Source organism: Bartonella sp. TS25HLJMH (assembly GCF_042193505.1).
Classification (GTDB): domain Bacteria; phylum Pseudomonadota; class Alphaproteobacteria; order Rhizobiales; family Rhizobiaceae; genus Bartonella; species Bartonella grahamii.
On sequence record NZ_JBHILV010000001.1, the window covers coordinates 115,344 to 173,014 of the forward strand.

Annotated in this window: 40 protein-coding genes (2 of these 40 cut by a window edge); 19 read left to right on the plus strand and 21 right to left on the minus strand. The window is 36.4% G+C overall.

Features of this window, described 5'->3' with window-relative positions:
- Both mnmE and rho read right to left on the minus strand, forming a co-directional pair.
- Positions 1-270, minus strand: partial view of a tRNA uridine-5-carboxymethylaminomethyl(34) synthesis GTPase MnmE gene (mnmE, locus tag ACFINF_RS00500; RefSeq protein ID WP_375619188.1) — the 5' end (the start) only. 1,038 nt of this gene lie to the left of the window's left edge; the window shows 270 of its 1,308 coding nt (coding positions 1-270); the start codon lies at positions 268-270; the stop codon falls past the left edge of the window.
- A gap of 31 nt (positions 271-301) precedes the next feature.
- Positions 302-1,567: a transcription termination factor Rho gene (rho, locus tag ACFINF_RS00505; protein ID WP_015857121.1), complete on the minus strand. Its 1,266-nt coding sequence runs from the start codon at positions 1,565-1,567 to the stop codon at positions 302-304.
- Between the two features lie 555 nt (positions 1,568-2,122).
- On the opposite strand from rho, the gene ACFINF_RS00510 reads away from it, so the two are divergent.
- The 6 genes from ACFINF_RS00510 (at position 2,123) to polA (ending at position 8,926) form a co-directional block, all read left to right on the plus strand.
- The gene (locus ACFINF_RS00510) at positions 2,123-2,947 is read left to right on the plus strand and encodes a pyruvate, water dikinase regulatory protein (RefSeq protein WP_012754433.1); all 825 of its coding nucleotides are present in this window, start codon (positions 2,123-2,125) and stop codon (positions 2,945-2,947) included.
- Positions 2,948-2,959: 12 nt separating this feature from the next.
- Complete coding sequence (locus ACFINF_RS00515; RefSeq protein ID WP_375619189.1) at positions 2,960-3,556, plus strand: Maf family nucleotide pyrophosphatase; 597 nt, start codon at positions 2,960-2,962, stop codon at positions 3,554-3,556.
- A complete protein-coding gene (locus ACFINF_RS00520; RefSeq protein ID WP_375619190.1) occupies positions 3,549-4,421 on the plus strand; it encodes a shikimate dehydrogenase in 873 nt (290 codons plus the stop codon). The genes ACFINF_RS00515 and ACFINF_RS00520 overlap by 8 nt, the downstream gene beginning before the upstream one ends.
- Complete coding sequence (gene coaE, locus ACFINF_RS00525; RefSeq protein WP_375619191.1) at positions 4,418-5,002, plus strand: dephospho-CoA kinase; 585 nt, start codon at positions 4,418-4,420, stop codon at positions 5,000-5,002. The genes ACFINF_RS00520 and coaE overlap by 4 nt, the downstream gene beginning before the upstream one ends.
- Positions 5,003-5,006: 4 nt before the next feature.
- Positions 5,007-5,714, plus strand: a complete 708-nt coding sequence (gene dnaQ / locus ACFINF_RS00530; protein WP_375619192.1) for a DNA polymerase III subunit epsilon — start codon at positions 5,007-5,009, stop codon at positions 5,712-5,714.
- Between the two features lie 302 nt (positions 5,715-6,016).
- Complete coding sequence (polA, locus tag ACFINF_RS00535; protein WP_375619193.1) at positions 6,017-8,926, plus strand: DNA polymerase I; 2,910 nt, start codon at positions 6,017-6,019, stop codon at positions 8,924-8,926.
- A gap of 5 nt (positions 8,927-8,931) precedes the next feature.
- On the opposite strand, the gene ACFINF_RS00540 is transcribed toward polA, so the two are convergent.
- The 7 genes from ACFINF_RS00540 to ihfB all read right to left on the minus strand — a co-directional run bounded on the left by ACFINF_RS00540 (position 8,932) and on the right by ihfB (position 14,782).
- A complete protein-coding gene (locus tag ACFINF_RS00540; protein ID WP_375619194.1) occupies positions 8,932-9,795 on the minus strand; it encodes an endonuclease/exonuclease/phosphatase family protein in 864 nt (287 codons plus the stop codon).
- Between the two features lie 112 nt (positions 9,796-9,907).
- The gene (locus ACFINF_RS00545) at positions 9,908-10,681 is read right to left on the minus strand and encodes a Bax inhibitor-1/YccA family protein (RefSeq protein WP_375619195.1); all 774 of its coding nucleotides are present in this window, start codon (positions 10,679-10,681) and stop codon (positions 9,908-9,910) included.
- Positions 10,682-11,744: 1,063 nt separating this feature from the next.
- Entirely contained in the window at positions 11,745-12,248 is a 504-nt protein-coding gene (gene lspA, locus ACFINF_RS00550; RefSeq protein WP_375619196.1) for a signal peptidase II, read from the minus strand.
- Entirely contained in the window at positions 12,238-13,092 is an 855-nt protein-coding gene (locus tag ACFINF_RS00555; RefSeq protein WP_375619197.1) for a TrmH family RNA methyltransferase, read from the minus strand. Before ACFINF_RS00555 ends, lspA begins: the two co-directional genes overlap by 11 nt.
- Before the next feature lie 2 nt (positions 13,093-13,094).
- Positions 13,095-14,027, minus strand: coding sequence for a class I SAM-dependent methyltransferase (locus tag ACFINF_RS00560; RefSeq protein ID WP_375619198.1), 933 nt, complete (start codon positions 14,025-14,027; stop codon positions 13,095-13,097).
- Positions 14,028-14,199: 172 nt separating this feature from the next.
- Positions 14,200-14,496 carry a lipopolysaccharide assembly protein LapA domain-containing protein gene (locus ACFINF_RS00565; protein ID WP_375619199.1) on the minus strand — a complete coding sequence of 99 codons (297 nt, stop codon included), beginning with the start codon at positions 14,494-14,496 and terminating at the stop codon, positions 14,200-14,202.
- A 7-nt stretch (positions 14,497-14,503) separates the two neighbouring features.
- Positions 14,504-14,782 (minus strand): integration host factor subunit beta, encoded by a 279-nt coding sequence (ihfB, locus tag ACFINF_RS00570; RefSeq protein WP_012754445.1) that lies wholly within the window; start codon positions 14,780-14,782, stop codon positions 14,504-14,506.
- Positions 14,783-14,966: 184 nt separating this feature from the next.
- On the opposite strand from ihfB, the gene lptC reads away from it, so the two are divergent.
- From lptC to rlmN, 6 genes are all read left to right on the plus strand, one after another.
- Positions 14,967-15,611, plus strand: a complete 645-nt coding sequence (gene lptC / locus ACFINF_RS00575; RefSeq protein WP_375619200.1) for an LPS export ABC transporter periplasmic protein LptC — start codon at positions 14,967-14,969, stop codon at positions 15,609-15,611.
- Between the two features lie 76 nt (positions 15,612-15,687).
- The gene (locus tag ACFINF_RS00580; RefSeq protein WP_375619201.1) at positions 15,688-16,287 is read left to right on the plus strand and encodes an LptA/OstA family protein; all 600 of its coding nucleotides are present in this window, start codon (positions 15,688-15,690) and stop codon (positions 16,285-16,287) included.
- A gap of 6 nt (positions 16,288-16,293) precedes the next feature.
- The gene (lptB, locus tag ACFINF_RS00585) at positions 16,294-17,088 is read left to right on the plus strand and encodes an LPS export ABC transporter ATP-binding protein (RefSeq protein WP_375619202.1); all 795 of its coding nucleotides are present in this window, start codon (positions 16,294-16,296) and stop codon (positions 17,086-17,088) included.
- Between the two features lie 889 nt (positions 17,089-17,977).
- Entirely contained in the window at positions 17,978-18,442 is a 465-nt protein-coding gene (ptsN, locus tag ACFINF_RS00590; protein ID WP_375619203.1) for a PTS IIA-like nitrogen regulatory protein PtsN, read from the plus strand.
- A 1,861-nt stretch (positions 18,443-20,303) separates the two neighbouring features.
- Positions 20,304-20,807 carry an invasion associated locus B family protein gene (locus ACFINF_RS00595; RefSeq protein WP_375619304.1) on the plus strand — a complete coding sequence of 168 codons (504 nt, stop codon included), beginning with the start codon at positions 20,304-20,306 and terminating at the stop codon, positions 20,805-20,807.
- A gap of 42 nt (positions 20,808-20,849) precedes the next feature.
- Complete coding sequence (rlmN, locus tag ACFINF_RS00600; protein WP_375619204.1) at positions 20,850-22,076, plus strand: 23S rRNA (adenine(2503)-C(2))-methyltransferase RlmN; 1,227 nt, start codon at positions 20,850-20,852, stop codon at positions 22,074-22,076.
- A gap of 495 nt (positions 22,077-22,571) precedes the next feature.
- On the opposite strand, the gene ACFINF_RS00605 is transcribed toward rlmN, so the two are convergent.
- Complete coding sequence (locus tag ACFINF_RS00605; protein ID WP_375619205.1) at positions 22,572-23,219, minus strand: LysE family translocator; 648 nt, start codon at positions 23,217-23,219, stop codon at positions 22,572-22,574.
- Between the two features lie 170 nt (positions 23,220-23,389).
- Between ACFINF_RS00605 and ACFINF_RS00610 the strand changes: the two genes are divergently transcribed.
- The 6 genes from ACFINF_RS00610 (at position 23,390) to trxA (ending at position 36,279) form a co-directional block, all read left to right on the plus strand.
- Entirely contained in the window at positions 23,390-24,625 is a 1,236-nt protein-coding gene (locus ACFINF_RS00610; protein WP_375619206.1) for an argininosuccinate synthase, read from the plus strand.
- Positions 24,626-25,003: 378 nt separating this feature from the next.
- Complete coding sequence (locus ACFINF_RS00615) at positions 25,004-26,665, plus strand: lysine--tRNA ligase (RefSeq protein ID WP_375619305.1); 1,662 nt, start codon at positions 25,004-25,006, stop codon at positions 26,663-26,665.
- Positions 26,665-28,239, plus strand: a complete 1,575-nt coding sequence (locus tag ACFINF_RS00620) for a peptide chain release factor 3 (RefSeq protein WP_375619207.1) — start codon at positions 26,665-26,667, stop codon at positions 28,237-28,239. The genes ACFINF_RS00615 and ACFINF_RS00620 overlap by 1 nt, the downstream gene beginning before the upstream one ends.
- Before the next feature lie 940 nt (positions 28,240-29,179).
- A complete protein-coding gene (gene addB / locus ACFINF_RS00625) occupies positions 29,180-32,299 on the plus strand; it encodes a double-strand break repair protein AddB (RefSeq protein ID WP_375619208.1) in 3,120 nt (1,039 codons plus the stop codon).
- A gap of 2 nt (positions 32,300-32,301) precedes the next feature.
- Positions 32,302-35,778, plus strand: a complete 3,477-nt coding sequence (gene addA, locus ACFINF_RS00630) for a double-strand break repair helicase AddA (RefSeq protein ID WP_375619209.1) — start codon at positions 32,302-32,304, stop codon at positions 35,776-35,778.
- Between the two features lie 177 nt (positions 35,779-35,955).
- Positions 35,956-36,279, plus strand: a complete 324-nt coding sequence (trxA, locus tag ACFINF_RS00635; RefSeq protein ID WP_375619210.1) for a thioredoxin — start codon at positions 35,956-35,958, stop codon at positions 36,277-36,279.
- A gap of 739 nt (positions 36,280-37,018) precedes the next feature.
- On the opposite strand, the gene tsaE is transcribed toward trxA, so the two are convergent.
- The 11 genes from tsaE to gyrB all read right to left on the minus strand — a co-directional run bounded on the left by tsaE (position 37,019) and on the right by gyrB (position 55,442).
- Positions 37,019-37,489: a tRNA (adenosine(37)-N6)-threonylcarbamoyltransferase complex ATPase subunit type 1 TsaE gene (tsaE, locus tag ACFINF_RS00640; RefSeq protein ID WP_375619211.1), complete on the minus strand. Its 471-nt coding sequence runs from the start codon at positions 37,487-37,489 to the stop codon at positions 37,019-37,021.
- 51 nt (positions 37,490-37,540) lie between these two features.
- Positions 37,541-40,006: a PAS-domain containing protein gene (locus ACFINF_RS00645; RefSeq protein WP_375619212.1), complete on the minus strand. Its 2,466-nt coding sequence runs from the start codon at positions 40,004-40,006 to the stop codon at positions 37,541-37,543.
- Between the two features lie 33 nt (positions 40,007-40,039).
- Positions 40,040-41,437: an adenosylhomocysteinase gene (ahcY, locus tag ACFINF_RS00650; protein ID WP_375619213.1), complete on the minus strand. Its 1,398-nt coding sequence runs from the start codon at positions 41,435-41,437 to the stop codon at positions 40,040-40,042.
- Between the two features lie 718 nt (positions 41,438-42,155).
- Complete coding sequence (locus ACFINF_RS00655) at positions 42,156-43,154, minus strand: complex I NDUFA9 subunit family protein (protein WP_375619214.1); 999 nt, start codon at positions 43,152-43,154, stop codon at positions 42,156-42,158.
- A gap of 42 nt (positions 43,155-43,196) precedes the next feature.
- On the minus strand, positions 43,197-44,516 hold the full coding sequence (locus ACFINF_RS00660) for a bifunctional folylpolyglutamate synthase/dihydrofolate synthase (protein WP_375619215.1): 1,320 nt from the start codon (positions 44,514-44,516) through the stop codon (positions 43,197-43,199).
- A 4-nt stretch (positions 44,517-44,520) separates the two neighbouring features.
- The gene (accD, locus tag ACFINF_RS00665; protein ID WP_375619216.1) at positions 44,521-45,441 is read right to left on the minus strand and encodes an acetyl-CoA carboxylase, carboxyltransferase subunit beta; all 921 of its coding nucleotides are present in this window, start codon (positions 45,439-45,441) and stop codon (positions 44,521-44,523) included.
- 993 nt (positions 45,442-46,434) lie between these two features.
- On the minus strand, positions 46,435-47,154 hold the full coding sequence (locus ACFINF_RS00670) for a sulfate transporter family protein (protein WP_375619217.1): 720 nt from the start codon (positions 47,152-47,154) through the stop codon (positions 46,435-46,437).
- A 1,878-nt stretch (positions 47,155-49,032) separates the two neighbouring features.
- Positions 49,033-50,454: a bifunctional phosphopantothenoylcysteine decarboxylase/phosphopantothenate--cysteine ligase CoaBC gene (gene coaBC / locus ACFINF_RS00675; protein WP_375619218.1), complete on the minus strand. Its 1,422-nt coding sequence runs from the start codon at positions 50,452-50,454 to the stop codon at positions 49,033-49,035.
- 68 nt (positions 50,455-50,522) lie between these two features.
- Complete coding sequence (ubiB, locus tag ACFINF_RS00680; RefSeq protein WP_375619219.1) at positions 50,523-52,109, minus strand: 2-polyprenylphenol 6-hydroxylase; 1,587 nt, start codon at positions 52,107-52,109, stop codon at positions 50,523-50,525.
- Positions 52,110-52,111: 2 nt separating this feature from the next.
- Positions 52,112-52,894: a bifunctional demethylmenaquinone methyltransferase/2-methoxy-6-polyprenyl-1,4-benzoquinol methylase UbiE gene (gene ubiE / locus ACFINF_RS00685; RefSeq protein ID WP_375619220.1), complete on the minus strand. Its 783-nt coding sequence runs from the start codon at positions 52,892-52,894 to the stop codon at positions 52,112-52,114.
- A gap of 115 nt (positions 52,895-53,009) precedes the next feature.
- A complete protein-coding gene (gene gyrB, locus ACFINF_RS00690; protein WP_375619221.1) occupies positions 53,010-55,442 on the minus strand; it encodes a DNA topoisomerase (ATP-hydrolyzing) subunit B in 2,433 nt (810 codons plus the stop codon).
- Positions 55,443-56,940: 1,498 nt separating this feature from the next.
- On the opposite strand from gyrB, the gene ACFINF_RS00695 reads away from it, so the two are divergent.
- A protein-coding gene (locus ACFINF_RS00695) for a transporter substrate-binding domain-containing protein (protein ID WP_375619222.1) crosses the window boundary here: on the plus strand, positions 56,941-57,671 show its 5' portion. 175 nt of this gene lie beyond the right edge of the window; 731 of the gene's 906 nt are visible here — the first part of the coding sequence; the start codon lies at positions 56,941-56,943; the stop codon falls past the right edge of the window.

The following is a 57,671-nucleotide window of genomic DNA, read 5'->3' on the forward strand; positions in this document are numbered from 1 at the left end:
AAAACGACTAACAACGGCTTTTCCTCCATGTAAATGGAATTCTGCACAATCTTCCCCCGTAAAACTATGAGGAGCAGGAAAAAAAACAGTTAAACCAGAATCTAAAAAGCTCCCATCACGAGCAGTAAGATTTCCATAATGCATAAAACGTGCTTTAGGTAAACGACCACAAAGCGTTTTAACTATATCCACAACATGGGGACCAGAAAGCCGAATGACTGCAACCCCTGAAGGTAACAATCCACTCGAAACAGCAAAGATTGTATCCACAGGTTTTATCCTAATAAAAACTTTAATGACTCTACGTATTCATTGAATCAAAAAATTCACTATTGTTTTTTGTTTGCTTTAATTTATCAATCAAAAATTCAATTGCATCTGTTACATTCATAGATGCTAAAATACGACGAAGAACAAAAATTTTGTGCAAATCTTGTCGTTCTACTAGAAGTTCTTCCTTACGCGTTCCTGACTTTAAAATATCCATAGCAGGGAAAATACGCTTATCAGCAACTTTTCGATCAAGAACAATTTCCGAATTACCTGTTCCTTTAAATTCTTCAAAAATAACCTCATCCATACGACTTCCTGTATCAATCAAAGCCGTTGCAATAATGGTTAAAGATCCACCTTCTTCAATATTACGTGCTGCACCAAAAAAACGTTTTGGACGCTGGAGAGCATTTGCATCCACACCACCTGTTAAAACTTTACCCGAAGAAGGAACAACTGTATTATATGCACGCCCAAGACGTGTAATAGAATCAAGAAGAATAACAACATCGCGTCCATATTCAACGAGGCGTTTGGCTTTTTCAATGACCATTTCTGCCACTTGTACGTGACGTATTGCAGGTTCATCAAAAGTAGAAGAAACCACTTCTCCTTTTACTGAACGCTGCATATCTGTAACTTCTTCTGGTCGTTCATCAATTAAAAGAACAATAAGATAACATTCAGGATGATTAGTAGTAATAGAATGAGCAATATTTTGAAGTAAAACTGTTTTTCCTGTCCGAGGAGGAGCGACAATTAACCCTCTTTGTCCTTTTCCCAATGGAGATATCAAATCAATCACGCGTGATGACATATCTTTCTCTGTAGGATCTTGTATTTCCATTTGGAAACGCTCATTTGAATAAAGAGGTGTAAGATTATCAAAGTGAATTTTATAACGAATCTTTTCAGGTTTTTCGAAATTAATTGTATTAATTTTAAGGAGAGCAAAATAACGTTCTCCCTCTTTTGGACTGCGTATAGGACCTTCAATGGTATCGCCTGTTTTTAAAGAAAATGACTGTATTTGTGCTGGTGAAAGATAAATATCATCAGGACCAGGAAGATAATTAGCGTCAGCAGATCTTAAAAAACCAAATCCGTCTTGTAAAACTTCAACAACACCCTCTCCTATAATTTCTACATCTTGTAGAGCAAGTTTTTTCAAGATGGCAAACATTAATTCTTGTTTGCGCATAAGAGAGGCATTTTCAACTTCTAATGTTTCAGCAAAAGAAACAAGTTCAACGGGATTTTTGCTTTTAAGTTCTTGTAGTTTCATTTTTTGCATGAAATATGCTCTTTGTAATTAAGGAGAAGATTATCTTAAATAATTTATGGAAATTTATGAATGAAATATTCTTAAGAAGAAAAATATTTTACACTCAATTTTTTTAATCTGCAAGTACCATTTATATGAAATTTATCCCTGTAATATTAAGTAATTATATGAAAAACTTGAAAAAATATAAAAATACAAATAGTGTTTAATTTATTTTATAACAAAAATATGAGTTAGAGTTATAGCATTAATTAAATGCTATTCAAAAGTATTTTTTACAGAAATTTATATTAATAAATTTATATTAAAGAAGGGATTCTTCTTATTTATAACTGTGTTTAGTGTGGATTATTATTTATCCTCAATTTTATCCACAAAAGGGACTAAAAAAAAGAATAAAAATAACACTATCTTAAAGATATTATCCCCTCTTTTTTATAAGAGGTATAAAATTATCATAAGCATTTAATTTGTGTATAAAAACGAATAATTTTTCCTAAATTTTAGTTTTATAAAAAACGGTAAAGATATATACACATATCTTAACAAGGAGTTAAAATTTCTGTGACAAAAGAAAAAAAATTCTTTCATTTACACATGCTTTCTGATGCAACGGGAGAAACATTAATCTCTGTTGGAAGAGCTGTAGCATCGCAGTATACAATGAGTCAGGCAACAGAGCATATCTACCCTATGATTCGTAATAAAATACAGTTACAAAAAGCTCTTGATGAAATACAACAAGAGCCAGGTATTGTTCTTTACACAATGATTGATGAAGAATTTAAACTTCTCCTTCAAAAAAGGTGTAAAAAAATAAAAGTTCCTTGTATTGATATATTGCATCCTGTTTTAAATGCTTTTCAGTCTTACCTTGGAATGCCAACACATTTACGTGCGAGCGCACAACATGATCTTAATGCAGATTATTTTCGCCGTATTGAAGCACTGGATTTTACAATAGAACATGATGATGGACAGTCTTCCAGTAGCTTATCCGAAGCAGATGTAATCCTTGTTGGAATTTCAAGAACCTCTAAAACGCCAACAAGTATCTATTTAGCAAATCGCGGAATAAAAACGGCTAATGTTCCTCTTATTCCTAATATTGATTTGCCAGAATCCCTTTTAGAGGCAAAAAATTCTTTAATTATTGGTTTAATTGCTTCAGCTGAAAGAATCTCACATATTCGTCAAAATCGAGATTTGGGAGAAGGTTTTGCTCTTGATAGTTATACAAATCGTATCAACATAGCTGAAGAATTAATCTATGCAAAACGCATTTGCGAACGTTTTGGTTGGCCTATTATTGATGTCACAAGACGCTCTATTGAAGAAACTGCTGCTGCAATATTTGAACTTTTATCACGATTTCGTGAAGGAAAATGAGAGAAAATTATCATGAACGCAGATACGTTAATATTAGCATCTCTTAGTTTTTATCGTGCAAAATTATTAAAAAAAGCAGGTTTAAATTTTTTCATTGAAGGAGCTTCTTTTGATGAAAGAGAAGTAGAAAAAAAAGCAAAAGAAAAAACACCTAAAGAACTCAGCTGTTTTCTTGCGGGTGCAAAAGCAAAAAATGTTTCAGATCGTTTTCCTGATGCTTTCGTTATTGGTTGTGATCAAGTGCTTGATTTGGAAGGTAAAGTTTTTCACAAAGCAACAAATATTAAGGAAGCACATCAACGTTTATGTGAGTTATCAGGAAAAACCCATTCTCTTCATAGTGCGGTAGCTTTATTTAAAAATGGTCAAAAAATTTGGGTTGAAGCTTTTAGTGCACATATGTCCGTCCGTTTGCTTTCATCAGAATTTATTGAACATTATTTAGCACGCGTAGGAAAAGAAGTTCTAAATAGCGTGGGAGTATATCAAATTGAAGGGGAAGGGATTCATCTCTTTGAAAAAATTGAAGGAGATTTTTTTACCATTGTTGGTTTACCTTTGCTGCCTCTACTCATAAAACTGCGTCATTTAGGAATTATTGATGGTTGACTTAACAATAAAAAAAATAAATTATCCGCGCGCTTTTGTTGTTGGTTCTCCAATTCATCATTCAAAATCGCCCAAAATTCACAATTTTTGGCTTAAACAATATGGTTTACAAGGAGAATATCTTGCACAAGAAGTAACATCTGAAGAATTCAGTCATTTTATTGCGTCTTTACAAAAAATAGGCTTTTGTGGAGGAAATGTTACTTTGCCTTACAAACAGGAAGCTTTTCGTTTAGCAGATTATAAAGATGAGAGAGCAACAATGATTGGTGCTGTTAATACACTTTGGTATGAAGGAAATAAGCTTTGTGCCACGAATAGCGATGCCTATGGTTTTAGCGCTAATCTTGATGATTTTGCATCTGATTGGGGAGGGGAAACAGCTCTTGTTTTTGGAGCAGGTGGTGCCGCACGCGCTATCATATATGCCTTAAAAAAACGCGGATTTGAACAGATTTATTTGGTTAACCGTACAAAACAACGCGCCGATAATTTAGCTAAGCATTTTGGAAAAACCATTAAAGTTTACGATTGGCATAAAATCCATGAAATACTCCATCAAGCTGATTTGATTGTTAATACAACCTCTATTGGTATAAAAAATCCAGAAGAAAAAAGTGATTCTTTTTTTTGTGATTTTCATAAAGCAAAAAAAACGGCGTTAGTAACAGATATTATTTATACACCTTTGATAACTCCTTTTTTACAACAGGCAAAGGCTTGTGATCTCAAGACGGTTGATGGGCTTGGGATGCTTCTACATCAGGCTGTTATAGGGTTTGAACAGTGGTTTGGAATAAGACCACAGGTAACAAAAGCGTTACGAACAGCCATTTTAGAGGATATGAGTGAAAAAATAGAATGAAGATCATAGGATTAACAGGATCAATTGCTATGGGAAAATCAACAGTTGCTGATTTTTTCAAGCAAGCGGGTATTTCTGTTTTTAGTGCTGATGAAGCAGTACAACAGCTTTATAAAAGTGAGCCAGCTTTGTCATTCATAGAGCGTATTTTTCCAGGTGTTGTTGAAAACGGTGAAGTTAACCGTTTGAAACTTTCTAAAATTTTGATTGATGATAAGGAAAAATTACAAACATTAGAAAAAATAATTCATCCTTTGGTGCAAGAAAAAGAAAGGGAATTTATTAATATAGCCCGTGAACAAGGGAAAAAATTAGTTATTCTTGATATTCCACTTCTATTTGAAAAAAATGGTGAAAGTCGTGTGGATAGCGTTATTGTTGTTTCTGCCCCACCAGAAATACAAAAAGAACGTGTAATGATTCGCAAAGGTATGAATGAAAAAAAATTTATCTTTATCAATGCTCAACAAATGCCGGATGAAAAAAAACGAGAACGTGCTGATTTTATTATTTATACAGGGAAAGATTTAGAGAATACACGTCAACAGGTTTTTGATGTGATAAAAAAATTAAAGAATTGAAGTCATGCGGGAAATTATTTTTGATACAGAAACAACAGGTTTAGATAAAGAAAAAGATCGCATAATCGAAATTGGTTGTGTAGAAATGGTTGATCGTTATCTTACGGGGCGCCAATTTCATGTTTATTTAAACCCTGAAGGCGTTATTATTCCTGATGAAGTTGTAGCAATTCACGGATTAACTAATGAACGCCTAAAAAACGAGAAAAGTTTTAGTGATATTGTTGATGAATTTTTGGAATTTATCAAAGGCGCGACAATGGTTGCGCATAATGCGAGTTTTGATATTGGTTTTATTAATGCAGAATTAAAACGCGTCAATAAACCGCTCATCAGTGTTGATAATATTCTTGATACGCTAGCTATGGCACGGCGTAAATTTCCTATGGGTCCTAATTCTCTTGATATTTTATGCAAACGTTTTGGAATTGATAATAGCCATCGTGTTCTTCATGGTGCTTTGCTTGATGCAGAGATTCTAGCCGATGTTTATATTGAACTGATCGGTGGAAAGCAAGGTGTATTGGGTTTTGATAATAGAAGGGGTGTTGATGAATATATCCAGAATGGTAAAGATACGTTTTATGCAGTTAAAATTCGCCCACAGGCTTTACCTTCAAGATTGAGTACGCAAGAAAAAAGGTTGCACGCTGATTTTATCAACAAGATGGGTGAAAAAGCTCTGTGGAATAACTTCAAAATTCATGAATAACATCATCTTTTCTCTAAAAAAGTCACCATTTAAATCAAAGAATATAGATGTCAAAAAAAACGGTCGTTGTGGGGAGGGGAACACCACAACGACCCTGTCGCTACATCGTACCTCAGCTATCATAGGAGGAGCAAAATGAAAGCTATTAATCCTGTAACAGCAAAGAAAAGCTCTAGGTACTTAATATAAAGTGCAACGACTTCATGTATTATGAAAAGAAAAAATGGCTTTTTAGAGGCAAAGTGAAAAAAATATATAAGGGTAATTTGCTTTTTTAACTGAAATGGAGAAATAAAATTGTCATGAAAGCAACAGATCATCTTTTTTTGGTTGACGGATCAGGCTATGTTTTTCGTGCTTATTATGCTTTGCCGCCTTTAAAACGTAAAAAGGATGGACTTCCTGTAGGAGCAGTAGCTGGTTTTTGCAATATGTTATGGAAATTACTTTGTGATGCTCGTAATACAGCGACTGGTATTGTTCCAACACATTTTGCTGTTATTTTTGATTATTCATCTGATACTTTTCGGAAACAAATTTATCCTAAATATAAAGCGAATCGCGCTGAACCTCCTGAAGATCTAATTCCTCAGTTCGCGCTAATACGCCAAGCAACGAAGGCTTTTAATTTGCCTTGTATTGAAAAGGAAGGCTTTGAAGCGGATGATTTGATTGCTACCTATGCAAAATTGGCAACAAAGGTTGGGGCAAAAACAACCATTATTTCTTCTGATAAGGATCTTATGCAACTCGTAAATACGCATGTATCTTTGTATGACGGAATGAAAGACAAGCATATAGGTATCTCAGAAGTTATAGAAAAATGGGGTGTTGCACCTGAAAAAATGATTGATTTACAAGCATTAATTGGAGATTCAACGGATAATGTACCGGGTATTCCAGGCATTGGTCCAAAAACTGCAGCTCAGTTGTTAGATCAGTTTGATTCTCTTGATCTTTTGTTGCAAAACGTAACAGAAATTAAACAAAAAAAACGACGTGAAAACATTCAAGCTTATAGAGAACAAGTTAAAATTTCTCGTGAACTTGTTAGGCTTAAAACAGATGTTCCTATAGATAATGATTTAGATGATTTTATTTTGGAGCCACAAGATGGTCCACGTTTAATTGCTTTTTTGAAAGCGATGGAATTTTCAACATTAACACGTCGCGTGGCAGAGGCAACGTCATGCAATGCAGCTGTTATTGATGCACTTGATATAGATGTTGAATGGGAAAAACTGAGCCATGGGCATGATTCTAATATCAAGAATACTGAGCGCGCATCTCTTCATAATTTTTTTGAAAATTCTCCACAAGTTTTTGCGCAAAAACGTAAAGATCAAGCGCTGACTCAAAAAATTACAAGAGACGCTTATACAACAATTCTTGATGAGGAAATTTTAAAAGATTGGTTATCACAAGCACAAGAGCAGGGTTTTTTCGCTTTTAATACTGAAACAACATCTCTTAATCCGATGCAAGCAAAGCTTGTTGGCTTTTCACTCGCATTACAGCCAGAAAAAGCAGCTTATATACCTCTTGAACATTTTTATGAAGGAGAAGAGGACCTTTTGAGGGGCGGGCGCATTGCCTCGCAGATTGATACCCGAAAAGCTTTAGCACTTTTAAAACCGATATTAGAAGATTCATCGGTGTTAAAAATTGGTCAGAATATAAAATATGATTGGTTGGTGATAAAGCAATACGACATTATTATAAGCTCTTTTGATGATACCATGCTTTTATCATATGCTTTTGATGCTGGAACGTTAACCCATAATATGGATGATTTGTCTGAACGTTGGCTTGGGCATAAACCAATTTCCTATAAAGATTTAACGCATAACGGAAAAAAATTTACTTCTTTTTCACAAGTAGATTTAAAACAAGCAACCCTTTATGCGGCGGAATTTGCTGATATAACGATACGCCTTTGGCAAGTATTAAAACCGCAACTTGTTGCTCGTGGAATGACAAAAATTTATGAACGTCTTGATCGACCCCTTGTAGAAGTTCTTGCAAGAATGGAAGAACGTGGGATTCTTATTGATCGGCAGATTTTATTGCGTCTTTCAGGAGAATTGGCACAAGCTGCTTTGATTTTAGAAGAGGAAATTTACAAACAAGCTGATGAAAAGTTTAATCTTGCTTCGCCAAAGCAATTAGGGGATATCCTTTTTGGAAAAATGGGATTACCTGGAGGCGCTAAAACTAAGAGTGGACAATGGTCAACTTCTGTACAGACCTTAGAAGAGTTGGCTGCTGAAGGTCATGTTTTACCGCGTAAAATTATTGAGTGGCGTCAACTTGCAAAGCTAAAATCTACCTATACAGATGCCTTGCCTTCTTATATTTTTTCAAAAACAGGGCGAGTTCACACGAATTATTCTTTGGCAATAACATCAACAGGACGGTTATCATCATCAGAGCCAAATTTGCAAAATATTCCAGTGCGGACTGCTGAAGGACGTAAAATTCGAACAGCTTTTATTGCTCCCAAAGGACATGTGTTACTTTCTGCTGATTATAGTCAGATTGAGTTGCGCATTCTTGCACATATTGCGGATATAAAAGCATTAAAAGAAGCTTTTGCTAAAGGGCATGATATTCACGCTATAACGGCATCACAAATGTTTGGTGTTGCGATAGAAGGAATGCATTCAGATATACGACGGCGTGCAAAAGCGATTAATTTTGGTATTATTTATGGTATTTCAGCTTTTGGATTAGCCAATCAATTGGGAATTTCACGCCAAGAAGCGGGTCGTTATATTCAACTGTATTTTGAAAGATTTCCAGGAATTAAAGATTATATGGAGAAGACCAAAATCTTTGCACGTGAAAATGGTTATGTGGAAACAATTTTTGGACGTCGTATCCATTATCCAGAAATAAAAGCAAAGAATGTAAAAATTCGTTCTCTTAATGAGCGAGCAGCTATCAATGCTCCAATTCAAGGTTCTGCGGCTGATATTATTCGCCGCGCTATGATACAGATGGAAGATGCTTTAAAAGAAGAAAAACTATCAGCAAAAATGTTGCTGCAAGTGCATGATGAACTGATTTTTGAAGTACCAGAGGAAGAGAGTAAAAAAACCATGGCTGTTGTTAAAAATGTTATGGAAAATGCTACAATGCCGATTTTATCTTTATCTGTACCGCTTGAAGTAAAAGTCATGACGGCTCAAAATTGGGATGAGGCACATTAATTTTTTTATTTGTTTTTAAGAATGTTGATTGCGTTGGAAAGATTAAGATAGGCTTTGATAGGCAAATGATCTGAAGCAATGCGTGCAAGCGGTGAATGATGATTTTCAATACTTGTTACCAATTGGTGGGGAAAAGAAAAAACTCTATCAAGGGCTAAAAAAGGAAAACGAGAGGGAAAACTTGGTACAGCTTCAAAAGTGCTATCAAAATAGGGAGAAAAATGATTTAAAGATGAGCCTTTTCCCATCCGCCATTCATTAAAATCTCCTATGAGGAGTGTAGGCATAAGGGAGCGTTTTTGGAAAATTTCAAGGAGCATTTTTGTTTGTTGTTTACGAGAGTAACGTAATAAGCCAAAATGAGCCGCAATAATACGGATAGGGCCTGCTGCCATTTCCAACTCTACAATTACAGCCCCACGTGGTTCAATACTAGGCAGAGTGACTTGTAAAGTATCACGTACATATCCCTTTCGCAAAAAAAGAGCATTCCCATGCCAACCGTGTCCATGAGGTGACATAGTATTAAGAGGTACAGGAATCAAACCGGTTTCAGCTTTTAATAGCTGAAGATTAATCAAACCGATGCGTTCTCCAAAACGTCTATCTGCTTCTTGAAGAGCAAGGATATCGACTTGTAATTCAGTAATAACACGGACAATTCTTGTAGGATTAAAAATTTTATCAACACCTACACATTTATGCACATTATAGGAAGCAACGGTCAGATCATAATTACTATTTTGATTGATGATGTTTGATTGATGATGAGAACGGCTGTGAATTGCATTTAAAAGAGAGCTATGGAGTTTTTGTTGGATAAAACCGGTAAACCAAGGGAATTTTTGCTTATAAGGTATTTTTGTCATTTTGCGAAAAGAATAGTCCCTAAGAGGCAAAGGGTAAAGACTTACACTAAAAACAAAAAAACCTTGTCTCTTTTAGAAACAAGGTTCTTTAATTAAGTTATGATTTTTGCAATCAATCACGGTTTGAGCCAAGAAATTGTAGCAAGAAGACAAACATATTGATGAAATCAAGATAAAGATTCAACGCGCCCATAATAACTTTACGTCCTCTAGTGTCGCTTTCATCTCCTTCATAATACATCAACTTAATGCTTTGGGTATCGTAGGCTGTTAAACCAGCAAAGATAAAAACACCAATTACAGAGATAGCAAATTGCAAAGCGCTTGATCCAAGAAAAATGTTCACAATCATGGAAAGCAACAAGCCGATCAATCCGATGAATAGGAATGAACCGATTGCTGTGAGATCACGCTTTGTTGTGTATCCATAAAGTGAAAGAGCTCCAAAAGTTGCGGCGGAAATGACAAAGGTTTGCACAACACTTTCTGTCGTATAGCGCAAAACGATAGAAGACAGTGAAAGACCAACCAGAGCAGCATAACCAAAAAAGAGGCTACGAGCAGCATTTGTGCTCAATGTATTAATTTTGAAACTGAGGAATAAAACCGCTATGAGTGGTGCAAACATAACAATGTAAGAGAATGGCGATGTATAAAATGTTACTCCAAATGATGTTAAATAAACACTGCTATTGATTTGAGCTGCTGCTTGGCTCATATCTGTTGTCGTTGCTAATGATACAATTACATAAGCAGCAGCAGCTGTAATAAGCAAACCAATGGCCATTGTATTATAGACACCCAACATATAGTCGCGCAATCCCTGATCAATTGATGCATCGGCATGAGAAGTAGGTGCCGAACGTAAATTTTTAAAATTAGCCATAATATAAAATCCTTTAGCATATGTCCCGTCAGATATAGGGCTCTAAAAGTGTCTCTGTCATTACACAGATAAGCTTGGCATAAGCCTTAATTGGGCAAATACAAAAACCCTTAAGAATCACTGACAGAATTCCAGCATATTTGCTCTTATTATGGAGATTTATTTAAAAATTACAAGAGATTTATATGAAGAAGGAACCTTACAAATTGGTAAGGAAATGGTTCATTTTAATAAAAAATATTTCCATTTTTCGCCATATTTTTACAAGATAAAAAGACTAAACTAAAAAAATTTATTATTCACAGAAACTATGTAATACAATCCTTTATAAAATATCCACTATTTTTGCGTTTGTGAGAAGAGCGGCAACTATCTCATAACACTATTTTTCAACCTTCAATATTGTACCTGTTTTGCACAGTTAGAAGAACTATTGAATTTGATTTTAACACATTGATATATAATGATAAAATATCTTTTTGTATGCTAAATGATATTCCGAATATCGTAAGATTCTCTGGTTGCAAATCTGTTTATATTAAATCAATTAAGATTATTGATTTGCTTGTGTCTTGCAAGAGACATGCTTTTGATGGATTCAACATGAACAGATTCCAAATAAAAGAGATTTAGGCTATTAAGGGCTTTTATTCAATATGAAAAACGGTAATTTATATTTATAATCAATAGGTTGATTTAACAAGACACCATTGAAAATAGTTGAAAAAATGTTTTTTATTAAACAATATACAAAATAAAAAAGGAGAGTTTTTTAACGAAGCGCTTAAGAAAGGCTCTGTAAAAAAACAATACCTGTAAAAACTAAAAAATATACGAAAAGCAAATAATAGAACTTTAAATGCTGTAAAATATTTTCTCTCTATTTGAGTTCATTTCTTTTGCATTGACCAAGTGTAGAAGTGTAAAGTTGAAAAATAAGATTTTATAATTTTATGAAAAGAAACACGAGAAACAATTAGCTGCAAGAATTATCCAAGAAAAATCAATATATAATCAGGATTATGATGGTTAATAATCTCTGTTTTCTAAGAAAATGAGCATATCAATGAGAAGATGTACTGTTAGAATGACGTTTTGCTTTCATCCAAGTGCGCAATTCTTCAATAAGGATGGCAATAACACCGAGAGTGATAAAACTATCTGCAAGGTTGAAAATAGCAAAATAAAAAATATCACCAATATGAAAGAGTATATAATCAGTGACATGATGAAAGCGAATACGATCAATGAGATTGCCCACGGCTCCCCCAATAATAAGAATAAGGCCAATGCGCATTAAAGACTTATTATATTCAGTATTTTTCCATAGCCATAGAAGGAAGATAATCACAATGATTGTGATGGCGATGATTCCCCAGTGAGAAAAGGAAGAAAAAAACGAAAATGCAATGCCAGAATTACGCACATGATAAAGGGAAAGAAAAGGAATAAGCGAAATTTCTGTTCCTAAAGGCATATTGTGCATAACCCAGTATTTGACAGCTTGATCAAGTACTACTGTAAAAGCCAAGCCCAAGAGAAGAAAAGGGAGTGATTTACGCATCATGTTTTTCCTCACATGGTTCCAGTATTAAATAGGGGCGACGGATTTCATAAAGCATAACAGCTGTTGCTACAGCTAGATTAAGCGAGTCTGCACGTCCGCTTTGTGGAATACGCGCAAGTTTATCGCACCGATTTGTAAGAAGATCTGATAATCCCTGTTTTTCATTTCCCATTAAAAGGATAATAGGGCCATTTTTGAAATCAAGAGTGCGATAATCCAGAGATCCTTTGAGATGTGTTCCAACGATCATACCTTTAAAGTGAGCAGACCAGTTTAAAAAGGCGCTTTCATCAAGACGATAAAGTGGTACAGAGAAAATAGATCCCATGGTTGCACGGACCGTTTCAGGCGAGAAAGGGTCTGTTGTTTCGCCAATTAAAATAACACCTTTAGCACCTACAGCATCAGCAGTTCGAATAATGGTACCAAGATTTCCAGGATCACGTACACGATCAAGCGCGATGTAAACATCTTTAATCTGTTCTTTTATCATTTCAAGAGAGTGCCATTTTTGCTTGAAAATACCAATAACTGTTTGTGGATTATCGCGTCTGGTAAGTGATTCCATAACTTTTTGTGAGGCTTTAATAACAAAACCACCGTTGGCTACAGCACGTGCGGCAGTATTTTCGATAGCAGTATTACCGATTTTACTTTTAGAAAAAATAAGCGTCTGTATTGTCCAGCCGAGATTGAGAGCATCAATGACCAATTTCAATCCTTCTGCCATGAAAAGGCCTTCTCTATTACGGTTTTTCTTTTGGCTAAGTGCTTTAAGATCTTTTATGATGGGGTTGCTAAGAGAGGTAATTTCTTTCACTCTACCAGTTTTGGGTCTACACATGTTCAAGCAATCCAACGGCTAAAAAGAGAAGTAGAAAGGGCACGTTCTGCAACTTCTTCACGCAAAATGAGTTCTCCTGATTCGACCGTACCACCAAGATTTACAAATGCATCACGCATTAAAGCATGAAGAGCAAAGAAGGAAGCACGAATAGAATAAGCTGTAAGGACAACAGAGAGCGGTTTATCAGAGAGAAGTTTACGACAATTTGTGATCATAGCGGGTAAATGATCAAACAGTTGCCAAATTTCACCATGGGGTCCACGCCCATAAGCAGGGGGATCAAGAAGAATCATATCATAGCTTTTCTTACGACGCAGTTCACGCTCGACAAATTTCATAGCATCATCGCAAATCCAGCGAATAGAATGATCTGGTAATCCTGCTTTTTCTTGATTAGCTTTTGCCCACGCAATGGCTTTTTTAGAAGCATCAACATGGGTAACATTCGCACCCGCTCGTGCCCCAATCAAAGAGGCAATACCTGTATAGCCAAAAAGATTCAACAATTTTATAGGACGCTCGGCTTTAACAATTTGCTCTTCCATAGAGCGCCAATGAGCATCTTGTTCAGGAAAAACCCCCACATGACGAAAGGAAGTAAAACGGCCTAGAAAAAACAATCCATTCCAAGAAAGAGTCCATGTTTCATCAAGTGGCTTTTTAGGAAAATGCCAACGACCAACCCCTTCTTCATCACGGTTTCCTGTGAAAACAGCATCAACATCAGCCCATTCTTTTCGTGGTAAAGCAGGTTTCCATAGTGCTTGACCTTCTGGTCGAATAATGCGGTAAGCTCCATAACGTTCTAGTTTTTGTCCATGACCAGAATCAATGAGAGCATAGTTTTCACTTATACCTGTTTCTAAAATAAGTGGTAACTTTTCCTGCGGATATCTATTGTTATGGGAGGGTTGAAAGCATTGTGCGGGCATGTTTTGTATCACGGTATATGAGGTATGAAAATATATTATAAAGCTCTTAAGTGTTTCGTAAAAGTGCAAAAGAGCTAAAGCCAATTAAAACATGTATGAAAAAAAGAAAAGAGCACTTTAAACTCTGTACTGAATATAAAATACAGAGAGAAAAGATTTAATTAAAATACCATTACACCAGATTTGTGATAGACGTTTTCAATTTCTCGATCTCTGCTTTACTTTTTTTGAGAGCTTTTTTGTATTTGTGATAGGAAAACCAACTGATCAGATTCCCTAATAAAATACCAAAACCAAAGGAAATAAAGAGCCATATAAAGAGGGGAGCATGATAAGTAAAACTTTCAGAATCTGCTCGAAAAGGATCAAGGGTTAACGGAACCATTTGACGATTAGCCACGATAAAAACAATCAAAAACGCTGCGAGAATCACACCGATACTTGTTAGAAGAATACGTTTAATTATCATAAGTTTCTCACTGATTAAGACGGTCGCGTAAATCCTTGCCAGTTTTAAAAAAAGGAATCCACTTTTCTTCAACAGAAACAGCTTCACCTGTTCGTGGATTACGTCCATTACGGGCTGAACGGCTTTTTACAGAAAAAGCTCCAAATCCACGAAGTTCAACGCGATTGCCATTTGCAAGTGCTGTTGAAATTTCCTCAAAAATAGCGTTTACAATATTCTCCACATCCCGTTGAAAAAGATGCGGGTTATGACGAGCGATAATTTGCACAAGCTCTGATTTTACCACAATAGCCTCACTTTCACACAAAAATTTTTTTGTAATTGTGCACTTCATGCATATTACAATATATAAACGGATAAAAGCAAAATAAAACCAAGAAAAAACAAATTGCAAGAAACAAAATTTGAAAATACCTTCTATAAAGGTTATACAGATTAAAAATGCGGAGTATTTAAGAGATTAGGAGAGTATGTCCGTACACAATAATTATGAAGCCTTTTCAACGCAATTATCTTTTGGAGATGTTTTTAAAAAAGCATCCCGTCATTCGCGTCGCATTAGCATATTAAAAATTTTTTTACCTCTCTTAGCGTTGATTTCAGCGCTGGTTTTTTGCTGGTTTACGTTTTTCTTGGTTCCCGTTACTTCTGATTCTATGCCTTTGAATAATGAAGAGAGTGGCGTGGTGAATTTGACGATGCTCAATCCAAAGTTAGAAGGGTATACGCGTGCTCATGAACCTTATTGGCTTAAAGCAGAAAAGGCATTTCAAGACCATACACACTCTGGAATGATTGGGTTGCAAAACATTACAGCTAAAGCATTTATGGGCCAACAAAAACAGGTTTTTCTCGCAGCACAAGGGGGGATTTACGATAACATTAATGGTTTTTTACAGTTGGACAAGCCATTCACCATTACGACGAATGATGGGATGATGGCACAATTTATGTCAGCAAGTATTAACTTATCCGAGGGACAGTTAAAAACAGATCAACGTGTTAATATTCAGCAAGCGGGTTTGCATCTTGCCGCAAATGCCTTACAAATTCGAGAAAAAGGAAAAAACATGTATTTCCATGGTGGTGTGCATTTAGTGCTTCAAAAGCAATGACGCAAGATCAATACGAATCTTCAAAGGATATTTATAAAGAGAAGTATGTGTATATACAAACAGAAGAATTGAAATAATGAAATCGTACAAAAGATGGATAGGTGTGACCTTGGCTTTTAGCATGGGAATATTAGGAGGAGGAGCAGTTTTAGGATATGCTGAAGTGGCCCATTTTGGAATAAGTTTATCAAGCGACAAAGAACCGGTAGAACTTCATGCAGATTCTTTGGAAATACGTGATAAAGAAGGGATAGCGCTTTTTAAAGGTGATGTTTCAGTGGTGCAAGGTGAACGTCTTTTAAGAACGGCAAAATTAGTTGTTTACTACGATAAAGCATATAAAGAAATTGATAAAAACAAGGAAGATACAAAGGCATCATCTGTTTCTTTATTTGGTTCGTCGGGTATACAAAAAATGGAAGCTTTAGGAAAAGTTTATATAAAAATTGCTACGCAAATTGCTACGGGTGATAAAGGCGTTTTTGATGGAAAGTCAAAAATGATGAGTTTGACAGGGAGTCATGTTGTGTTAACTGATGGTGACAATGTGGCCACGGGGTGCAAACTAACGGCAAATATGGAAAGCGGAAAGGCTTTTTTAGAAGGTTGTGAGACGCCTAAGAAAAAAGGTCGTGTTTCTATTATTTTAAAACAAAATCAAAAGAATGGCCGTTAAGATTTCATGTTTGGAATCAAAAGAAAAAAGCAGACCGATAGGTATAATCTTGAAAGTGAAGCTTCAAAAAATCCCTTAAAAGGGACCTTGATTGCTAGTAACTTGATTAAAATTTATCGAGGAAGGCGAACTGTTAATGGTGTTTCTTTTGGCATTCGTACGGGAGAAGCCGTTGGCATTTTAGGGCCCAATGGGGCAGGTAAAACAACTTGTTTTTATATGGTTACGGGGCTCATAAAATCTGATGGAGGATCCATTAAAATTGATGGATTTGATATTACGCATCTTCCGATGTATCGACGTGCACGTTTAGGTATTGGATATCTTCCACAGGAGGCTTCTATTTTTCGTGGTCTTTCAGTAGAAAATAACATTAAAGCTGTTTTAGAGGTCGTTGAAAAAGATCGCCTTAAACAACGTGAAGAGTTAGATAGCCTTTTACATGAATTTAAAATTGATCATTTACGTAAAATGTCTGCACTTTCGTTATCTGGAGGTGAACGTCGGCGACTTGAAATTGCGCGCGCTTTAGCTTCTCGTCCCCATTTTATGTTACTTGATGAACCATTTGCAGGAATTGATCCTATCGCTATTTTCGATATTCAACAACTTATTCGTCATTTAACTAGGCGTGGCATTGGTGTTCTAATAACGGATCATAATGTACGTGAGACATTAGGGCTTGTCGATCGCGCTTATATTATTCATACAGGGCGGGTGTTAGTTCACGGTTGTCCTAATGATATTATCAACAACGTTGATGTACGCAGAATTTATTTGGGAAATCAGTTTTCTCTTTGATTTTACAACTTTCACGAGTTTTCATTTAAGTTTAACCAAACATTATTACTGAAAATCTCCTTATTTATGCCAAAACTTCTTTTATGACTATAACCTTAATGCTGTTATTGAGTGGTGAAAAAGGCTTCATCATTAGAGGGTTAGTTTGTTGTTTTATAAGTTTAGCTTGCTCATGATTGTATTATAGAAAGATATCACTAGATTAACTTGATAATGAGTGATAAACGAAGCTCTCAATAAATGCGTGCGTTATTGAAAGGTAAGAGATATTTATCATATTTTTCTCTGTCGAATCAAATAATATATCGATGATGCTGTTTTAGGTATTTTGATGGGAGCACCGGTTATATATTGCGGTTATTCAATAGGAGTTGTCGTATTTTATTGGTTTATATGGCCTATTTGAAAATAGGAGCTCGGCTAAAGATATCAGGATAAATCTATAAATCTCTAAAAACCTTTATATTCTTGTTATAAGGCGATGTTCAAGCTATACAGTAATTTTCAAAGTAAAGGTCCATTTTGCTCAGTATGCTTTTCATCTTAATTTAAGGGCTCATTTTTAAAGAAAGAAAAACTCTGATGGCGAATTATACATCAACTCTTATGACAAGTTTAATAAATTTATGAATAATGACCTTTTCTAGAGTCGTAAGGAAATTAACTTTATGAACAACTTCATTTCTTTGGTTTCTCATGCCGTTAATGATGATCCGAATACTATTTATTGTTGTGTTAGAAGTGATATGAGATGTATTGAGCCATCATCCATTATAAATTGAAAAGTAAAAACACATGCGATGTTGCGAAAAGTGAAAGAACATTAAGTATCTATACCATTTATAGGTTTATTGATGAGCATTTTAGCGTGTAAGAGGAAGATTAAAGTATGAATTTGAGTGAGTTAATAGCACCGGAAGCGATCATTCCGGCTCTTAAGGCTAATTCGAAAAAACAGGTTCTACAAATTTTAGCCGAAAAAGCTTCCAAGCTAACAGGTCTTAGTGAGCATGTGATTTTTGATGTTGTTTTACAGCGCGAGAAGCTTGGTTCAACGGGTTTGGGTGGAGGTATTGCGATTCCTCATGGAAAATTACCTGATATTAATCGGATCATTGGCATATTTGCACGTCTTGAAAGTCCTGTTGATTTTGAAGCTCTTGATGACGAACCTATAGATCTCGTTTTTCTCCTTTTAGCACCTGAAAATGCTGGTGCAGATCACTTAAAAGCTTTATCACAGATCGCACGTGTTTTGCGTCACACTGATGTTGTGCAAAAATTGCGCAATACGCATAATGCTAATGCGCTTTATACTTTACTGATTCAAACTTCAGAATCAAATGCAGCTTAGAAGATATTATGAGTGTATAAGTGGCAAAGTGTACACCACGGAACGTGGAAAATAATATAATTTTTATTTTAAAATACTGATAACAAAAGGTTATGTCATGCAATTTTGAGAAATCGTTTCTAAGCTAACCTTCTTTTTAAAGAGCAAGTAACAAAAACGAAGTACTTGTCTTTTCTTGTTCTTGTATATTAAGGATCTAATCATTATGCTTCGTGGGTTCATTTATTCTGTTATACTGTAAAAAGCCATCATTTGAGGTGTGTAGAGATAAGGCATGTAAGTTTTCTTAATACATTAAATGCTTTTAGAATGTATGGTAAATATTCTTAAGCAGGACTTGTTTGGAGAGCTTTTGGTTAAGTAAATCACATAAGTGGGAAGACAAGAGGAGACCGCTCGACAAGAATCCAAACTTTTTCAGTCCAGATTGGATTAAGAATCTTCGTCCTTTGAAAGCGGGAAAGAAATCAACAGGAAAGCTTATTTGTGCATTGAATTTTTTCGTAAGTTGAGTTTGAGTGTTTAGGGATAATATTTTAATGCTCAAGAAGAAATAAGAGATATATTGTATTATCAGTATAGCAAGATATTGATTTATAAATATAATTCACTATTTCTCATGTTGGATGAGAGATGCGAATATTGTAAAATTCTCTCATTCCAAACTTGTTTATGTTGAATCAATCAAAACCATTTGCTTGCACGTTATAAACGGAATTAGCGTGTGGATAAAAACTGTACAAGAAAGGGGTAAAATGCCTCCTATGAATCGTCTCAAGTATCGAGGGTTGTAGCAAAACATTGGGAGCTGGAAAATAGTGTTATGGTACCGGTTTGCTTCTTCACAAGTGGAGAGATCAACTATTTTATAGGTATGATTTAGATGTCAGCTGTTGTATAGAGCTCATGCTAAAAAAACAATTTTGTACGGTAAAAATGAAAATTATAGCTTTAGGTTGGGTGAAAGAGCTTTGTGCATGGGAAGATTTATTCAGATCCACTTTAATTGATTAAAATGTTGTTAAAAAACGATAAGGTTAGAATTGCTGTAGAAAAAGGTTTTATATTTTTGTTTATAAATTACTTAGAAATAAGATAAGGAAACTTTCCAAAAGAATTCTTAAGAAGTTTTTTATAACAGAAAGAAAAATATCATCTAATACATTAAAATAATATGATTAATCTATAATAAGCTACTAAAATCATTTTAGAAATTAATAATTGGAGATGAAATATATGGGGAAATAAGATCAAAAGAAACAAAGTTGTAAGTGATTATTGAGATAGAATCTAAACTCTTTATGTTTTATTATTTTTACAAGATATTTAAAGATTGAGAAAAAGTGTTGTCGGGACGATATTGAATACGAAGTATGAATTCACTATAATAGGTGAAAGATGGAGTATTTTGCGAACATAAATGTATTGAATGCATAAAGCCGAGAAGTGATATTCGTAAGGCGGTTAAGCTTTTTTGCGGGGAGTACGGGGTGTATTTTCAAAATTTTGCATCAGATTGCTTGTGATATAAAGAGTATGGTTTATTTCTTAACAGAGTGATGGTATATTTTCATCTTGTTTTGAAGTTCTATAGCTTAAAGAAATCGTTTTTTATACAAAAACGAAATGAGTAGCGTAAAATGAAGATGTTATTTTTTAATGTGGTTATTGAATAAGAGGTTTATGTTTTTGTAACGATTAAAAGGTCACAATGAAACGTAGAAATCTATTCTGGTTAGTGTGAAAATATTTCGCTTATTGAAGGAATTAAGACAATAACACATGAATATCGAGGAGTTTTTGTTGAATTTTTCCAATGAAGAAAATCTTGTTAGAGACTAAAGAAGTGAGCTAAATGAAGATGTTTGAAAAGACTGTTATTGCTGTATCTGTAATGGTTCTTGTTACAGCGGGAGTTGCATATGCACAAACGCCAAGCCGTTTAAATCAATTTGAAGCGTGGGGAGCCTATTCTTATAAATCGCCCAAAAATACGATTTGCTATGTGTTATCGGTACCTTTGAAGGCTCTTCCAACGACAGTTAATCATGGTGATAACTTTTTCTTGGTTACCAAGCGTTCTCATTCACCTATTTCGTTTGAGCCGCAGTTTATGGCTGGTTATACCCTTCAAGAAGGGTCGAGAGTGACAGTGACCATTGGAGGTAAGGACTTTGATTTTTTCACGAAAGATTCCTCAGCTTGGTTGGCTTCATCAGAGCTAGAAAAGCAGCTTGTTTCTGCTATGCGTGCAGGAAGCAATATGACAGTGAAAGCGATATCAAAACGAGGAACGCATACCACTTATACTTATTCCTTAAAAGGGGTCACTGCTGCATTAAATGCAGCTCAAAAGTGCCATTAAGGTTTTGATAATTTCTAAAATAGTGATGTGAATTGGAAAGCAATGGCCATTTCCTATGACCTTAGACCAATTGGTTCATGTTTTGCGCGAGAAACAGATAATGTGGTCGTGAAGGAGAGTTCTAAGCTCTCTTTAATTGGTTTGTCGCAAGATGAGATGGTGCAAGCTTTAAAGACAGTTGGTGTACCAGAGCATCAAACGCGTATGCGTGTGCGTCAGCTTTGGCATTGGCTTTATGTGCGTGGTGTTTCAAATTTTGATGAGATGCTGAATATTTCTAAAGCAATGCAAGAAACACTTAAGTGTCATTTCTCCATTGCGCGCCCAGAAATTGTTGGAGAACAAATATCAAAAGATGGTACGCGTAAATGGCTCTTACGTTTTCCTGCACGTGGAGCTGGAAGGCCTGTTGAAATTGAAACGGTTTATATCCCTGAAGAAGGACGTGGTACTTTATGTCTTTCATCGCAAGTAGGGTGTACGTTAACTTGCTCTTTTTGCCATACGGGAACGCAGATGCTTGTTCGCAATCTGACCGCGGAAGAAATTTTGGCACAATTATTGGTTGCACGTGATTGTTTGGGTGATTTTCCTGATAAAAATACCCCTGATGGGGCAATAGTTCCCATTGAAGGTCGCAAAATTACCAATATTGTTATGATGGGGATGGGAGAACCTCTTTATAATTTTGAAGCTGTTAAAAAAGCTTTATTGATTGCTTCTGATGGCGATGGGCTTTCTTTATCAAAACGTCGGATTACGCTTTCAACCAGTGGGGTTGTTCCTGGAATTATCCGAACCGGAGAAGAAATTGGTGTTATGTTGGCGATTTCACTCCACGCAGTACACGATACATTAAGGGATATGCTTGTTCCCATTAATAAAAAATATCCGCTTGCCTTACTAATGGAGGCTTGCCGTAATTATCCTGGTCTTTCTAATGCAAAACGAATCACTTTTGAATATGTTATGCTGAAAGATATCAATGATAGTTTAGATGATGCTAAGCGATTGATTAAGTTATTGAAAGGGATTCCTGCTAAGATCAATTTAATCCCTTTTAATCCGTGGCCAGGGAGTAATTATCAGTGTTCTGATTGGGAGCAAATCGAGCGTTTTGCTGATGTCGTTAATCAAGCGGGCTATGCTTCTCCTATTCGGATACCACGTGGACGCGATATTTTAGCGGCATGTGGACAACTTAAATCAGCTTCAGAGCGTTTACGGAAATCTGAACGTTTGCGACTTGAAAATTCTATTGGTCATTAGTTAATGCAACTTTTTGCGATATTAAAGCCTATGCTTTTTTTCAGTAAATCAGCATATAATAGCATGTGTGAGACAGAGATTAAGATGGATCAGTGCTAGACGAACAGTTTCAGCTTTTATATGCTCAATGGGGGAAATATTGTATATAGCAGTCTGTTTGCGTAATCTCTAAAATGAGGAGGAAACCTCATTTAGAGGCAATATGAAGTCTTAAGGGTCTTAACTAATTTCCATATTATTATCATACCTTTTAATTCTATTTTATGACTTTTAAAAGCATCTACGGTAATATCTTTTAAAAAGTGGAGATTGTATATTGCCTCACTCTTTTGTTTATTACGTTCTTTAAAAAGATTTCGCTTCACACACGAAAACTCCCGATTCGCTTATAACGTACAAGGGAAAGATATTGTTTGATTCAAAATAAACAGGTTTGAAATGAGAGAATCCTAGAATATTTTGGTTCTCATTTAAATTAAAAACGATAAATTACATTTATAAATCAATTTTTGTAACTATAAGGAGATGGAGGGCAAAGCTGGTAAAAGTACCAGCAATAAGCCAGTCAAGAAAGCGAATATAAAGAGGATTTTTCTTGAGAATTTTGGTAAGTTTATGTGCTGTAAAAACGATAGAAATTGTGATGGGAAAAGAAATAGGAATATAGGAGAGTCCTAAAAAGAGTAGCTTTTGTGTTGCCATAGGATCATCCGCATTGATAAATTGTGGTAAGAATGTCGCGTTAAAGAGTATAACTTTAGGATTTAAAAGATTGATTCCAATACCAGCAAGATAGTTACGTTTAGCGCTTTGAGATTTAGAAGATGTTGGTTCAAAGGAAAATGTCGGATTTCTCCGTAACATTTGAAAGGAAAACCATAAAAGATAAAAGGCGCCAACAATTTTTAGAAGAATAAAAGTGTGTGGCGCAGCAAAAATAAGCGCTGATAAGCCAAGTGCTACAGCGGTAACCTGAATGGCAAATCCTGTTGCACTACCCAAGGCGCACATAATTCCAGCTTTTTTGCTTTGTGTAATGGTTCGTCCTACAGAAAGCATCATATCAGGTCCTGGAATAAGTGCTAAAATCAACGATGCTAAAGCAAATTGTACAACAATAGACCACTCCGGTAGAAATGACACGTAAATCTCCTTTTATTTTTAAGCAGTATTCATTATTTACACTCTAAAGCGTTTTTATTTACGTTTTTTGCGTCTTTTTAATGTTGCTTAAAGAGAATTTATTTTTATATTTGTTGCATTGTTTTGATTTCTAGGTAGAAATAAAATAGCAGCTCATATAGAACTTTGACATGAAGAAGTGGCAAAATATTAGAAAAGTTGTTTTGGCTTATTCAGGGGGATTGGATACGTCAATTATTCTCAAATGGTTGCAAAATACGTTAGGCGTTGAAGTTGTAACTTTTACAGCGGATTTTGGGCAGGGGGAAGAGCTAGAATTTGCTCGTCGTAAAGCTGAAATGTTAGGTGTTAAAGAAATCTATATTGAAGATTTGCGCGAAGAATTTGTGCGTGATTTTGTTTTTCCAATGTTTCGAGCCAATACCGTTTATGAGGGAACTTATCTTTTAGGAACATCAATTGCACGCCCACTTATTTCAAAACGCCTTGTTGAAATTGCTAAGGAAACAGGAGCAGATGCAATTGCTCATGGGGCAACGGGCAAAGGCAATGATCAGGTACGCTTTGAGCTTTCCGCTTATGCTCTTAACCCTGATATAAAGATTATTGCTCCATGGCGTGATTGGGATTTTAAGAGTCGGACAGATCTGTTTGAATTTGCTCGTACACATCAAATTCCTGTAGAAAAGGATAAGCAAGGCGAAGCACCTTTTTCAGTGGATGCAAATTTATTGCATTCTTCATCAGAAGGAAAGATTTTAGAAGATCCAGCACTTCCTGCTCCTGAATATGTCCATATGCGTACTCTTTCGGTGGAAGATGCCCCAGATCAAGCAACTAGAATCACCCTTGGCTTTAAAAAAGGTGATGCTGTGTCAATCAATGGAAAAAATTTATCTCCTGCAACTTTACTTGCAGAATTAAATCATTATGGGCGCAATAATGGTATTGGTCGGTTAGATTTAGTAGAAAATCGCTTTGTGGGTATGAAATCGCGGGGTATTTATGAAACACCAGGGGGAACCATTCTTTTAACAGCTCACAGAGCTATAGAATCTTTAACGCTAGATCGTGGTGCAGCTCATTTGAAAGATGAATTGATGCCACGTTATGCAGAACTCATTTATTATGGATTTTGGTTTTCACCGGAACGTAAGATGCTGCAGGCAGCTATTGATTTATCTCAAGAACATGTTGAAGGTGAAGTCACGTTAAAACTCTATAAAGGAAACGTGATTGTTGAAGGGCGCCAAAGTAAAAAATCACTTTATTCGAGTGAGTTGGTAACTTTCGAGGATGATCAAGGTACTTATGATCAAAGAGATGCAACTGGTTTTATTAAATTAAATGCTTTACGTTTGCGTACATTAGCAATGCGTCATCAAGGTGACAAAATAAAGAAATAGAAAATTACGGTGACAAGTGTAAAGTAGGGGGGAGTGCTTTTGTATGGAATGCCTAAATTAAGCATTTTTATCTGTTGGTTTTTGCAGTCCTTTCATTCAATGTTAGAGGCTTCGCTTTTGTACTAAATCAGTATAATAAGCAAAATTCATGATAATAATAGCAATGAAGGCTCCGATAATCAAAACAAGTCAATTTTTCTTTATAATATTGAATGTTTTTGATTTTTATCAGAACAAAATATGTTTATAGCGAGGGCGGTTTTTGTATTGTGACTTAAGAGTATAAAGAAATTTTCATCTTTTTGCTTGCTATTATTGACGAATAAATTCAAGAACCATACACCCTATTTTGAAAGAGTGTAATTTTTAGGATAAATAATAATGCGTGATCAGTGTGATACCCTTAACCTTACGCCTGAATTAAAAGATGCGGCTTCTCAATCGAGAACTTGGCCATTTGAAGAAGCACGTAAGATTATCAAACGGTATGAAAAGACGGGTTATCCAGACAGTGTGATATTTGAAACAGGTTATGGACCTTCTGGTTTACCGCATATTGGTACTTTTGGGGAAGTTGCACGTACAACCATGGTGCGTCATGCATTTCATATTCTTACGGAGAATAAAGTAAAAACAAAATTGCTTTGTTTTTCTGATGATATGGACGGTTTGCGCAAGGTTCCTGAGAATGTGCCTGATCGCGAGAGGATGGAACATTATCTTGGTCAACCGTTGAGCCGTGTACCCGACCCTTTTGGAGATGACTATCCTTCTTTTGGGGCAGCAAATAATGCGCGGCTACGGGCTTTCCTTGATCGTTTTGGTTTTGATTATGAATTTGCAAGTGCTACGGATTATTACAATTCTGGTCGTTTTGATGAAACACTTTTGAAAATCCTTGCCTGTTATGACAAGGTTATGGCAATTATTTTACCAACATTGGGTGCTGAACGGCAAGCGACCTATTCGCTCTTTTTACCAATTTCTCCCTTTTCTGGAAAAGTATTACAGGTACCGATGATTGAGCGTAATGTTGAAAAAGGTACAGTTACTTATATCGAACCAGAAACAGGAGAAACCATAGAAACAGAGGTTACGGGGGGCAAGGTTAAGTGTCAGTGGAAAGTGGATTGGGCAATGCGTTGGACAGCGCTTGGCATTGATTATGAAATGGCAGGAAAGGACCTTATCGATTCCACAAATCTTTCTTCTAAAATTTGTAAAGTATTAGGTGGGAAGTCCCCAGAAGGATTCAACTATGAGCTCTTTTTAGATGAGAAAGGGCAGAAAATTTCCAAATCCAAGGGAAATGGCTTAACCATTGATGAATGGCTTACTTATGCCCCAACAGAGAGTTTAGGGCTTTATATGTTTTCAAAGCCTAAAACGGCAAAAAGGCTTTATTTTGATGTTATTCCAAAAGCTGTGGATGAATATTATGCGCATCTTTCAGCCTATGGTCGCCAAGAATGGAAAGAGCGGCTGAATAACCCTGTATGGCATATTCATAATGGTTGCCCTCCGCAAGTTGATTTGCCTGTTTCCTTTGCGATGCTTTTAAATTTGGTAAGTGCTTCAAATGCGGAGAATGCAGAAGTTCTTTGGGGTTTTATTTCTCGTTACGCTAAAGGAGCAAATGCACAAACTTATCCAGAACTTGATCAATTGGTGAAGTTTGCTATTAAATATTTTGATGTTTTTGTTAAACCAAACAAAAAATTCAGGCTCCCTGATGATAGCGAACGAGCAACATTAGCACAAATTGATGAAAAATTAGCTAATTTACCTGAAACTGTTGATGGCAACATGCTACAAAATATGCTTCTTGACGTTGCACGGTTAACGGAACGCTATCAAGATCATAGCAAAAAAAGCCCTGAAGGTGGGCCTGGTATTTCCAATGTTTTTTTTCAAATGTTGTATGAAGTGCTTCTGGGACAAGAGCGAGGTCCACGATGGGGATCATTTATAGCGCTTTATGGGATTAATGAAATGCGTGCACTGATTGCTGAAACACTTGCACGTCCTGCGGAGGAATAATGGAAAAGAGAGTGCAGGAAGTAAAGCGACGCCGTACATTTGCAATTATTGCTCACCCAGATGCTGGGAAAACAACATTGACAGAAAAGCTTTTATTGTTTGGTGGTGCTATTCAACTTGCAGGAGAAGTAAAAGCCAAAAAAGATCGTATTCAAACCCGTTCTGATTGGATGAATATTGAGCGTGATCGTGGTATTTCCGTTGTGACTTCGGTGATGACGTTTGAATATGAAAATCATATTTTTAATCTCCTAGATACTCCAGGGCATGAGGATTTTGCAGACGATACCTATCGCACCCTCACAGCTGTTGATAGTGCTGTCATGGTGTTGGATGCAGCACGGGGAATTGAGCCTAGAACATTAAAATTGTTTGAAGTGTGTCGGATGCGGGATATTCCTATTATTACTTTTATCAATAAAATGGATCGTGAGGCACGTGATCCTATAGAGCTTTTAGATGAAATTGAAGAAAAGCTTGCTCTTGATACTGCGCCTATAACATGGCCAATTGGTACGGGTAAAGATTTTGTTGGTACCTATGACCTTCATTATAATCGTTTTCGTCAAAAAGATGATGAGATAACACAGCGGATAGTTTCAAATCCCAGAGAGGTTGTTCATTTACTTCCTGAATATCAACGTTCAACTTTTATTGAAGGGGTAGAAATCGCTCAAAGTGTTTGCAAGAATTTTGATCTTCAAGCTTTCCGTGAAGGTCATATGACTCCGGTTTATTTTGGTTCAGCTTTGCGAAATTTTGGTGTTCGTGATTTGATCAATGCGCTTATTGATTTTGGTCAAAGTCCTCGTGACCAAAGTGCAGATCAGCGCAATGTCATAGCAACTGAACCTAAAATGACGGGATTTGTTTTTAAAATTCAAGCGAATATGGATCCTAATCATCGTGATCGTATTGCATTTTTTCGGGTATGTTCGGGAACACTTGAACGTGGTATGAAGACAAAGTTGGTTCGAACAGGAAAACCAATGACACTTTCGGCTCCACAATTTTTCTTTGCACGTTCACGCCAAATTGCAGATCAAGCCTATGCTGGTGATATCGTAGGGATTCCTAATCATGGAACATTGCGTATAGGTGATACTTTGACTGAAGGAGAAGATATCCTCTTTAAGGGAGTACCAAATTTTGCACCAGAGATTTTGCGTCGTGTTTGTTTAGGCGATCCAATGAAAGCAAAAAAACTCAAAGAAGCTTTGCAACAGATGGCTGAAGAAGGGGTTGTACAATTGTTTATTCCTGATGATGGGTCTCCTTCTCTCATTGGTGTTATTGGTGCTTTGCAAATTGATGTTTTAAAAGAACGATTAAAAATAGAATATTCTTTGCCAGTGAATTTTGAGTCTGCGCGCTTTAATTTATGCCGTTGGATTTCAGCGCAGAGCAAAGATGAGTTGCAAAAGTTTCTCAGCAATCACCGCTCTGCTATTGCGTATGATTTAGAAGGTGATCCAGTTTTTTTAGCGGAGAACCATTTTTCATTGAATTATGAGGCAGAAAGAGCTCCTAAAATAAAATTTTCTGCTTTTAAAGATTACCAAGTACGCTCTTAAAATAAAGAAAAATCTTTTCTACAATAATTTGATTTATAGTAATAATTTATCGTTTTTTATATTGGGTCAAAAATCTGAATATTGTAAGTTTCTTATATTGAAACAATCAAAATCATTTGTTTGCACGTCATAAGTAGGATTGATGTGTGCGTAAAACACTTGAAGCAATAAATACAATGCCTCTAATAAATCTTCTCTATAGCCAAGAGCTTTCAAAATATTGGGTGAGGGTAAAAAATGATGATGGTGGTTATAGCGTTATGATGTAATAATGGTGGTGTGTGATATATCTCATCCCATTCACGGAAGTTTACGTTATACTATTCATTTATATTATTTACGGGATGACATGACGAGGTAAGATCAAGAACAATGAAAAATGTCCCTTTAAAACAAACATATAAAATTGCAACATAATGATATTTTTGGGCATTCTATTTTGCATAAGGGATGTAATCCTAGCAAGATAGAGGCTTGCACGATAAACTTTTGCAAAACTCTCTTCCTCAAAGTAATCTGTTTTTGCTGTGAAATGTGGAAATATTATTATTTTTTTCTGAAAGTGATGGAGTATGTAAAGGATATTTTCAGATTGCACTGTATAAAGAATACGGTAAATTTATTTATTATATTCAAAGAGCTACAGCGTATTAGTACCCCTAGAACCTTTTAAAACTTTAATATTTATTTTTATATTACCTATTTGAGTTAGAGAATAAACTGTAGCCAATTCTACGTTGAAAAATATTAGAAAAATTTTATATATTTTTTCGCGATGACCTAAGACATATAATTTATTTCAATATTTTTTTAAATCTAAACTAAAAAATCTGCTGTATAAACATAGCTTTTCAGTTTTTCCTTGTATAAATATTGTATACAGTCAAAATAATACAAATAATCAATAAGCTAAAATTTGTTATCCCAAATATGAGATCATATGACCTATAAACCGCATGTTTTTTCTATTTCTCCGGGAACTGCTTTTTTGCCTCACTTTGTTGATGCACTAGTATCTGGTAGCCTTATTGATAATTTCGCTTCCAGTGGAGATATTCAAACTGCCCTTGCCGATAGCCTTATTTATGTTCCAACACGTCGTGCTGCTCGCGCTTTGCGTTTAGCCTTTGTTGAAAGAAGCAATACACAAACAACATTCTTGCCAACCATTCGTGCTCTAGGAGATGTAGATGAAGACAGTTTCCTTTTTGTTGAAAACCATACCAGCGCTCTGAATCCGCCTATTGGAGAAAGCGAACGTCTTTTACTTTTAGCACGCCTTATTCGTCCATGGCGTGAAAATTTACCTGCGCATCTGCGTGCCATGTTTGGCACAGAAGATGTGCTTATTCCGGCTCATAGTGCTGATGCGATTTGGCTTGCGCAAGATTTAGCACACTTGATGGACGAAATTGAAACAGAAGGAGCAGACTGGTCCAAACTTAAAAATATTGCATCTGATATGGTCGCTGAATGGTGGCAAATAACGCTCGATTTCTTGACTATTGTTACGCAAAATTGGCCAAAAATTTTGACAGAAAGACAACGAAGTAATCCCGCTGAATGGCGTAATCAAGTACTCACAATGCATGCAGAGACTTTACGACGTATGCCACCTGATAAACCGGTTATTGCAGCTGGTGTGTCAGGTTCTATGCCCGCAGTTTCTCATCTTTTAAAGGTTATAGCTTCTCTGCCAAAAGGGGCTGTTGTTCTTCCTGGCCTTGATCTTCATATGGATGAAGAACAATGGAATGCACTAAGCACAAGCAATAAAGAAAAAACAGCTTGTGATTTTTTTGATCCTGCAGAAAATGTTTTTAGCCATCCTCAATATCATTTAAAAAAACTTCTAACTCTCATGGAGTGTCAACGTCATCATGTTTGCGAAATTGGCCAACAAAGTATAACAAAGAAAAGACGAATGGCTCTTTTATCAGAAGCACTCCGACCAGCTTCTACAACAGATAAATGGATACAAATTATCCGTAATGATTATGAAAATCTTTGTGCAGATTGGTCATTTATTGAAGCTATAAATGAACGTGAAGAAGCTCTCGCTATAGCTGTTACCTTACGCAAAGCTATTGAAGAACCCCAAAAAACTGCGGCCCTTATTACAAATGACCGTAATTTAGCACGCCGTGTTGCTGTGGAATTACAGCGATTTGGAATTGAAGCAAATGATTCAGGCGGAATACCACTTGCACAAACATTGCCTGTAACTCTCTTACGACTTATCTTAGAAAATGTGTTGCAACCCGATGATCCCATTGCTTTTCTTTCTCTTCTTAAACATCCACTGACAACACTCCAACAAAACCGTCATCGTTTACGCGAAATGGCAGAAAATTTTGAACTTTTTATTCTTCGAGGGAATACAGGGCGCATCAATCTTTGCGAATGTGATCAATTTCTTGAAAAGTGGATTGAAACATACTTTCATAATAGTTCTGAAATCAACGCTCTTGATCAGCAGAAATGTGAAGAAGCACGTTTTCTTTGTCATCTTTTGAGGAAAGCTGTTGAACCTTTAACATCTCTTATGAAAAAAGAGAAAGAATGCACCATCACCGAAGCTGCGATAGCAACTGTTGAGGTTTTTGAAAATTTCGGTCGCAATGAGGATAATTCTCTTGCACATCTTTATCAACATGAAGCGGGACAAGCCCTATCAAAATTTTTACGTGAATTGGTTAGTGATCAATCCGGATTAACATTTCATCTTTGCGAATGGCCCGCTATGTTTTCTGCCATAATAGCAACCCGTTCCGTCACACCTTCGCCTGGAGGACATCCACGTTTATTCATCTGGGGGACTTTGGAATCACGTTTGCAAACAGTTGATACAGTGGTCATCGGCGGTCTTAATGAAGGGTCATGGCCGATATCAACGCGAAATGATGCTTTTTTATCGCGACCGATGAAAATGATGTTAACTCTGGAACCACCAGAGCAGCGTATTGGTCTTTCCGCGCATGATTTTCAATGGGCAATGGGAATGGATAAAGTGGTGATGAGTCGCGCATTGCGCGTTAATCATACGCCTTCCATTCCATCACGCTGGCTACAACGCATGGAAACAGTTGTAGGAAAACAGGTTTGGAAAAAAATCCGTGAACGAGGTGAAATACTACGCCATTGGGCAAAGATGCTTGATCATACAAGCATAACTTCTGAGGTGGAACGTCCTTGCCCTTCTCCACCTCTTAATATACGCCCGCGCCATTTTTCAGTCACTGAAATAGAAATATTGCGATATGATCCTTATGCTATTTATGCCAAAAAAATCTTAAGGCTCAAACCACTTAAAGAACTTATTCATGATCCTAGCGTTTCAGAACGTGGAACACTTTATCACGCTATTCTTGCGGCTTTTTGTACACAAATGAAAAATCCAAATGATGCAAATGCACTCAACGTACTGCTTTCTATTGGACGTAAAGAATTTGATAAATTCAATTTTCCACCTGATATTGAAGTAATTTGGTGGAATAGTTTTGAAAATCTTGCTCCACGCTTTATTCAATGGGAACAAAGTTTAGGACTGCGAGAGCGATATTCGGAAGTGGTATCACAAAAAATCCCTATAGGAACAACAGGGGTAACCCTTTCAGGACGTGCTGATCGTCTTGATGTTTTGCCAGATAAAACGGTTGAAATTCTAGATTTCAAAACCGGAACGCCTCCTTTATCAAAACAAGTTCGTGAATTATTATTTCCGCAATTGGCTTTAGAAACAGCTTTACTCATACAAGGGGGCTTCCCAGATTTTCAAGATTTTACACCCTCAAATTTATTTTACATTCCCCTTAACAAAAAAGGTGAAATTAAATCCCAATCAATTCTTTTAAAGAAAAAAGACGGAAAAACTTATCTAAGTGCTGTTGATCTTGCTGAAAATGCATGGGAAAATCTTATCGCACTCATAACTTATTATCAAAATCCACAACAAGGCTATCTCTCACATGCTATCCCCATGTCAAAACGATATGAAGGTGACTACGACCATTTGGCTCGGTTGTGGGAATGGTCAAGTGGTTTTCATAAAGAAGAGTAATCATGACGTTTTTTTCTATTCCTGAAGCCGCTCTTGATGCACAAGCAACAGCAACACATCCCCAAAAAAACGTGTGGGTTTCTGCAAATGCTGGATCTGGAAAAACCCACGTTTTAAGTGAACGTGTTATCCGTTTGCTTTTAAACGGTACGCCTCCAGCACGTATTTTATGCCTTACTTATACAAGAGCTGCTGCTGCTGTTATGCAATCACGAATTTTTCGCACGCTTTCCAGTTGGAATGAGCTCGATGATGCACAGCTGCAAGAAACCTTAACACGGTTTGAAAAAAAAACTGTTAATGCGCAAAAACTAACTTATGCACGGCAACTCTTTGCGCGTGCCCTCGAAACGCCTGGTGGCTTAAAAATCCAAACGATTCATGCTTTTTGTGAATCTCTCTTGCATCAATTTATGTTAGAAGCCAATATTGCAGGGCATTTTGAACTTCCCGATGATATCAGTCGAAAAAAATTACGACAAGAATCCCGTCGTCAACTTTTAGCTCGTCGTGATGTACAACCTGCTTTGCAACAGTTACTTCAAGTTATTAGCGAACATACTTTTAACCAATTGCTCTATGAGGCAGTTGAAAAGCAACATAAATTGTCTGATTTTTTATCTTCTCTTTTATCTGAAAATGGAGAAGAAAAATTGCGCGCGCTTTTTAACTTAGCGCCCAATGAAACAAATCAATATCTTCTGGAACAAATTAAACAAACAGCGCGCTTTCCTCTTTATGCTCTTAACCATTGTGAAACCAATGGCAGTCAAAGCTGCAAGGATATGGTGGAAAAACTTTCCCAATTAGAAAAAGTGCATGATGAGACAAATATTCTCAATATTATTTCTGATATTTATTTTACAATAAAAGGTGAGCCACGTAAGTTTTCACATTTATCTCGTAAAAAGTCAGACCAAATTTGGCCCTTTATTCAACAAATGCTTGAAGATAAACAAAACAAGCTTTCTATTCTTTTAGAGAAATATCAATGCGCAAAAGTTGCTACTCTCAATATGGCTGCTTTTCAGTTATGTGCTGTTTATCTCAAAATCTATACGAATCTAAAAAAGGACAATGGCTTCTTAGACTTTGACGATCTTATTGAGCGTACACTTCATTTATTACAGCGTAAAGGTGCAAGCCAATGGGTGCATTATAAACTTGATCGTGGGCTTGATCACATTCTACTTGATGAAGCACAAGACACTAATCCTGAGCAATGGCAAATTATTCAACTGTTGGCACAAGAGTTTTTCTCAGGTTATAGCCAACGAACAAATATACGGACTCTTTTTGCTGTTGGAGATGAAAAGCAATCTATTTATTCTTTTCAAGGTGCAGCTCCAGAAAATTTTGCTGAAAATGGAAGAATCATTCAAAAAAAAGTGCAGCAAACAAATCAGCAATTTGAAAAAATACAACTGCATTACTCTTTTCGCTCTACAGCGGATGTTCTTAAAAGTGTTGATATTGTTTTTGAAACACCAGAAAACTATAAAGGACTTTCGGCAGAAAATACAAAAACGGTGCATGAAGCTATTCGGGTTCATAGTCCGGGTGAAGTTGTTATATGGGATGCCATTTCAAAAGAAACGAGTGAGTTTCCTCAAGATTGGCATGCAACTGTTAATCATTTAGATACACCTGAAGTCCGTTTAGCAGAAAAAATTGCTGAAACGATTGCCGACTGGTTACAAAAAGGCGAAATGCTTCCAGCAAAAGGACGCTTAATACGGGCAAGTGATATTATGATCTTGGTTCGTAAACGTGATCAATTTGTCTCAGCTCTTTCCCGTGCTCTTAAACACCGTAATATTCCCGTAGCAGGGGCTGATCGTTTACAGCTTACCAAACATATTAGTATCCGTGATTTAATGGCGCTTGCGCGTTTTGTTTTGCAGCCACAAGATGATCTTTCTCTTGCTTGTGTTTTAAAAAGCCCACTTTTTGCTCTTAGTGAAGAGGAACTCTATCAGCTTGCCGCACACCGCACCGGCTCTCTTTGGCAAAGTCTGTGCGCGCATACATCATCGCAGGTATCTTTTAAAGATGCTTTTGAAAAGCTGAACCATTATCGTGCTTTAGTGGATCAAATACCGGTTTTTGAATTCTATAGCTATATTCTGAACAATGATAAGGGACGACAAAAAATTCTGTCTCGTTTAGGATCTGAAGCAAATGATGTGCTCGATGCTTTTATGGATTATACGCTCACTATTCAAAAAACAGGATTACCAGGATTACAAGCTTTTTTAGAAACATTAAGTGCAAGCGAACCAGAAATTAAACGTGAATTTGAACAAAATAATGAAGAAATTCGTATCATGACTGTTCACGCCGCAAAAGGACTGGAGGCTGCTGTTGTATTTTTAGTTGATCCCGGTAGTGCGATTTGGCATCCTCAGCATGCTCCTCACTTGCTTAAAGTTCCTTTAAACAAGGCACAAGTGAATGGACAACAAGCCTTTATTTGGCGCCCCAATGAAAAGTTTGATACAAAACTCTCTAAACAAGCAATTTCACACTTAAAAGAGCGTGCAGAAGAAGAATATAGGCGCCTTCTTTATGTAGGAATGACACGCGCTGAAGATCGCTTGTTTATTTGTGGATATAAAGGACAGAAAACGCCATCTCATACATGGTTACAACTGGTAAAAAAAGCCCTCGAACCGCATGCCCTTGCTATAAAAGATTCTTCGGAAGATATTGCAGCTTGGCGTTATTGCATTACACCTGCTTCTTCTGCTTCTATAAACCAAAAAATTTCTTCCGCTGAATGCCAAACCTTACCACTTTTGCCTGCTTTTTTCTCTCATAAAGTACCAGCAGAACCAGTGTTACCAAAACCGTTAAAACCGTCAGTGGCGAGCCTTTCCATTGAAGCGGATACAGAGCTGTCCTCAAGTCCAAAACAGCTTACCACTTCACCTGTTTTAGGAGCCATGAACACAAACAGAGCTTTTTCCATTGAATATGGTAATCTCGTTCACCGATTGTTACAATATTTACCCGATTGTCCCCCACAAAAACGTCGAGATTATGCTCGAAACTATCTCAATATCAAAGCCTCTCATTGGGATGAAAGCCAAAGAGAAGATGCTCTTCGCCATGTTTGGAAAATATTAGATCATGTTTATCTCAAGCCCCTTTTCTCTGAGCATTCACGTGCTGAGGTCTCCTTAATGGGTATTGTGAAAATTCGTGGAAAAGAACAAGCAATTTCTGGTCAAATTGACCGTCTCTACATCACGCAAAACAGCATCATCTTTGCCGATTTTAAAACAGGAACCCCGCCAGAAAATGAAGCTGCGATTGCTTCCCATCACTGGTTGCAAATGGCTCTTTATCGAAAATTATTGCAAGCTATTCATCCCGATAAAGATATCCAGGCTCTGCTTATCTACAGTAAAGAAGCCAAAGTTTTTAAACTTCCTCCAGAAAAACTTGAGGCATTTCTTAGTGAAGTTGCCTTATAAGTTACTCTTTTCCTTGCAAAGCATTTTTACACTTTATTTACTTTCATAAAATCGCTCAAACAAACACAACGCACAATCCCTGGTGTAAAAAAGTCCTTTAATAATTTATCTTTGCAATAACTTGATATGAATTGTTATCATACCAATCTATAAAGAGTGAATATAAAGGATAAATCAATGACGTGTATAAAAGTTGATAAGGACAATTTCGAAAGTGAAGTTCTAACCTCTTCCACCCCTGTTGTGGTTGATTTTTGGGCAGAATGGTGTGGCCCTTGCAAAATGATTTCTCCAATTTTGGATGAAATTTCAATGGAAATGCAAAATCAAGTTAAAATTGCTAAGGTAAATATTGATGAAAATCCGGAACTAGCTACCCAATACGGAGTACGTTCTATCCCTACATTATTAATGTTTAAAAATGGAAATATTTCATCGAATATGGTTGGCGCTACCTCTAAAGGACGTCTTTCTGAATGGATAAAAGATGGGCTTAGTTAATTCTACATATAATCACTATAAAGGAGAGAAGCTTTGTCTCTCCTGTTGATTTTTTTAAACATTCTTTTTTGCATTATACTATAATAAAAAGATAATAAAATCAAAATGTTAAATGAATTCAAGAATTCGTACTTTTATGCATGATTCAATTGACTATTTTTTATAAAAAATTGCTCTGTATGAATAATATAGGCAATTCTTTCCTTATATGCGCGTCAAAAATATTGGGTGAATGATAATTTCATAAAGGTATTTTCTTCTTGGATAAGACTATAGAGATAGATAGTGCTTTCAACACATAAAAAGGCAATATCAATCTAGAAATAAGGAGATTTTAAGAAAAAACTTTGCAAATTACTTTTTTGAAGTTAACAATTTTTAAGCAGAAAGAAGCAAGCAATTCACTACAATTATATAATGCTCTTCTAAAGGGGTACCACTTCAATTTAAAATTCTCTTACACTATTCTCTAGAATCAAAAGACTTTTTTTGAAGCCTTTACCAAAAATATGAAAGGCAAAAAACATTCTCTAAAATAAATTGATAAATTCCTGTAAATTAACGGATGTCCTTTGCAATTTATGTCATTGTTATATAAAAGAGTCAGTATTTCGTCTCATCTTCATGGTTGATACATCCATGAGGGGCTTCTTTATGTTGTTCATCATCTCAAATTTCGGTACGTATTGAAGTATTATCAATTAAAAAATGATGATGCCCATGCTCATGTCGATGTTTTTTAAAATATACGAATTGCAAAAGACTGTTGCAAACGTTCAATAGAATGTCGTGCTGATCTGAGTGTTACATGACGCCCATTTTCTTTATAGTGTAAGGTGAGTGCAAAAGTGGCGAGCTCTAAAAGAGCTGTATTTCTTTCTGGCCATTCAACAAGTAAAATATTTTTCTCACGAGCTTCATGAAGCCCTAATTCATCAATTTCTTCTGCCATAGAAAGGCGGTAAAGATCAGCATGAATAATTTCAAACTGTGGAAGTTGATAGCTTTGCACAAGAGTAAAAGTAGGGCTTGGAACATCCATAGTGTTATCATTCGCAAGTGTTTGGATGATTGTACGTGCAATAGTTGATTTTCCAGTTCCAAGATCTCCTTGCAACGTTACAAGATCCCCCGGCTTTAAAGAAAGGGTTAAATGTTGTGCAAAAAGCTTTGTTGCCTCTTCATTTTCAAGAAAAAAACTAAAATTCATTAAGAGTTCCATGAAATGGATGAAAAACTTTTGTTATAATAAAGATTAAAATTAAAAAATCTTATCTCCTTTGGGAAGTGGGAAAAAACATTTAACTGTTGTTCCTTTTCCAGAACCGGTAAGAATCTCAACATGTCCACCGTGTAGTTCAACGAAACTCTTCACAAGGGAAAGGCCAAGACCCGCTCCTGCACGCCCGCCATGGTGTGAATGAGAAGAAAAACGTTTAAAAATACGATCAAGGACGTCTTTTGGAATATCAGAGCCTTCATTGTGAACGCTAAAGACAATATTATCATCTTGTTCATCGACGCAAAATTCAATAGTGCTCGCTTCCGTTGCAAAATTAATAGCATTACTCAGCACATTCACAAAAATTTGATGCAAGCGTTTTTCGTCAGCAGAAATAGAATTTAAGGAAGGAGAAATTTGTTGTAAAAGCGTAATATGGCGTCCATTAAGGCGATCTTCTATACGTGCTACTGCTTGTATCATAGCATCTGCAATATTAACTGATTTTATTTCCAACTCCATAATGCCTGCATCAAGGGTAGCAAGATCAAGAATATCGTTAACAATATTTAAAAGAGTTCCTGATTCTGAATGAATATGCCCAAGATATTCTTGTTGACGTTTATTGATAGAGCCGAAAATTTGATCACGTAAAATATCGGAAAATCCAATAATATTGGTGAGAGGTGTACGCAATTCATAGGAAACATGTTGGACAAATTCATTACGCAAATGATCAGCACTTTCTAATGCTTCATTTCTTTCTTGAAGAGCACGTGCAACATGGACAGTATCTGTAACATTCACAAAAGTAAGCATTGTTTGTCCATCGGGAAGAGGAACCAGAGTATAGTCAATAATCATATCATTTTTAAGATCTATACGACCTGAATATGTTTCACGTTTTTCAGCAAAACCGGTAATGAATTTGGTAAATTGATCCCATTCTTGTCCTAAGGTTAAGGCTGAACAATGGCTTTGTAACTGTGTAATATGGGTCCCTTCTACCAGTAAATTATAAGGAAGAGACCACAATTTCGACAAGGCAGGATTCGATAAACGAAGGCGTCCATCAGTACCAAAAACAACCACGCCTTCGGAAAGTTTATCAAGTGTTTCACCTTGTATTTTAATAAGTGTATTATAACGGCGTTCAAGATCAATTTTTTCTGTAAGGTTTTCGTAAAGCCAAGTGACACCTCCTTGTGGATGAGGGTTCGAGATAACACGCACCGTACGCCCATCTGGAAGATTCCAAATTTGTTGGTTCGATTCTGTTTGTCGATAGGCTTTAAAAAGTTCTTCTTTCCATGCGCGCCAATCGGGGTGTTCAGCAATGAGCCCTTTTTCACGTAGACGTTCAAGAAATAATGTATGGCTTGGTTCACTTTCTAAAAAGGAAGTCTCCAACGGCCATAAAATTTTAAAAGCATGATTACAGAATTTTAATTTTTGGTTTGTATCAAAAATAGCTACAGCTGTTGAAATTTGGTCAAGTGTTTCACAATGGCTTTGAAGAACATAACTTAATTCATGAGCAAGATTTTCATATGCGCTGTCATCACGCGCAAAAGCTGCCATCCCTTCGGCTGTTGTAATACGTGTGAGATGAAAACGATGTCGTTCTCCATCAATAACTGTGTGAACATGTTCTTGAAAAATTGTTTCTGTTTCATCTGTTTTGCGTTGTGTATTTTCATTGAAAAGATCCCCCACTTCATCACTGCCTTCACGAAAATCTGTCATTTCTCTAAAGGCGCGATTGATAAAACAAACTTTTCCTTCACAATCTTTTATCCATACGGGCTCTTGAATAAGATCAAGAAGATTACGCTGCATTCTCAGTTCAGTAAGAAGGCGGGCGATATCTTTCTGTAAACGAGCATTTTCACTCTGTTGTTTTGAGATATCTTGAAAACGAGCAATAGCGACTGTTCCTGCGATGACTCCTGTAACTTGCAGCAATACATTGTTTGTGGTGGTGATAGAAAGATCAAAAGGGTGACATTTACAAAGTAGTTGAGTCAATGCATAATCAAGTTCTCGCAGAGAATTTTCTTCAACCCAGAGCTCAAAACGCTGAAAATCTTTCTGGTCGATTCCTGTTTTTTGCAATGCAGAAAGGGCACCAACGATACGGGGTAAGGTTGTTGGATTTTCCCAAATAAGAAGGAATTGCTCGGTTTCTTCCAGAAGCCATTCATAATATTTAAGTTTTTCAGAAAAATTTGCCTGAATTATCTTCAAAGGCTTCTGTGCAGTTTTTTTTGCACGCATAATAACAGCTAGGCACGTGAGAAGTGAAGCACAAGAAATTCCTCCACACAGCGCTAAAAGCAGCCATGGACCATCTAGTAAAGTGAAGAAAAATGGTAGATAACCTTCCAGTGGCTGAGCAACAGCGCATGTTGGAGAAAAAAAGAAAAAAAGGCAAAATATATACGCATAGATTCGAATCATTTTTTGAGCTTTTTCTTTGGGGTTATAGTCACCAAAGCTGCGCACGACATCTTTCCCTTTTTTAACCCAAGGAAATGTTTAGTAACGGTAATGGTTTGATTTATAAGGTCCTTGTGGTGTGACTCCAATATAAGCGGCTTGTTCTTCTGATAAAACACTTAATTTTATTCCTAACCGATCAAGATGTAGACGTGCAACTTTTTCATCAAGATGTTTAGGCAAAACAGTGACTTCATTTGTGTAGTGTTCTGCACGGGTAAAAAGTTCAATTTGCGCTAAAACTTGATTAGTAAACGAGGCTGACATGACAAAAGAGGGATGCCCAGTCGCATTCCCGAGGTTTAACAAACGCCCTTCAGAGAGCAAAATGATGCGTTTTCCATCGGGAAAGGTGATCATATCAACTTGTGGTTTAATATTTGTCCATGGCAAATTTCTAAGGGCTGCGACTTGGATTTCGTTATCAAAATGACCAATATTTCCAAGAATACACATATCCTTTACTTGTCGCATATGGTCTAAACGAACAACATCTTTATTGCCTGTTGTCGTGATGATAATATCAGCACTGGAAGCAGCATCATCCAAATTAACAACTTCATAGCCATCCATAGCTGCTTGAAGAGCGCAAATAGGATCAATTTCTGTTACTTTAACACGAGCCCCAGCACCAGAAAGAGATGCTGCTGAACCTTTTCCTACGTCACCATAACCACAGACAATGGCAGTTTTACCAGCGATCATCACGTCTGTTCCACGTCGAATACCATCGACCAATGATTCTTTACATCCATATTTATTATCAAACTTTGATTTAGTGACGCTATCATTGACATTAATGGCAGGAAAAGGCAAAAGCCCTTCTTTTTGTAACTGATAAAGACGGTTTACACCTGTTGTGGTTTCTTCGCTTACACCTTTAATTGCTGCGCGCTGTCGTGTAAAAAATCCTGGTGTTGCATCCATACGCTTTTGTATTTGTTTGAAAAAAATTTCTTCTTCTTCTGTTTTGGGATGCGATAGGATATCTTTATTTTGTTCTGCACGACTTCCCATTAAAATATAGTTTGTGGCGTCAGCGCCATCATCTAAAATAAGATTGGAAGGATTACCATCTGGCCATTGGAAAATTGCATCTATATAAGTCCAATATTCTTCCAATGTTTCACCCTTAACGGCGAATACAGGAATACCAGTTGCGGCGATAGCTGCTGCTGCATGGTCTTGCGTAGAAAAAATATTGCTAGAGCTCCACCGTATATTGGCGCCAATCGCTTTTAATGTTTCAATTAAAACAGCTGTTTGAATTGTCATGTGCAATGAGCCAGAAATACGCGCTCCGCGCAAAGGTTGATTAGAGGAAAACTCCTTACGACAAGCCATCAAACCAGGCATCTCAGTTTCAGCAATATCAAGTTCTTTACGACCATAAGCGGCAAGGGCAATATCTTTGACAACAAAATCTTGAGCTGCCATTCTTTATTCCTTTAAAATGAGTTTTTCCAAGACGGTAGGAGAAATTAAAAAAAAATGCAAGACAAGAAGAGGACTTCTTTATGTGAAAAAGCTCTTTTAAAATCTCCATAAATTTGTGCAACAAATATGCATTTATGAATCTGAGTAATGATGTTACTGACAGAATAAGAGATCTTCATTATAAGTCTTATTATATAAACAAAACTCTATCCTTTTCACGTAGCTTTAAAGCTTTTAAAAATCTCCAGAGAGAATACCTTTTAAATAATAAAAATTGTGCATTGCTTCACAGTTTTTATATCGATTTTTTATGGGATAATATCGAAAGTAGAATACTTATATTCTACTCGCTTATGCGGTTGTTGAAAAAGGAAGTATTACCTTACTTTAATCTCATTATTAAGCTTTCTACTAAAATAATATAATGTAAAGTCATAGGTTATCATATTTATGAATAGGCAATTCAGAATCGGTTCTTTAGGATTCCAATGTTATATCTGCTCTTGGATAAAGACAGTTTATAAGAAGTGCTTTTCTCCTGTTTTCAACGATTTTTATCAAAATAATATAGATATCCGATTAAACATTTTTTGTGATACTGAATAGAGCATTTAAAATGCAAAAACATTACTCTATTGAGCACTCTGATTTTAGAACCGCTAACAACGAGCTATGACTTATAAATCAAATAATTAACTCAGTTTTGGAAAAATTTATTCTAGACGAATAAGTTTTGCGAAAATTGACCATGTGGACGAAATCGCCAAAGATAACTTGGCAAGAATGCAGCCATTGCTCTGGGGGTAATTCCCACACCTTCTAGAGTATATCCATTCTCTATAGCCTCTTTAGAAACAATGTTATCCATTTGTAAAAAACGTATCTGATTGGCTGTTACGATTGTTGGTAAAAAAGGCAATTTACCGATAGTTCCCAAAATTCCTCCAATCAATAGACCAGCAGAAAGGGGCATGGATAGGATTGTTTTTTTACGGTGAATAATTTTGAGTATATTTTCAAGAGTATTTTGGAAAGTGATAATCTGGGGACCACCAAGATCATAATTTTTTCCCCAAGCAACCTGTCCATCTAAAGTGCGCGCGATAAACTCAGCAACGTCACCAACATACACGGGTTGCAATTTGCTTTTCCCACCCCCAAAAAGAGGCATAATTGGTAAAAAACGTGACAAATCTGCTAAAGTGTTAAAGAAACAATCCTCTGGTCCAAAGATAACGGATGGACGGATAATAATTGCTTGAGGATGCTTGTTATGAATGATTTGTTCACCCATAAACTTAACACGTGCATAAAGACATGAAGCATTCTCGTTAGCCACAAGTGTTGACATATAGATGAGTGGAATAGCAGCTTGTGCTGTTAATTCAGCAACATTGTAAGCACCATCAATTTGTGTGTTTTTAAAATTCGATTGATTTGCTTGTTTTAAGCTACCAGGCAAAAATACTGCCGCATCAGCTCCAAGCAACGCGCGTGCAACAGAGGCACGATGCTTGATATCCGTTTTAAGCATTTGGGTTTGTCCTACTTCTCCTATTTGGAGCATATAATAAGCTTTTTGTGGACAACGAACAGCGATACGAACGCGATATCCCCGCTTAGTCAAAGTTTCAACGACATGTCGTCCTACAAAACCAGATCCGCCAAAAACAGTAATAAGTTTAGGATGTTGATAAAGTGCACAATCAAGTTGCATGATTAAAAAGTCTATCTTTCAAAGCTTTAAAATAATCAATTTCTAGCATGGAGGTGTTTTATTGTCACGTAAAATATCGCCCGCAAGATAAAGGGAACCACTAATAAGGACAATTGCCTCTTTATATTCGGCTCTAATCTTATGCAAAGCATCTTGTAGATGTGCTTGTGGAGTAGAAAAGATTCCTGCTTTTTGCGCTGATTCAGCTAATTTTATTGGAGAGATACTGGCATTATTGTTAATCAGCGGTATCGTATATATTTTATCGACAAGGTTCGCTAAGGAACGAAAATAACCGACAGCATCTTTGGTATTGAGCATGCCAGCAATCATAATAATGGGACGATCTGTTTTTTTTCTCCATTGTGTAAGTTCTGCCGCAATAACTTTTCCAGCAGCAGGATTGTGACCACCGTCTAACCATAAATCAATATTAGGAGACAGTTGATCAACCAAATGTCCTTGGATAAGATGTTGCATCCGTGCGGGCCAATAGATATTTTTCAAAGCGTCATTTATAGTTTGTTCTGAAAGTTGAAAACCCGCTTGACAAACTGCTTCAAGAGATGCGCCAGCATTGGCAACTTGGTGGTCTCCAATAAGGTTAGGAAGTGAAAGATCCATGAGACCTTGATTGTTTTGAAAAACCATACGTCCATGTTCTTTATAACTTTGATAATCTTGATCAAATAGAGAATAAGGTGCTTTATTTTTATCGGCAAGGGGTATTAAAGTAGCAAGAGTTTCTTCATAATTTTGCTTCCCGATGACTATTGGAACATTTGGTTTGATAATTCCCCCCTTTTGAAAAGCGATTTGAGCAATTGTGTTTCCAAGAAAGTTCTCATGATCATAATCAATGGGCATAATAAGCGATACAGCTGGTTTGTTAATGACATTGGTAGCATCAAAACGCCCTCCCAACCCAACTTCTAAAATGACAACATCAGCTGGATGTGTACTAAACAGTATAAAGGCAGCGGCTGTAAAAATTTCAAAAATAGTAATCGGCTCTTGACGATTTACTTTTATAATTTCACGGATTGTCTCAGCCAGTTGGTTTTCTGTAACAAGTTGACCACCTCCTTTTTGACCTAACCGGCAGCGTTCATTCCAGTTGACGAGATGAGGTGAGCTATAGACATGAACGCAGTATCCTGCACTTTCTAAAAGAGCACGGCAAATCGCTGAGGCAGATCCTTTGCCATTTGTTCCAGCGATGTGAATAATAGGGGCAAGTTTTAAATGTGGATTACCAAGACGCTCTAAAAGGTGAATAATACGCTCTAAAGAAAGATCAAATTTTTTCGGATAATTTTTTAGTAAATCATCCACCACCCTTTGTATTTGGCTTTGTTGCATAAATTTAAACTGCTTTTGCTGTAGAAAGCGATGTTTGAGAGTCTGTTGGGGATGGATCGGAAGGGTTAAAAACAGCAGGGCGTTTCATCATCAAACGTAAAAGACGCGCAATTGTTGTTTTCATTTCTAAACGTGATACAACCATATCAATCATACCATGTTCGAGCAGATATTCACTACTTTGAAAACCTTCTGGTAGGGTTTCGCGTATAGTTTGTTGAATCACACGTGGACCAGCAAAACCAATCATAGCGCCAGGTTCAGCAATGTGAATATCACCAAGCATGGCGTAAGAAGCAGTAACACCACCGGTGGTTGGATTAGTCAGCACAACAATATAGGGAAGTTTTGCTTCTTTCAACATTTCAATCGCTACGGTTGTACGAGGCATTTGCATCAACGAGAGTGTTCCTTCTTGCATGCGTGCGCCACCAGAAGCAGAAAAAAGAACTAGCGGGCGCCTTTCGGCAATGGCAGTATCAAAAGCTTTAATAATAGCTTCTCCTGAAGCCATACCGAGTGATCCACCCATAAAGGCAAAATCTTGAACGGTTGCAATGATTGGTAAGCCTTCAATCGTACCACGTGCACTTAAAATATTGTCATCAACACCAAGTTTAGAACGATAATCTTTTAACCGGTCAATATAGCGTTTTTCGTCACGAAATTTTAAAGGATCTGTTACAACTTTTGGATTTTCAAGAGCTGTATAAACACCATCATCAAAAAAATGCATGAGACGATTTTTAGCGCTGATACGCATATGATGGCCAGAATTAGGAGCTACAAATTGATTAGCTTCCAGATCTTTATGGAAGATCATTTCACCACTGGTAGGATCTTTAATCCATAGATTTTCTGGAATTTCACGGCGCCCCAATATAGAGTTAATTTTAGGACGAACATAATTTGTAATCCAGTTCATCTTTATAACCTTCCTTTAAATATTACACATCTTTCGCATGATTTGAAAGAATATGAACCTAAGCAGTCACATTTGCTTTACCGGTGGAACAAAGGAGTCTATTTAATACTTTTATCAGTGTACGTATAGCTTGTTTTTTAATTTTTTAATTTTCCAATATCATAACAATTACATCTATGAAGAGTATATCCTATAACAAATTTCTCATAAGTTTAAGAACTTACATGTTTTTATTTTTTTACTTTGGTATTAAAATTCACTCCTTGCGATGGTTAACAAACCCCTTATTTTTTGATAAAAATGAATATCCAATTAATCATTCGTATCGACAGTTTTGAAGAAAAGAAACCTTATAATATAAGGCGTTAACAAGGCTAAAATAATCCATTTAAGATAATGTATATGATAACACCATATTAGCGAAACGCTAACATCAGAGCAAGATTTTTTTCAAAAGGTTTCTTTAAAGCGCGCGCTTTTCACAATTAAAATAGAATACCCTCAAAAATGCTATTATACTACTCATTCATGTACTTGTTTTACACAGACATTTTTCAATAATCTCCGAAACTCTTTTATGACGGTGCTCAGAAGAGTATATACTCTCCATGAATGGTATAAAATACATTATGCTCTCCATTTTTACTGAAATAGAAGGTATAAATCGATACCATCATACTCTTTTCAAGTTTTTAATGTGACGATAATGTTTGCATTGAGAGGATTCATAAAAGATATTTCACGCCTTTTTGAAAGTACTTTTATCCACACACCACCTTCGTTTATGACATATTAACAAACGATTTCAATTGATCCAATATGAATAGGATTAAAAAGAGAAAGCCTCATGATATTTAGGTTTTTTACTCATGTTGTGAAATGATAAATTATCGTTGTAAATCAATATATTACTTTAATGAAAGATAAAGCATAAAATTTTATATTATGCTTTCTTTGGTTGGCAAGTTTTATTAGCCTTAAAGTCAAGTAACATTATTTTTGTGTAATGTGTTCCATGGTCTTTTGGGAAAGCATTTTGTGTAAATATGTCATAAAGGCGGCTGCAAAAAGCGGTGTTGCTAAATTAAGAATTGGAATCGAAACAAAAAGCGCTATCAATAATCCTGCACCAAAAACCGTTGTGTAATGAGTATGTAAAAAAGCACGTGCATTTTGCTCTGTTCGAAAACGATAAGCAGCAAACAAGAAATATTCATGACCAAGCAAATAACCATTAATAACATAAAAAGCGATTAAATTAATACCTGGTATGAAGAATAAAATAAAAGCAATTCCATTACCAAGAAGGCTTAAAATAACAAATTTAAAGGAAATGATAAGAGAACGCCGAAACGGCAAAGCTTGTCCAATAGGCTCGTTTGGGTAATCCTCTTTTTCAATGATTTCAGCAACAGAGTCAATGAAAAAACCACCAATCATAGCTGCGATTGGTGCAATCAAAAACGCCAACAAAAGAGCCAAACCAAGATTAAAAATGATAAGCATGCTAAAACCAATCCATCCCGCCCAACTAGGGATTCCAGGAAGAAACTGAGCAATCCAGGGCCAAAAGTAAGACACAAAAAGTTGGTGCACACATAACCATAAAATGGCGAGAATGAAAAAAGTAATCCCCAATGCTTTCAGTATCATAATACTATATTGCGAGGTCAGAAGACGTTGTAAAGCACGATAGGCAGCAGTAAAAATCATAGATTAATAAACTAAGGAAAGAAGCAAAAAAACAAGAAATATATTTAAAGAATGTGCAGTGTAATTTTTTCTTTTTTGAATTACAAGATTTCTTTTCAAGAACATTATAAAAAACGACTAAAGTTTCTTTGTTTAAAATAAAGTTTGAATAAATAGAAATTTTGATTTTTAAAAATCAAGAAGAATTTAAAAAGCAGCTGTTGTAGAAGAAATTTTAATATTTTTGTACAGAGTGTAGGTTATTGCGTTTATATGATATATGTGAAAAATTAAGGAATAAGAACTATTTTGGAGGAAAGTTGTTTACTTCTATTTATTCAGTAGAGTTGTATAACTTCATTTATCTACGTGCTTAATTGTTTTGCACAATGCCCAATACTCTGTACTTCTCTACTATTTGGCGGCATGCTTTTGCCTCTCGCTTTTATTCAAAACATATTGAGTTCAATGGAATAGGAGTAACGTAGTAGCTCGTAGATATTCTGATTTGAGCAACAGAATGATTAATATGATAGAAGTGAAAAAATAAGCTTAGGCGATTGACCGTTCATATCCCATGGAAGGGCAATTGCTTGAGAAGAAGCAAAAAGTGGGAGACGCCACTGATGATTAAAAATGATGAGATTTTGAATTTTAAAAGCTATAAGTGCAATGAAGTAAGAATTCATTGAAGTGCTTTTCGTACAAGCGGTGCACTGTATCAAATATTTTTTAGATAATAACACCACTAATTTATGAAGAGAATTGATCATTTTCAACTTGAATAAGAATCCAAAATATAGAGATATTCTTTAATTTCAAAGCCTCTATTCAACATCAAAAAATTATTTACTTGCACATTATACGCGAGACCAATGTGTGGATACAAAGCTTTCGATAAAGGAATAAAAATACTTCTCATAAAACATCACAATGTGCGGATATCATGGATCAAATTCTAGTCTTTGCGGTCTTGGTATGTTAGAGAGAGGACACACACATTTAATTTTAAAGACCGATCACTGAGGAAAATAATAAAGGCGTCAGTTTCATAAACTTATAGACAGTGGTGCAATGAATTTTGTCTACACTCTTTATGAACGTCAGTGTGAGATATGCTTCAAATTGTATCGAGATGTTATAATACATTGATTTATACATTGTTTTTCATAGTGAATAAGAGCTCCAAATAAAGTTGTCATATTTTCTCATTAACTGCTCTCATCATGAAACAATCAAAATCATGTATTTGCACATCATAAATAGGACCAATATGGGGATAAAAACATTGAAGAGAGAAAATGCTTTTATAAATTTTATCCAATGCAAGAGCTTTCTCAAAATTGATGATAGGCAAAGTGAATGATAGCTTGTTTTTTATAAGCTGGGGAGACAGTGGTGCAATAGATCCTACTTTTTATGAAGGCTATGGGTGAAATGGAATTTTTTCAAGAAACATTTCCAACGCTCGTCACACTTATTTCGCAACAGTTCCTGTGAATAGTATAAGGGTAAAGCTCTCGTGAATAAATAAAACTTATAGAGCACCACTATCTTTATGCTTAATAAAAGAGCACGCTGGAGCCATCATCCTCAGTATTGCTCGACAGCCCTTTGTTCTTGAGACGGTCCATTATAAGCGTTTTTAGTTCTTTCTTAAACGTTTTGTATTCATACGGCTATCCTTGTTTACAACGTGCAAGAAAATGGTTTTTATTGATTCAACATGAGGGAGATTTGAAATGAGAGAATCTTACGATATTCGGGATTCTAATTTAATATGAACAACGCTAGATTATCATTATAAATCAAAATATTGTATACTAATCGAGATAGATAGGCACCTATTGTTAGTTCTATTTTATAAGGTGTTTTAATATGAATGCATTTGAAGAGTTATTATTTGAAATGGGGTATATTTTCCTCATGAGGAGTAGGTGTCTGGGGGGCAAAAAATGATACAATCATGTTCGCTAATTTTTGCGCTACGTGTTGTTTACTCATATGGGGCCATTGTTCAACTTTTTCTCTACTCACGAGATAAACTTGATTTGTATCAGCACCCATGACATTTGTGCCATCTAGTTGAAGAGAAATATCATTAGCAAGAATGAAATCAGCTCCTTTTTCAACACATTTTTTTTGCGCATTGGCAATGATATCACATGTTTCAGCAGCAAAACCAATGACCAATGAGGGGCGATTTGGAGCGTGTCCAATCGTTGCTAAAATGTCAGGATTTTCGATCATATGAAGGGATGGTGGTATTTTATGAGCATTCTTTTTAATTTTATGTAAAGACTGCGTTTGACTGCGCCAATCACAAACAGCGGCAACGAAGATGGCACCATCAGCAGGCAATGCGGCTTGAACGGCTTGTAACATCTGTTGTGCTGTTTCAACATGAATGGTTTTTACTTCTTGTGGGTCTGCAAGATTAACAGGTCCACAAATAAGTGTTACTTTTGCACCCAAATGCGCAAGAGCGGTTGCGATGGCATGACCTTGTTTGCCTGAAGACCGATTAGCAAGATAACGCACCGGATCAATTGGTTCATGGGTAGGGCCAGAGGTAACGATGAAATGGCGGTCAGAGAGAGGTTTTTCATGCACATTCAAAAGAGCCTCTATGGTAGCGACAATCGTTAAAGGTTCACTCATGCGCCCATATCCTATCTCGTCACGTTCAGCCATATTTCCGATTTCTGGTCCAATGATATGAACGCCATCTGCGCGCAGTTGTGCAACATTGCGAATAGTGGCTGGATGCGCCCACATGGACGGATTCATAGCGGGTGCAATTAAGAGTGGACAGCGTGCCGCTAAAAGGATGCAATCAGCCAGATCATCTCCTATACCATTGGCTATTTTTGCAATGCGATTGGCTGTAGCAGGGGCTAAAATAATAAGGTCAGCATTACGTGCTAATCGGATATGTCCAATATCGTGTTCTTCTTCGCGTGAAAATAAATCAGTATATACAGTATCACCGCTTAAAGCTTCAGCGGCTAAAGGCGTAATAAATTTTTGTGCTGCTTTTGTCATTACAACTTTTAAGTGTGCTCCACGTTCTTGTAAACGGCGAATCAAATCAAGTGCTTTATAGGATGCAATACTTCCCCCAATAATAAGAAGGAGTGATTTTGATTTCAATGATTGCACTTCAATAGCGCTAGTATGAGAGAGTTGTGTGGTGAGAGGAGTGGGATTACTTAAAAGGCGTCGGACTTCTTCTTCCATAGAAATACCATTTTGCGCGGCGCGTATGCGCAAAGCTTCTTTGGTTTCAGGAGACAGGTTACGAATAGTAATACTGGCCATAAAATACTTCCAAGAAATAAAATGATTGCAATGATTTCATTGTTGATATTTTTAGCATATTAAGGAAATTAGAAAAGATGAAAAAAGTAAAAAGTGAGACAAACGCAACAAAGCGCAATGATGAAAAGGCTATAACGACCATAACGGTTTCTACGACTTTGTTCGATAGCAAGTTGTTTGAGGGTGGCAGGAGAAAGGTTAAAACCTGTTTTTCTCATTTGATCGAAATCTTCTTCTATCCGTTGGAAATTTTGAACCAATTGTGGTGTTTTGCGTGCCAGCGAAAGGAGAGCTTGCGCTCCTTCACTAAAGTCTTTTGCAACGCCTATGGGTCCTAAATTTTTACTAATCCATTCTTTGACAACAGGTTCAGAAGCTTTCCACATATTAAAAGTGGGGTCTAATGTGCGGGCAACACCTTCCACGACAACCATCGTTTTTTGCAGCAATAAAAGTTCAGGTCGTGTTTGCATGTCAAATAATTCAGTGACTTCAAACAATAAAGTGAGCAATTTAGCCATGGAAATGCTTTGTGCTGATTGTCCGTGTATTGGTTCGCCAATAGCGCGGTTGGCTTGCGCAAAGCTTTCAATATTATGGTATGAAGGAACATAACCTGCCTCAAAATGGGCGCGTGCAACTCGGTGGTAATCGCGGGTAATAAAGCCGTAAAGAATTTCAGCAAGGAAATGCTTTTCTTTTTTACCAAGCCTTCCTGTAATGCCTAGATCAACAGCAACAATACATCCTTTTGCATCTACAAATAAATTACCAGGATGCATATCGGCGTGAAAAAAACCATCACGCAATGTATGACGAAGAAAAGATTGAATAAGCGTAATGGCAAGCGCCTGCAAATCAAAACCTGCTTCTTTGAGTTTGGAAATTTCAGATATTCTGATACCATCAATCCATTCCATTGTGAGAACATTACGTCCTGTCCGTTCCCAGTCAATACATGGAACCCGAAAGCCTGTATCATGTTGAATATTTTCAGCCATTTCAGATATAGCTGCTGCTTCTAACCGTAAATCCATTTCAAGGCGTGTTGTTTGTGCTAAAGTATCCACCACACGAACAGGACGAAGCCTTCGAGAGGCAGGGATATAGCGCTCTTGTAAGTGAGCAATGAGATAGAATCCTCTAAGATCTTTAGAAAAACGTGCTCTGATATTAGGACGAATAACTTTTACAGCACATTTTTTCTTATGACCAGTTTCATCACTGTATTCAGCTGGGTGAACTTGAGCAATAGAAGCGGCAGCAATGGGGGGATAAAAATTTATGAATAAATCATCAATAGAGCGACCGAGAGAACTTTCAATTTGAGCAACAGCGGCAGTGCAAGAAAATGTTTGGACACGATCTTGTAGTTGTGACAAATCTTCCGCAATATCACGTCCAACAATATCAGGTCTTGTGGCAAGAAATTGACCAAGTTTTATGTAAGAGGGTCCAAGCTTATTAATGGCATACGAAATATTTTCAGATCGCTGTTTTTTTTTCGTTTTGCGTCGTGCTAATGCACTCGCTATACGATGACATAGCGCTGGAAATCCTTGAAGATCATCATGAGGAAGAGCACTTAAAACACCTTCACGTGTTAAAACCCATCCTGCACGCATCAATTGAAAGTAAGGGGAAATTTGCACCATTTTTAAATTTTCCAACCTGAATGCAGCGCTGCAATCGCACCGGTGAGATTGCGGTACGATATCCGCGAAAATCCCGCATGCTTAATCATATGGGCAAAATCATCTTGCTTAGGAAATTTGCGGATAGATTCAACCAAATAACGATAAGCATCGCCATCATTTGCAATAAATTGACCCAGCTTAGGGATAGCATGGAAAGACCAAAGATCATAAATTTTATCCAGCAGAGGCATCTCAACATTTGAAAATTCTAAACATAAGAAACGTCCACCGGGCTTTAAAACACGAAAAGCTTCTCTAAGAGCTTGATCAATATGAGGAACATTGCGAATTCCAAAAGCAATAGTGTAAGCGTCAAAGCTTTGATCTTCAAAAGGTAGATTTTCTGCATTGGCTTCAACAAAATCAATCAGAGGGGCAAGACCATTTTTTTTTGCGCGTTTTTTGCCAACGCTGAGCATTGAGCCATTAATATCAAGCACTGTAGCATGGGCTTTTTGGCGTGAAGCATTAAGAATACGAAAAGCAATATCACCTGTACCGCCAGCGACATCAAGAACTTTCCAATGAGAAAGTGCTGGTGGGGAAAGCCAAGCAATCATGGAATTTTTCCACACACGGTGTAGCCCTAAGGATAAGATATCATTCATCTTGTCATAATTTTCAGCAACAGAATGAAACACACCATCCACCATGGATTGTTTTTGTGTTTCATCTACTCTTGTAAAACCAAAAGAGTGCTCCATGCCACCTTTGGCTCCTACACGTTCTGTTTTAACTGCCATGTGTATGACCTTCCTTACTTTTTTATCGTAAATGAAATAGAGAGAGAATGTTCAAATACGAAAAAACAACGTATAAAACTGCGACATTTACACAGCTAAAAACAGAAGAGTACCTCTAGATATCAAGATTGGCAACGCTTAAGGCATTGTCTTGAATAAAAATACGTCTAGGTTCAACTTCATCCCCCATAAGACGAGAAAAGAGTGAATCTGCATCGGTTGCATCATTAATTTTTACTTGTAAAAGAGAACGTGCATTAGGATCAAGCGTTGTTTCCCAAAGCTGTTCAGCATTCATTTCCCCAAGACCTTTATAACGTTGAAGAGTAATACCTTTTTTACCATTTGTAAAAATGCTCTCTAAGAGGCTCATAGGACCAAAAATACGCTCTGTTTTATCTTTGCGACGTAAAAGAACAGGAGGATGATATATGTCGATAAAATTTTGGGAAATGCGATCAATTTGGCGTGCGTCAGTTGAATTTATAAGTCCAACATCAAGTGTAACAATATCTTTAACACCACGCAAAATACGCTCAAAACATAAGTTTCCATCTGCTGTATATTGTCCACTCCAACCTTGTTCCATATCATCAGCAATCAGATTAAGGCGGTGTGCTATAGTATCTGCTATTTTTTGCGCTTTTTCTTGTGTTGCAAAGACTTCAAGATTAAAAGCGCCAACAATTGCTGCTTGTTCAACAATATTACGGTCATAACGGGTATGAAGACCATTTAAAAGTTGACGTAATATACGAGCATCTTTAGCGAGTTGATACAAATCAGCCCCTGCACGAACTTCTCCCGTTGAAAGCTCAAGCGTTGTTTCTTCTAAACCAGTATCGATCAAGAATTCTTCAAATGCTGCTTCATTTTTAATATATTGGGAAGATTTTCCACGCGATACTTTATAAAGAGGAGGCTGAGCAATATAAAGATGTCCACGTTCAATCAACTCGGGCATTTGTCTAAAAAAGAAAGTGAGCAGAAGAGTACGAATATGGGCTCCATCAACGTCCGCATCTGTCATGATAATAATCTTATGATAACGTAATTTATCCGGTGAAAATTCATCTTTACCGATAGACGTTCCAAGAGCTGTAATAAGTGTTCCAATCATATCAGATGAAAGCATGCGGTCGAAACGTGCTCGTTCAACATTGAGAATTTTACCACGAAGGGGTAAAATTGCTTGATTTTGACGTGAGCGCCCACTTTTTGCTGAACCGCCAGCCGAATCCCCCTCGACAATAAAGATTTCTGATTTTGCAGGATCACGTTCTTGGCAATCGGCAAGCTTTCCTGGCAGAGAAGTGATATCAAGCGCCCCTTTTCGTCTTGTGAGTTCACGTGCTTTGCGTGCTGCTTCACGTGCTGTTGCAGCTTCTACCACTTTACTAATGAGAAGTTTTGCTTCATGAGGATGTTCTTCCAGCCATACTGAAAGACCTTCATTGACCAAATTTTCAACAATAGGGCGCACTTCAGAAGAGACTAACTTATCCTTTGTTTGTGAAGAAAATTTTGGATCAGGAACCTTGACAGAAAGAATAGCTGTTAATCCTTCACGGCAATCATCACCGGTTAAGTTCACTTTTTCTTTTTTAGCAATACCTGAAGATTCAGCATAGCCATTAATTTGGCGCGTAAGGGCACTTCTAAAACCTATCAAATGAGTTCCACCGTCACGCTGAGGAATATTATTGGTAAAACACAAGATCTTCTCATGATAGGAATCATTCCACCATAGGGCAACATCAACGCTCATACCATCCTTTTCACTTGCAATGTAAATAGGATTATCAAGCAGAGCTTTTTTTGATTGATCAATATATTTGACAAACTCCGTTAATCCACCTTCATAATGTAATTCAACTGATTTAGTATCAGCATGACGCTCGTCAACAAGGAGAATATAAACCCCAGAATTTAGAAAGGCTAATTCTCGTAAACGGCGCTCCAAAGTTTCAAAATCAAACTCAACCATAGTAAAAGTTTCAGAACTTGGTAAAAATCTGATTTCTGTTCCACTTTCTCTATCGCAATCGCCAATAACTTTTAATGGAGCATCAGCCACTCCGTGGGTAAATGATATTTCATGAATTTTACCATTCCGTCTGATTTGCAATTTAAGCCAAACGGATAATGCATTCACAACTGAGACGCCAACACCGTGTAACCCACCTGAAACTTTATAAGAGTTTTGATCAAACTTTCCGCCGGCATGAAGCTGTGTCATAATAACTTCAGCCGCAGAAACACCTTCTGTTGGGTGGATATCTGTCGGAATTCCACGTCCATTATCACGAACAGAACAAGAACCATCAGCATGGAGTGTGACGTTTACAAGAGTAGCATGACCGGCTAAAGCTTCATCGATAGCATTGTCTACAACTTCATAGACCATATGGTGTAAACCCGATCCATCATCAGTATCACCGATATACATACCAGGACGTTTACGTACAGCATCAAGACCTTTAAGGACTTTGATAGAAGAAGCGCCATAATCATCACTTTGTGCCGCTGAGGTTATTTCATCACTCATAAGTTAGTCCATTCCTGTGTTCAATTTACAATATTTTATCTGCTTTTTTAAGCTCAATGTTCTGATCAGTTATTTATGGAATAACCACATTAAACATTTACCGTATATCAGAACTAGATTCAATATCTGTCGATATATAATGGAGAGAATGATGAAATGAGATTGTACTGTTATATCACAAAACTCCGTCATTTAGGGCGGTGATATAAGGAAAGTAAGCACTGCCTTGATACATTAAGTATTTTTAAAGTGCGTGGTGAATATTCGGAGCAGGGTTTATTTGTATAACCTTTAGTTAAGTTAAGCGCATGAGTGGATAGCTCCGAGGAATTAGTCGAGAGAAGCAGGACTGTCTAGACGTCAACCGCTAGTAGGAATCCTTTTCCTTTGAGGGTGGGGATGAGGTCAATTAAGCTTTACAATAATGATGCTATTTATTTTGTTTATTTTTGCATATGCGTAATGTTCCAAAATTAGTTATGCATTTTTGTGTTAGACTAACAAAGGTCTTACTTGTTTTATCCATAAATCAATTTTCAATTCTAATGCTGCCGTATACTTAAAACAAAGGTTACGAGCTCTCTAAGCAGCTCAATCTTTTGTATGTTAGATTGAGGCGAAAATATTGTGTATATTGGTTTCATCTTTAAAATGTGGAAAATATAAAGGCGTAAATGTAAAAACACGTTTCCACTATCGTTCTTTTATTCAGTTTTACAACTTTTAAAAACGTCTACGGCGATGTTTTTAAATAATGAGGGTGATGACGCATTGTCTTACGCTTTTGATTTTCTCATTCCTATAATGGAGGTTACGTCCCTTATTTAAAACAAAACACCATTGCACTGTTATTCACGCGCTTTTTTAAGAAATAGCTCTCAATGTTCCTAAACTCATTTTACAATGATGTTTGAATAGCATAACGCAAAATACCCTGTGAGTACTACAAGATTCATGTACCTCATTTTCCCATATTAACAATAAGGCGCAAACCAGCATCATCATTTTATTTTCCAGTTCTTAAATGTTGATGCAACCTGAATGTTGAGAAAACCCTCAGCATTTGAAGGATATTTTTACTCTTTTCTTTAATAGTATTTATATACTCCCTCTGGTTGTGATACGCAAGAAAATGGTTTTGATTTTTTCAATATAAATAGATTTGAAATAAAGTTTTTTATTCAATACATAAATAATAAATTATCATTACAAATCAGTATCTTAATATTTTAAGATATGTGGGATTTTTTGATAAAATAGAGTGTGCCACTACAGTATGTATAGCTTATTTCTTATATCTAAAAAATCAAATCGCCTTTCTCTAAAATTACTTTTTATATATTCATTTGGGAAAATTAACACCAAAAGCTTAGGCATTTTCAATGGTTTTTAAAAATAGCAAGAATTTTATTTATTAAACGCCAGATATTTTGGTGAAGAGCGTTAGATAATAATTAAGAAGAGTTGCATCTTAGTTTTGAAAAATAGGGGAGAGATTTTGAAAATAAAAAAATCTATATATGTAAAATATCTTCAATTTTTTTTACGGTACTTTTTATTCAATAATCCATACAATATTTTTATTTGTATTTTATTTGTAGCAGGGGGGGGGCTGTTTTTCTCTTACGCAGAAGCTAAAAGGTTGCCTTCTTTTTTTGATTCGCATGAACATTTGGTACAACCTGATACAACGGATATTCTTCGTTTGCGTTTTGTAACAACTTTTGATTTTCCTCCTTTTAATTTCCTTGATCAAACGGGGCATCTGGCAGGTTATAATATCGATTTATTGCGCGCTATTTGCTCAAAATTAAAATTAGAGAAGCTTTGTGAAGTAGAAGTAATTCCTTGGAAAGAGCTTGTAGAACATGTTAAAAATGGTGGTGCAGAAGTCATTATTGCGGGTTTAAAAGAAACAAATAAAACCCAGCAAGATCTTGTTTTTACAAAGTCATATTTGCGCTTTCCAGCGCGATTTGTTGCTTCTCGACTTTTAAATCTCGATGAGCCAATAAGCGATCAATTGGTACATTTAACCAGTGGTGTTTTGTCTAAAAGTATTCACGAAAAGCTCTTTCATCATTATTTTCCTAAAGCAAAATGGCAAGGATTTAAAAAGAGAGAAGAACTCTATAAAGCATTACAAGAGCGTAAAATTGACCTTATTTTTGATGATGGATTTGCTTTATCGTTGTGGTTCAAAAAACAAAAATCTGTCGATTGCTGTCA

Coding starts and splice junctions, on each gene's coding strand:
- ACFINF_RS00655 (WP_375619214.1), bottom strand. CDS start 43,154: ATGCAACTTGATTGTGCACTTTATCAACATCCTAAACTTATTACTGTT.
- polA (WP_375619193.1), top strand. CDS start 6,017: ATGAAAGCAACAGATCATCTTTTTTTGGTTGACGGATCAGGCTATGTT.
- ACFINF_RS00580 (WP_375619201.1), top strand. CDS start 15,688: ATGAAATCGTACAAAAGATGGATAGGTGTGACCTTGGCTTTTAGCATG.
- ACFINF_RS00595 (WP_375619304.1), top strand. CDS start 20,304: ATGTTTGAAAAGACTGTTATTGCTGTATCTGTAATGGTTCTTGTTACA.
- lptB (WP_375619202.1), top strand. CDS start 16,294: ATGTTTGGAATCAAAAGAAAAAAGCAGACCGATAGGTATAATCTTGAA.
- ACFINF_RS00660 (WP_375619215.1), bottom strand. CDS start 44,516: ATGCAACAAAGCCAAATACAAAGGGTGGTGGATGATTTACTAAAAAAT.
- addA (WP_375619209.1), top strand. CDS start 32,302: ATGACGTTTTTTTCTATTCCTGAAGCCGCTCTTGATGCACAAGCAACA.
- ACFINF_RS00540 (WP_375619194.1), bottom strand. CDS start 9,795: ATGACAAAAATACCTTATAAGCAAAAATTCCCTTGGTTTACCGGTTTT.
- ACFINF_RS00610 (WP_375619206.1), top strand. CDS start 23,390: ATGAAGAAGTGGCAAAATATTAGAAAAGTTGTTTTGGCTTATTCAGGG.
- tsaE (WP_375619211.1), bottom strand. CDS start 37,489: ATGAATTTTAGTTTTTTTCTTGAAAATGAAGAGGCAACAAAGCTTTTT.
- ACFINF_RS00515 (WP_375619189.1), top strand. CDS start 2,960: ATGAACGCAGATACGTTAATATTAGCATCTCTTAGTTTTTATCGTGCA.
- coaE (WP_375619191.1), top strand. CDS start 4,418: ATGAAGATCATAGGATTAACAGGATCAATTGCTATGGGAAAATCAACA.
- ACFINF_RS00670 (WP_375619217.1), bottom strand. CDS start 47,154: ATGATTTTTACTGCTGCCTATCGTGCTTTACAACGTCTTCTGACCTCG.
- ACFINF_RS00565 (WP_375619199.1), bottom strand. CDS start 14,496: ATGATAATTAAACGTATTCTTCTAACAAGTATCGGTGTGATTCTCGCA.
- ACFINF_RS00520 (WP_375619190.1), top strand. CDS start 3,549: ATGGTTGACTTAACAATAAAAAAAATAAATTATCCGCGCGCTTTTGTT.
- lptC (WP_375619200.1), top strand. CDS start 14,967: ATGTCCGTACACAATAATTATGAAGCCTTTTCAACGCAATTATCTTTT.
- rlmN (WP_375619204.1), top strand. CDS start 20,850: ATGGCCATTTCCTATGACCTTAGACCAATTGGTTCATGTTTTGCGCGA.
- trxA (WP_375619210.1), top strand. CDS start 35,956: ATGACGTGTATAAAAGTTGATAAGGACAATTTCGAAAGTGAAGTTCTA.
- ubiE (WP_375619220.1), bottom strand. CDS start 52,894: ATGGCAGTTAAAACAGAACGTGTAGGAGCCAAAGGTGGCATGGAGCAC.
- ptsN (WP_375619203.1), top strand. CDS start 17,978: ATGAATTTGAGTGAGTTAATAGCACCGGAAGCGATCATTCCGGCTCTT.
- ACFINF_RS00545 (WP_375619195.1), bottom strand. CDS start 10,681: ATGGCTAATTTTAAAAATTTACGTTCGGCACCTACTTCTCATGCCGAT.
- ACFINF_RS00560 (WP_375619198.1), bottom strand. CDS start 14,027: ATGCCCGCACAATGCTTTCAACCCTCCCATAACAATAGATATCCGCAG.
- gyrB (WP_375619221.1), bottom strand. CDS start 55,442: ATGAGTGATGAAATAACCTCAGCGGCACAAAGTGATGATTATGGCGCT.
- rho (WP_015857121.1), bottom strand. CDS start 1,567: ATGCAAAAAATGAAACTACAAGAACTTAAAAGCAAAAATCCCGTTGAA.
- ahcY (WP_375619213.1), bottom strand. CDS start 41,437: ATGGCAGCTCAAGATTTTGTTGTCAAAGATATTGCCCTTGCCGCTTAT.
- addB (WP_375619208.1), top strand. CDS start 29,180: ATGACCTATAAACCGCATGTTTTTTCTATTTCTCCGGGAACTGCTTTT.
- coaBC (WP_375619218.1), bottom strand. CDS start 50,454: ATGGCCAGTATTACTATTCGTAACCTGTCTCCTGAAACCAAAGAAGCT.
- ACFINF_RS00620 (WP_375619207.1), top strand. CDS start 26,665: ATGGAAAAGAGAGTGCAGGAAGTAAAGCGACGCCGTACATTTGCAATT.
- accD (WP_375619216.1), bottom strand. CDS start 45,441: ATGAACTGGATTACAAATTATGTTCGTCCTAAAATTAACTCTATATTG.
- lspA (WP_375619196.1), bottom strand. CDS start 12,248: ATGATGCGTAAATCACTCCCTTTTCTTCTCTTGGGCTTGGCTTTTACA.
- ACFINF_RS00555 (WP_375619197.1), bottom strand. CDS start 13,092: ATGTGTAGACCCAAAACTGGTAGAGTGAAAGAAATTACCTCTCTTAGC.
- dnaQ (WP_375619192.1), top strand. CDS start 5,007: ATGCGGGAAATTATTTTTGATACAGAAACAACAGGTTTAGATAAAGAA.
- ubiB (WP_375619219.1), bottom strand. CDS start 52,109: ATGGTGCAAATTTCCCCTTACTTTCAATTGATGCGTGCAGGATGGGTT.